The organism is Ruegeria sp. CH11 (genome assembly GCF_056537105.1).
The window spans coordinates 280708-338378 of the sequence record NZ_JBQFQX010000002.1; the positions used below are offsets into that span (position 1 = coordinate 280708).

Annotated in this window: 44 protein-coding genes (2 of these 44 only partly in view); 23 read left to right on the forward strand and 21 right to left on the reverse strand. The window is 57.5% G+C overall.

Annotated elements, in window-relative coordinates; translation table 11 throughout:
• From ACR0LX_RS05285 to ACR0LX_RS05315, 7 genes are all read left to right on the forward strand, one after another.
• Positions 1 to 1227 carry the 3' portion of a tryptophan 7-halogenase gene (locus ACR0LX_RS05285; RefSeq protein WP_480782812.1) on the forward strand. It extends 87 nt beyond the left edge of the window, so 1227 of the gene's 1314 nt are visible here — the last part of the coding sequence; its start codon lies off the left edge, out of view; its stop codon occupies positions 1225 to 1227.
• Positions 1220 to 6781, forward strand: coding sequence for an AAA family ATPase (locus tag ACR0LX_RS05290; RefSeq protein WP_480782813.1), 5562 nt, complete (start codon positions 1220 to 1222; stop codon positions 6779 to 6781). Before ACR0LX_RS05285 ends, ACR0LX_RS05290 begins: the two co-directional genes overlap by 8 nt.
• A 92-nt stretch (positions 6782 to 6873) precedes the next feature.
• A complete protein-coding gene (locus ACR0LX_RS05295) occupies positions 6874 to 7239 on the forward strand; it encodes an eCIS core domain-containing protein (RefSeq protein ID WP_480782814.1) in 366 nt (121 codons plus the stop codon).
• A gap of 246 nt (positions 7240 to 7485) precedes the next feature.
• Entirely contained in the window at positions 7486 to 8580 is a 1095-nt protein-coding gene (locus ACR0LX_RS05300; RefSeq protein WP_480782815.1) for an ABC transporter ATP-binding protein, read from the forward strand.
• Positions 8581 to 8650: 70 nt separating this feature from the next.
• Positions 8651 to 9703 (forward strand): ABC transporter substrate-binding protein, encoded by a 1053-nt coding sequence (locus ACR0LX_RS05305; protein WP_480782816.1) that lies wholly within the window; start codon positions 8651 to 8653, stop codon positions 9701 to 9703.
• A 56-nt stretch (positions 9704 to 9759) separates the two neighbouring features.
• Positions 9760 to 11022, forward strand: a complete 1263-nt coding sequence (locus ACR0LX_RS05310; RefSeq protein WP_480782817.1) for an ABC transporter permease — start codon at positions 9760 to 9762, stop codon at positions 11020 to 11022.
• 5 nt (positions 11023 to 11027) lie between these two features.
• Positions 11028 to 11879 (forward strand): ABC transporter permease, encoded by an 852-nt coding sequence (locus ACR0LX_RS05315; RefSeq protein ID WP_480782818.1) that lies wholly within the window; start codon positions 11028 to 11030, stop codon positions 11877 to 11879.
• 116 nt (positions 11880 to 11995) lie between these two features.
• Here ACR0LX_RS05315 and ACR0LX_RS05320 read toward each other — a convergent pair whose 3' ends face one another.
• Positions 11996 to 12673: a GntR family transcriptional regulator gene (locus tag ACR0LX_RS05320; RefSeq protein ID WP_480782905.1), complete on the reverse strand. Its 678-nt coding sequence runs from the start codon at positions 12671 to 12673 to the stop codon at positions 11996 to 11998.
• A 123-nt stretch (positions 12674 to 12796) separates the two neighbouring features.
• Here ACR0LX_RS05320 and ACR0LX_RS05325 point away from each other — a divergent pair, with 123 nt between their 5' ends.
• Positions 12797 to 13816 carry an AbrB family transcriptional regulator gene (locus ACR0LX_RS05325; protein WP_480782819.1) on the forward strand — a complete coding sequence of 340 codons (1020 nt, stop codon included), beginning with the start codon at positions 12797 to 12799 and terminating at the stop codon, positions 13814 to 13816.
• A 72-nt stretch (positions 13817 to 13888) separates the two neighbouring features.
• On the opposite strand, the gene ACR0LX_RS05330 is transcribed toward ACR0LX_RS05325, so the two are convergent.
• Positions 13889 to 15235: a DUF6519 domain-containing protein gene (locus ACR0LX_RS05330; protein WP_480782820.1), complete on the reverse strand. Its 1347-nt coding sequence runs from the start codon at positions 15233 to 15235 to the stop codon at positions 13889 to 13891.
• A gap of 292 nt (positions 15236 to 15527) precedes the next feature.
• Between ACR0LX_RS05330 and ACR0LX_RS05335 the strand changes: the two genes are divergently transcribed.
• A complete protein-coding gene (locus ACR0LX_RS05335; RefSeq protein WP_480571034.1) occupies positions 15528 to 15995 on the forward strand; it encodes a transglycosylase SLT domain-containing protein in 468 nt (155 codons plus the stop codon).
• A gap of 33 nt (positions 15996 to 16028) precedes the next feature.
• On the opposite strand, the gene ACR0LX_RS05340 is transcribed toward ACR0LX_RS05335, so the two are convergent.
• Positions 16029 to 16187, reverse strand: coding sequence for a hypothetical protein (locus ACR0LX_RS05340; protein WP_480782821.1), 159 nt, complete (start codon positions 16185 to 16187; stop codon positions 16029 to 16031).
• Between the two features lie 56 nt (positions 16188 to 16243).
• Between ACR0LX_RS05340 and ACR0LX_RS05345 the strand changes: the two genes are divergently transcribed.
• The 6 genes from ACR0LX_RS05345 to ACR0LX_RS05370 all read left to right on the forward strand — a co-directional run bounded on the left by ACR0LX_RS05345 (position 16244) and on the right by ACR0LX_RS05370 (position 24327).
• Positions 16244 to 17278, forward strand: coding sequence for a hypothetical protein (locus ACR0LX_RS05345; RefSeq protein ID WP_480782822.1), 1035 nt, complete (start codon positions 16244 to 16246; stop codon positions 17276 to 17278).
• A gap of 11 nt (positions 17279 to 17289) precedes the next feature.
• Positions 17290 to 18888: a hypothetical protein gene (locus ACR0LX_RS05350; RefSeq protein WP_480782823.1), complete on the forward strand. Its 1599-nt coding sequence runs from the start codon at positions 17290 to 17292 to the stop codon at positions 18886 to 18888.
• Between the two features lie 305 nt (positions 18889 to 19193).
• Complete coding sequence (locus ACR0LX_RS05355) at positions 19194 to 20147, forward strand: hypothetical protein (protein ID WP_480782824.1); 954 nt, start codon at positions 19194 to 19196, stop codon at positions 20145 to 20147.
• Positions 20148 to 20431: 284 nt separating this feature from the next.
• Positions 20432 to 22354, forward strand: coding sequence for a DUF3604 domain-containing protein (locus ACR0LX_RS05360; protein ID WP_480782825.1), 1923 nt, complete (start codon positions 20432 to 20434; stop codon positions 22352 to 22354).
• A 159-nt stretch (positions 22355 to 22513) separates the two neighbouring features.
• Positions 22514 to 23344 carry a peptidyl-prolyl cis-trans isomerase gene (locus ACR0LX_RS05365; RefSeq protein WP_480782826.1) on the forward strand — a complete coding sequence of 277 codons (831 nt, stop codon included), beginning with the start codon at positions 22514 to 22516 and terminating at the stop codon, positions 23342 to 23344.
• A complete protein-coding gene (locus tag ACR0LX_RS05370; RefSeq protein ID WP_480782827.1) occupies positions 23341 to 24327 on the forward strand; it encodes a HupE/UreJ family protein in 987 nt (328 codons plus the stop codon). Before ACR0LX_RS05365 ends, ACR0LX_RS05370 begins: the two co-directional genes overlap by 4 nt.
• A 139-nt stretch (positions 24328 to 24466) precedes the next feature.
• Here the strand turns inward: ACR0LX_RS05370 and ACR0LX_RS05375 are convergent, their stop codons facing one another.
• From ACR0LX_RS05375 to xylB, 3 genes are all read right to left on the reverse strand, one after another.
• Entirely contained in the window at positions 24467 to 26176 is a 1710-nt protein-coding gene (locus ACR0LX_RS05375) for a M23 family metallopeptidase (protein WP_480782828.1), read from the reverse strand.
• A 381-nt stretch (positions 26177 to 26557) separates the two neighbouring features.
• The gene (locus tag ACR0LX_RS05380; RefSeq protein WP_480782829.1) at positions 26558 to 29758 is read right to left on the reverse strand and encodes an endonuclease/exonuclease/phosphatase family protein; all 3201 of its coding nucleotides are present in this window, start codon (positions 29756 to 29758) and stop codon (positions 26558 to 26560) included.
• A 261-nt stretch (positions 29759 to 30019) separates the two neighbouring features.
• Positions 30020 to 31456, reverse strand: coding sequence for a xylulokinase (xylB, locus tag ACR0LX_RS05385; RefSeq protein WP_480782830.1), 1437 nt, complete (start codon positions 31454 to 31456; stop codon positions 30020 to 30022).
• A 121-nt stretch (positions 31457 to 31577) separates the two neighbouring features.
• On the opposite strand from xylB, the gene ACR0LX_RS05390 reads away from it, so the two are divergent.
• From ACR0LX_RS05390 to ACR0LX_RS05420, 7 genes are all read left to right on the forward strand, one after another.
• Positions 31578 to 32603, forward strand: coding sequence for a LacI family DNA-binding transcriptional regulator (locus tag ACR0LX_RS05390; RefSeq protein WP_480782831.1), 1026 nt, complete (start codon positions 31578 to 31580; stop codon positions 32601 to 32603).
• Between the two features lie 95 nt (positions 32604 to 32698).
• A complete protein-coding gene (locus tag ACR0LX_RS05395; RefSeq protein ID WP_480571063.1) occupies positions 32699 to 34003 on the forward strand; it encodes an ABC transporter substrate-binding protein in 1305 nt (434 codons plus the stop codon).
• Between the two features lie 106 nt (positions 34004 to 34109).
• A complete protein-coding gene (locus tag ACR0LX_RS05400) occupies positions 34110 to 34976 on the forward strand; it encodes a carbohydrate ABC transporter permease (protein WP_480431073.1) in 867 nt (288 codons plus the stop codon).
• Between the two features lie 12 nt (positions 34977 to 34988).
• The gene (locus ACR0LX_RS05405; protein WP_480571066.1) at positions 34989 to 35819 is read left to right on the forward strand and encodes a carbohydrate ABC transporter permease; all 831 of its coding nucleotides are present in this window, start codon (positions 34989 to 34991) and stop codon (positions 35817 to 35819) included.
• Between the two features lie 12 nt (positions 35820 to 35831).
• On the forward strand, positions 35832 to 36836 hold the full coding sequence (locus ACR0LX_RS05410; RefSeq protein ID WP_480782832.1) for an ABC transporter ATP-binding protein: 1005 nt from the start codon (positions 35832 to 35834) through the stop codon (positions 36834 to 36836).
• The gene (locus tag ACR0LX_RS05415; protein WP_480782833.1) at positions 36833 to 37606 is read left to right on the forward strand and encodes an L-iditol 2-dehydrogenase; all 774 of its coding nucleotides are present in this window, start codon (positions 36833 to 36835) and stop codon (positions 37604 to 37606) included. Before ACR0LX_RS05410 ends, ACR0LX_RS05415 begins: the two co-directional genes overlap by 4 nt.
• The gene (locus tag ACR0LX_RS05420) at positions 37606 to 39117 is read left to right on the forward strand and encodes a mannitol dehydrogenase family protein (RefSeq protein WP_480782834.1); all 1512 of its coding nucleotides are present in this window, start codon (positions 37606 to 37608) and stop codon (positions 39115 to 39117) included. Before ACR0LX_RS05415 ends, ACR0LX_RS05420 begins: the two co-directional genes overlap by 1 nt.
• Positions 39118 to 39289: 172 nt before the next feature.
• On the opposite strand, the gene ACR0LX_RS05425 is transcribed toward ACR0LX_RS05420, so the two are convergent.
• The 7 genes from ACR0LX_RS05425 to ACR0LX_RS05455 all read right to left on the reverse strand — a co-directional run bounded on the left by ACR0LX_RS05425 (position 39290) and on the right by ACR0LX_RS05455 (position 47257).
• Entirely contained in the window at positions 39290 to 40339 is a 1050-nt protein-coding gene (locus ACR0LX_RS05425; RefSeq protein ID WP_480782835.1) for an ABC transporter ATP-binding protein, read from the reverse strand.
• Complete coding sequence (locus tag ACR0LX_RS05430) at positions 40339 to 41586, reverse strand: MGH1-like glycoside hydrolase domain-containing protein (protein ID WP_480782836.1); 1248 nt, start codon at positions 41584 to 41586, stop codon at positions 40339 to 40341. Before ACR0LX_RS05430 ends, ACR0LX_RS05425 begins: the two co-directional genes overlap by 1 nt.
• Positions 41587 to 41591: 5 nt before the next feature.
• A complete protein-coding gene (locus ACR0LX_RS05435) occupies positions 41592 to 42800 on the reverse strand; it encodes a carbohydrate ABC transporter permease (protein WP_480782837.1) in 1209 nt (402 codons plus the stop codon).
• Positions 42800 to 44035 (reverse strand): carbohydrate ABC transporter permease, encoded by a 1236-nt coding sequence (locus tag ACR0LX_RS05440; RefSeq protein ID WP_480577812.1) that lies wholly within the window; start codon positions 44033 to 44035, stop codon positions 42800 to 42802. The genes ACR0LX_RS05435 and ACR0LX_RS05440 overlap by 1 nt, the downstream gene beginning before the upstream one ends.
• Positions 44036 to 44092: 57 nt before the next feature.
• Positions 44093 to 45448 carry an ABC transporter substrate-binding protein gene (locus ACR0LX_RS05445; protein ID WP_480577809.1) on the reverse strand — a complete coding sequence of 452 codons (1356 nt, stop codon included), beginning with the start codon at positions 45446 to 45448 and terminating at the stop codon, positions 44093 to 44095.
• On the reverse strand, positions 45445 to 46605 hold the full coding sequence (locus tag ACR0LX_RS05450; protein ID WP_480782838.1) for a LacI family DNA-binding transcriptional regulator: 1161 nt from the start codon (positions 46603 to 46605) through the stop codon (positions 45445 to 45447). The genes ACR0LX_RS05445 and ACR0LX_RS05450 overlap by 4 nt, the downstream gene beginning before the upstream one ends.
• 223 nt (positions 46606 to 46828) lie before the next feature.
• A complete protein-coding gene (locus ACR0LX_RS05455; RefSeq protein ID WP_480782839.1) occupies positions 46829 to 47257 on the reverse strand; it encodes a hypothetical protein in 429 nt (142 codons plus the stop codon).
• A gap of 104 nt (positions 47258 to 47361) precedes the next feature.
• Between ACR0LX_RS05455 and ACR0LX_RS05460 the strand changes: the two genes are divergently transcribed.
• The gene (locus tag ACR0LX_RS05460; RefSeq protein ID WP_480782840.1) at positions 47362 to 48120 is read left to right on the forward strand and encodes a helix-turn-helix domain-containing protein; all 759 of its coding nucleotides are present in this window, start codon (positions 47362 to 47364) and stop codon (positions 48118 to 48120) included.
• A gap of 18 nt (positions 48121 to 48138) precedes the next feature.
• On the opposite strand, the gene ACR0LX_RS05465 is transcribed toward ACR0LX_RS05460, so the two are convergent.
• From ACR0LX_RS05465 to ACR0LX_RS05500, 8 genes are all read right to left on the reverse strand, one after another.
• Positions 48139 to 49635 carry a M81 family metallopeptidase gene (locus tag ACR0LX_RS05465; RefSeq protein ID WP_480782841.1) on the reverse strand — a complete coding sequence of 499 codons (1497 nt, stop codon included), beginning with the start codon at positions 49633 to 49635 and terminating at the stop codon, positions 48139 to 48141.
• A 16-nt stretch (positions 49636 to 49651) separates the two neighbouring features.
• On the reverse strand, positions 49652 to 50506 hold the full coding sequence (locus ACR0LX_RS05470) for an alpha/beta fold hydrolase (RefSeq protein ID WP_480782842.1): 855 nt from the start codon (positions 50504 to 50506) through the stop codon (positions 49652 to 49654).
• A gap of 69 nt (positions 50507 to 50575) precedes the next feature.
• Complete coding sequence (locus tag ACR0LX_RS05475; protein ID WP_480782843.1) at positions 50576 to 52594, reverse strand: CocE/NonD family hydrolase; 2019 nt, start codon at positions 52592 to 52594, stop codon at positions 50576 to 50578.
• Positions 52591 to 53592 (reverse strand): ABC transporter ATP-binding protein, encoded by a 1002-nt coding sequence (locus tag ACR0LX_RS05480; protein WP_480782844.1) that lies wholly within the window; start codon positions 53590 to 53592, stop codon positions 52591 to 52593. The genes ACR0LX_RS05475 and ACR0LX_RS05480 overlap by 4 nt, the downstream gene beginning before the upstream one ends.
• On the reverse strand, positions 53589 to 54575 hold the full coding sequence (locus ACR0LX_RS05485; RefSeq protein WP_480782845.1) for an ABC transporter ATP-binding protein: 987 nt from the start codon (positions 54573 to 54575) through the stop codon (positions 53589 to 53591). Before ACR0LX_RS05485 ends, ACR0LX_RS05480 begins: the two co-directional genes overlap by 4 nt.
• Complete coding sequence (locus tag ACR0LX_RS05490; RefSeq protein WP_480782846.1) at positions 54575 to 55453, reverse strand: ABC transporter permease; 879 nt, start codon at positions 55451 to 55453, stop codon at positions 54575 to 54577. The genes ACR0LX_RS05485 and ACR0LX_RS05490 overlap by 1 nt, the downstream gene beginning before the upstream one ends.
• Positions 55434 to 56378, reverse strand: coding sequence for an ABC transporter permease (locus ACR0LX_RS05495; protein WP_480782847.1), 945 nt, complete (start codon positions 56376 to 56378; stop codon positions 55434 to 55436). The genes ACR0LX_RS05490 and ACR0LX_RS05495 overlap by 20 nt, the downstream gene beginning before the upstream one ends.
• Positions 56379 to 56432: 54 nt before the next feature.
• Positions 56433 to 57671, reverse strand: partial view of an ABC transporter substrate-binding protein gene (locus tag ACR0LX_RS05500; RefSeq protein WP_480782848.1) — the 3' portion only. Its footprint extends 321 nt past the window's final position; only the last 1239 of its 1560 coding nucleotides appear in the window; the start codon falls outside the window, past its right edge; its stop codon occupies positions 56433 to 56435.

A 57671-nucleotide genomic window follows, 5' to 3' on the forward strand; every position in this document is an offset into this window, starting at 1 on the left:
CACATCTACGACTCGCGCATTCCGACGATTGGCGTCGGCGAAGGGACCACTCCTCGGTTTCCGCTGTGGCTGAACGAAGTCTCGGGTGTTGGCCCGGACGAGATCGGCGAGCGCTGCGGCGCAACGGTCAAGATGGGATCGGTCTACGAAGGATGGGGCGCCGAGAACGCCAATTTCGTCAACCGGTTCCAGCCGCCGCGCCTTTATGGCTATCACTTTGACGCCGGTCGCGTTACCGGATTGATCAGCGACCATGTCCGCGCCACGCGGCTGGATGCAAAGATCGTATCGCTCGACGCTGGATCAGATGGCGTTCAGATCGGGTTCGAAGACGGTAGTCAGCTGGATTGCGATTACGTATTGGACGCGCGCGGCTTCCCAAAGGGGGCTTGGGCCGATGCGCCGGACGATCCCGATATCATACATATGGACTGGATACCAACCGGACGCGCGATGGTGCGCCGCCTGCCGCCCAGCGCCGATACCCGCATGTCTCGGTCGATTGCCCGGCCGCATGGCTGGGCGTTTCAGATACCTCTGCGCGACTGGACATCCTGTGGCTACGTCTTCAACCCATTGATCAGCAGCGATGAAGAAGTCCTCAAGGACTTTGACGAGTTTCTTACAAGCGAGAACGCGGAACCGACCGAAATCCGCGTGCGGGTGAGCTTTCCGAACTTCATGCGCAAGAACTGGTTTGACGGTCGTATCTTCACCATTGGCAACGCCGCCTCGTTTGTTGAACCGCTCGAAGCAACAGCCATCGGTGCCACGATCATGCAAGTCCGCGCGGCACAACGCTGGATAACGGAACACGGGACCCAGAGCCCGCCGGACAGCCCGGCCATAGATCATGCCAATCAGACGATGCGATCTTATGTCCTGCGGAATTCGTTGTTCATCGCATGGCATTATGCCTGCGGGTCGCAGTGGGACTCGCCTTTCTGGACGCAGGCCGCCAATTGCCTGGATCGCGCCGAAGAACACACGTACCTAGCCCGCCACATGAGGGCGATGAAGGACTTTCTGGATGTTGGGCGTGATCTGCCCGGTGCCCGGATCGGGGCCTGCACGGACCCGCAAAAATGGGAGAATGACGTTTTGCCGATGTTGACCAAATACATCCCGTTCGGCAACTTTTCCGAATTGAATTTCGCTCAGGTTGGCCACGGGATCGGCTACTATGGCGCAAACAATCGGTCTGCAGGTGACACCACCCATGGCTAACATAAACATGTCCTTCGTCCCCGGGTTTCGACTGTCAGAACGGCTTTACGAAAGCAGCAATTCGTTCCTGTTCCGCGCCACGCGTGAATCTGACGGCGCGCGCGTCGTAATCAAGATCCTCAAAAGCGACTTCCCAAGCGCCAAAAAACTGGCCCGCTATCGCAGTGAATTCGATATCACCAGCGGTCTGGACTTGTCTGGTGTGATCCACGCACTGGAATTGCGCCGTCACGACAAGTCGCTGATGATGGTTCTGGAAGATTTCGACGGGATCTCTATCGCGGATCTTCTGGCATCCCGTGCGATGTCGCCCGAAGAGTTTCTGGACACCGCCCTGCAAATGGCCCGCGCGGTCGACGGCATCCACAAGGCGCATGTCATCCACAAGGACATCTCGCCCCAGAACGTTCTGATCAATCCCGGCACGGGCGAGGTCAAGCTGATCGATTTCGGCATCGCGACTCGGTTCTCGACCGAACGCCCGGTACTGAAAAGCCCCGAGGTTCTGGAAGGCACCCTGCCCTATATTTCGCCCGAACAGACAGGGCGCATGAACCGAACGCTGGACCACCGCACCGACTTCTATTCGATGGGCGCGACCTTCTACGAAATGTTGACGGGCGTTCCGCCATTCGACGCCGAGGACAAGCTGGAGCTCGTGCATTGTCACGTCGCGCGCGAACCGATGCCAGCCCATCGGCGCAACCCTGACATACCGCTGGCCCTGTCCAAGATCGTCGGACGCATGATGGCCAAAAAGGCCGAGGACCGCTATCAAAGCGCCGCCGGCATCGTCGCCGACCTCGAAACCGTACGCATGGGCGCAGGTCTGGACCGGTTCGAACCCGGGCGCCTGGACAGGACCGAACGGTTCAACGTCCCCGAACGGCTTTACGGGCGCGAGCGCGAGTTGCGGACACTGCTCGAGGCGTTTGAACGAGTGCGACAGGGCCCGGCTGAGATGATGCTGGTTTCTGGCTATTCCGGGGTGGGCAAAACCGCGCTGGTCAACGAGGTTCAGAAACCGATCACACGTGCGCGCGGCTATTTCATCAAGGGCAAGTTCGACCAGTTCAAGAAGAACGACCCCTATTTCGGCCTGACCGTCGCTCTGCAGGATCTGGTGCGGCAATTGCTGACGGAAAGCGAAACCCGGTTGGCCCGCTGGCGCGAGGAACTCAACCAGGCGCTGGCCCCGAACGCCTCGGTCATCCTGGACGTTCTGCCTGAGCTTGAGTTGATCATCGGCCCACAGCAGACCGCGCCCGAACTTGATCCAGCCGAGTCAACAAACCGCTTCAACCAGACCGTCCGCAGGTTCCTGCGCGCCTTGTGTGCCCATGACCGGGTGTTGGTTCTGTTTCTGGATGACTTGCAATGGGCCGACAGCGCGACGCTTGGGCTGCTGAAGGTTGTCCTGACCGACGAACAGATCGGACGGCTGCTGCTGATTGGGGCCTATCGCAGCAACGAAGTGGACGCGATGCACCCGATGACGCGCGCCCTGGAATCGGTGCGCGAAGCCGGGGGGCGCGTGTCGAGCCTGGCGCTAGCACCGCTTGGCATGTCCGATATCGCGAACCTGATTGCCGACACGCTGCAATCCGACGCCTCGCAATTGTTCGAACTTGCGCAGCTAGTGGTGCAAAAGACCCAAGGCAATCCGTTCTTTGCCCGACAGTTCCTGATGGATCTGCACCACGAAGGATTGATTTCCCAAACTACCAGCGGCCCCGATAATGCGCTGCGCTGGACATGGGACATTCAGGCCATCCGCGCGGCCAAGATTACAGACAATGTCGTCGATCTGTTGCTGGAAGGTCTGCGTCGACTCGAGCCTGACACCCAGTCAGCGCTTCAGCTTGCGGCTTGTATCGGCAACCGGTTCGACATCGACACGCTTGCGCTGATCCAAAAGATCGAACCGCAGGTCGCATTCGAGTGTCTTCTGCCTGCCATTCAGGACGATCTGATACGGCCCCTGTCCGATCTGATTGTGACCGAGGATGACAACGCCCTTTCCCCATTGGTCGTTCGCGATTTCGCGTTCCAGCACGACCGGGTGCAACAGGCAGCCTATAGTCTGATCGATATCGAGGACCAGAACGGTGTACATCTGGCGATTGGCCGCCAACTTCGGTCACGCCTTTCGTCTGACGAGTTGAACGAGCGGATTTTCGAGGTTGTCGATCAACTCAATATCGGGCGCGAAGGGATCAGCGACCGGGCCGAGCAGATCGACCTTGCGCAGCTTGATCTAACCGCTGCGCGCAAAGCCTATGACTCGGCGGCATACAGCGCCGCGCTGTCGTTTGTGAATGTGGCGTTGGAGTTGCTGGGGCCAGACGGATGGAACGAAAACTATGACCTGATGTTCGAGGCACATCGCCAGTCAGCCGCGCTTGAATATCTGACCGGCAATTTCGAACGGTGCACCGAAATCGTCTCGACCACGCTGGACCACGCGCGTACCGATCTGGAAAAGGCCGAGATCTACTTTACCCGGATTGCCCAGCACACGCTGCTGATGGAATTCGATCAGGCGATCGACGCAGGCATCAAGGCGCTGGGGCTTGTTGGCGTGCAGATGAGCTTGGAAAACCTTGAGGAAGCAGGCCAGAACGCCATTGGAATGGCTGCTGGCATGCTGGGTGAGGGAAATCCGGCAGACCTGTTCGACAATCCGGATGTGGACAGCCCTGAAATCGCGCTGGCCCAGCGCAGTCTGCGTCACCTGACAATCGCTGCGTTCCTCAACAACCAGCAGCTGTTCCCGCTGATCGTGGGAACGTCGGTGCAATTGTCCCTGAAGCACGGCAATGCGCCGGAATCCGCGCTGTTCTTTGCCAATTTCGGCCTGATCCTTGGAGCCTTCATGGGCAAGTTCCGCGAGGGTCTGGCCTTTGGTGAACTGTCGCTGCGTCTGTGCGACAAGTTTGGCGCCAAGGCGCCGACGGCGACGGTCTGTCTGGTAACCGGTGTCGAGCTTATTCCCTGGGTCCACCATATCCGCAACGCCATTCCGGTGATCGAACGCGGCTATCGCGAGGGCATGAATTCAGGCGATATTCTGTGGGCCGGATATCTGGTCATGTACCGGGTCGTCGTTGACAGCTTTGCCGGCAAACCCATTGACGAAGTTCTGGACGCAATGCCCGATCAGCTTGACGCTTTGCTGAAAGCCCAAAACCACGGCGCGGTTGCAGGCATCCATGCGCATCAACTGGTGCTGTCGACCCTGGCCGGACGGTCGCATTCCAGCACCGATTTCTCGACCGAGTCGCTGGATGAGGCCACGTTCCTGGCGGCTTGTGAAGAAAACAAGATGTCGATGGCGATTTGCTTCTATCGCATCCTCAAAGCGCAGGCTCTTTATGTCTTTGGTCGCCCGCACGAGGCGCTGACCGAGACCCGGCTGGTCGAGCCGATGCTGAGCTTCATCGTTAACCACCCCAACTTGGCCGATCACATTCTGTATCAGTCGCTTTCGATCGCTGCGCTGCTGTCCGAGGGCAACCCGGACGCAGAATTGCGCACTCAGCTTGAGGCCAACCATCAAAAACTGAGCCAGTGGGCCGACTCCGGGCCCGACAACTTCCGCGCCAAACAGTTGATCGTTGCTGCGGCGATCGCACGTTTGGACGGCAAGGACGCCGAAGTGCTCGATCTGTTTGATGCGGCAATCGTGGCCGCCCAAAAAGGTCGTTTCGTGCAGGACGAAGCCATCGCCTGTGAGCTTGCCGCACGCTACGTCATGCAGCGCCGCCCCAACGCGCGGATCGGGACGATGTACCTGCGCGATGCACGATATGCCTATCAGCTATGGGGCGCTCAGCGCAAAGTCGAAGAAATGGAGTTGGAATTCCCGCAGCTTTTGACCGAACACCGCGAGGGTCGCACCACCATTCAGACGTTGAGTGAAAGCACGCAAGGTACAACCGGTACTACGACGAACCAATATCTGAAGGGTGATCTGGACCTTAATACGTTGCTCAAGGCCGCGCAGACCATATCGGCCGAGGTTGTGCTGGGGCAGCTTCTTGACCGGTTGCTGGGCATCCTGATCGAGAACGCCGGAGCGCAGCGGGGCGTACTTCTTCTGACACGCGGTGACGAGATCACGATCGAAACCGAAGCCAGTGTAATCTCGGATGAATCCGCAGCGCAGATGCCGGTGCCCTTGAATTCCGGCGACGGGGCAAAAATCCTTCCCGCAAGCGTCATCAACTATACGGCGCGCACGCATGAGGTTGTCGTTGTCGACGACGCACAGATCGACGAGCGGTTCATGGTGGATCGCTATGTTCAGGACAACGGCACCCGGTCGGTGCTGTGCCAGCCCATCCTGCATCAGGGTGAGTTGATCGGTCTTGTATATCTTGAAAACAATCTGGTCAGCTCGGCCTTCAAGCCGGAACGCGCGCGGCTGCTGTCGCTGCTGTCGGGGCAAATCGCTGTATCCATCCGCAATGCCGAACTGGTTGAGAACCTAGAAGACAAGGTGCGCGAACGGACCGAGCAGCTGGAAATGCACGCCAGTTTCATTGAACAGACATTCGGCCGCTATCTGGCCAGTGAAGTTGTCGACCAGTTGTTGAAATCCGCCGATGGTCTTGATTTCAGTGGCAGGAAAACAACCGTGACGGTGATGATGTCGGATCTGCGCGGGTTCTCGACTCTGTCGGACACGCTGCCGCCCGAGAATATCGTGACGATGCTGAACAACTATCTCAGCGAAATGACGACGGTCATCCAAAAGTACAACGGGACCATTGATGCCTTTGTAGGCGACGCGATCCTGGTAGTCTTTGGCGCACCCTTGCAACGACCCGACGACGCTGAACGCGCCCTCGCCTGCGCGCTTGAAATGCAGCAACGAATGGCGCGGGTCAACGACTGGAATACAAGCCACGGCCTGCCAGAAATCGAAATGGGCATCGGTGTGAACACCGGCGAAGTTGTCGTCGGCAACGTCGGCTCGGACAAGCGCGCGAAATACAGCGTTGTTGGCAGTACCACCAACCTGGCAGCCCGGATCGAAGGTTTCACGGTCGGCGGACAGATCCTGATCGCCGAGGAAACCCGAAACGCGGTCAAGGCTCCGCTGGACATACGCGACTTTCTGACGGTCGAACCCAAAGGGGCGGGCAAGCCGCTAAAACTGTTCGAACTGATCGGGCTTGGCGGCACGCATGCGATCAGCCTGTCTGCTCAAACAGTGGAAATGGCCGACCTTGACCCGCCGATCAGTCTCAGCTTCCGGTCGGTCGTGGAAAAACAGATCGTGGGTGACGCGATCGAAGGCCGGATCACGCGTCTTTCGACCACCGAAGCGCACATCAAAAGCAATGTCGCCCCGCAACCACTGACCGACCTGCAGCTGCAGATAGATTGGCCAGATGGCACTGATCCTAGCATGAGCCTTTATGCCAAGGTATTGGACAAGATCGGGGATGATGACTGTTTTGTTGTGCGCTTCACCGCAATTCCACCGGATGCGCGCAAGAGTTTGGCCAAGTTGGTTCAACAAGGTGCAGCACAGGCGCCAACCTAGGCGCGGCCATTGCCGATGTGCCAAACGCGTTGCGAACCACCGGTGGCGGGCCGTTGAACCAAGTAAGCGCAAGCTTTGCGTAAAGGGATACGATGAAAGCGGAAGAAGCAAACAAGATTGTCGGCGCGCTTAAAAACAAGAAGGCGAAGGTGAAACCCGTCAGCGCCGAGGCGACTGGCACCAAGGCGACAAAACTCGACAAAAAACTGCGCGATGGGCTGGAAAACGCATTGGGCGCAGACCTGTCCAAAGTTCGCATCCACACTGGTGGAAACGCGGCAGACATTTGCAAAGATCTAAAGGCCAAGGCATTTACCAACGGCAACGACATCTTCTTCGCCAAGTCTACAGACGCGAAGAACAAAAAGCTCATCGCGCATGAGCTCACTCACGTCGTGCAACAGGCCAATGGCCGCATGCCCAAGCCTCGCAAGGGCAAGGTGCTGGTATCCAAATAACCGGCTCGAACCGAAATCCTCGGTAGTCCAAAGCGGTACATTTTGGGGTTTCCACCTGACGGATAGCTCTTGTTCCAAGCCACAGAGTCCTTGCGTTCAGCGCAAGACTTGGCGCTGGCGAAAGCATAGACGCATGCAATCTCTTGCAGCTTTGGGCGATCACAGTTTAGTGTGATCTCAAGGTGATATGACCATCCGAACGCGTTGAGCGGAAAAGGATGAGCACGGTGCGCGGGGATGAACTGAATGTCGAAGACCCAGGACAGTGTCTTCTTAGAATTTGACAATGTTAAAAAGAGCTACGATCAAAAGAACCTGGTCGTCAAAGGCTTTAACATCGCCGTCGAACAAGGCGAATTCATAACGCTTCTTGGACCGTCCGGATCAGGTAAAACAACCGTTCTCATGATGCTGGCCGGGTTTGAGAGTGTCACGTCGGGCACAATCTCGATCCTCGGAAAATCCATCAACCGCACCGCCCCCTACAAGCGAAATATCGGCATGGTGTTTCAGAACTATGCCCTGTTTCCCCACATGACCGTGGCCGAGAACCTTGGCTATCCGCTCAGCGTTAGGGGCATGAGCAAGGGCGACCAGAAGGACCGGATTGCCGAATATCTGAAACTTGTCGAATTGGGCGCTTTTGGTGACAGATACCCGGGCCAGTTGTCAGGTGGGCAACGCCAACGTGTGGCGCTGGCGCGGGCAATGATCTTTGAGCCGACGCTGATCCTAATGGATGAGCCACTGGGCGCGTTGGACAAAAAGTTGCGCGAACAGATGCAATACGAAATCACCCGCCTCCATGAACAATTGGGTTTTACGGTAATCTACGTCACGCACGACCAGACCGAGGCGCTTTCCATGTCGAACCGGATCGCCGTTTTCAACGACGGGATTGTTCAGCAATGCGCCCCTCCGGCTGAGCTTTATGAGCGGCCAGCCAACGCCTTTGTTGCCGAGTTCATCGGTGAAAACAACTTTATCAAGGGCAAAGTGGACCGGATCGAAGCGGGACGCGCCGTTGTTATTATCCCAGGGGGTGGGACGATTGTTGCAAAAGCCGCGGAAGGTTTGGCCGCCGGTGACAAGAGCGTCGTGTCAATTCGCCCTGAAAAACTGTTCATCCATCCCACGACACATGACCACGACAATGAAATAACCGCGAAATTCATCGCCCGGATCTATGTCGGCGACTTCATACGCTACTATTTTCGCCTCGCTGATGGGTCTGAAATTGTCATCAAGGTCCTGAATGACCTGTCTGCACCGGAATTCAATGAAGGCGATACAGGCAGGCTGCAATGGCTCATCTCAGACAGTATCGCGTTTCCAGATTGAGACGAGAGGCCGGAATAAGACGGGGTAATCGGGCCCCTTAAGATTTTCCCGAGCTAACAAGGAGGACATAATGAAACATCACAAACTACTTTTGGCGGCTGGCGCTCTGGCGCTTGGGGCGCAGGGCGTCGCCGCGCAAGACTTGACCGTTACATCCTTTGGCGGGGCCTATGGTGCCGCGCAGAAAAAGCACATGATTGATCCTTACGTCGAATCGACCGGGACGAAGATCCTGTTCGAAGACTACGGTGGCGGCGTGGCTGAAATGAAGGCCCAAAGCGAATCCGGCAACATCCAGTGGGATGTCGTCGATATCGAAGTGATCGACCTGGAACGTGCCTGCTCTGAAGGGTATGTCGCGGCCATCGACCATTCGACGCTGCCGCCTGGTGATGACGGAACACCCGCCGCCGACGACTTCATCCCCGAAGCGTTGCACGAATGCGGCGTCGGCAATATCGTCTGGTCAATCATCTTCGCCCATTCCAACGACGCCTATCCCGATGGCGGACCACAGACCATCGCCGATTTCTTTGACACCGAGGCCTTCCCAGGCAAGCGCGGACTTCGCAAACGTCCTCAGGTAAACATGGAATGGGCGCTTCTGGCCGATGGTGTGCCAGCGGGTGAAGTCTATCAGGTTCTGGCGACCGACGAAGGCCAGCAACGCGCGCTCGACAAGCTGGGCACGATCAAGGACGACATCGTCTGGTACGATAGCTGGTCGCAGGCACCTGTTCTGCTGAATGACGGTGGCGCGCAAATGGTTCAATCGGCCAACGGCCGCATCTTTGCCGCGATCAAGGACGAAGGCGCGCCGTTCTCGATGGTGTGGGACAGCCATGTCTATGACCTGGACGTCTGGGCCGTAATGGAAGGCACTGAAAAGATGGACACTGCGCTGGATTTCATCAAATCGGCGACCATGACGGTTCCGCTGTCGGGCATGCAGGACGTGGCCTACGGCCCAACCCGCAAGTCTGCACAGGCCCTGTTGCCAGAGGATGTTAAGCAAGATCTTCCGACTGCGCATCTGGACAAGGGCCTGAAGGCTGACGGCATCTTCTGGGCCGACTATGGCGAGTCGTTGGGCGAGAAGTTCAACGAGTGGCTGCTTCAGTAAGCTTGCAATGATCAACCCTGCGCGCTTCGGTGCGCAGGGCCTCGCAGGAGGTAGGCATGGTCGACACAACGGCTGAAAGCCCAGGAAAAACAAGCGGACTCGCCTCGGAAGATGCCCGCAACGCGGCCCGAGAGCTGCGCACCCGGCGGATGCGCGCGTTTCTGTTTGTCGTTCCTTTGCTGGTGTTTATCACCTTTGCTTTTGTGGCCCCAATCGCCTCGATGCTGTTTCGCAGCGCCTATAATCCCACGGTGGCCGAACTCATTCCTGCCTCTCTCGAAACCCTCAGCGAATGGGATGGCGCGGATCGTCCCTCTGATGAGGCGCTTACACAATTCGCCATCGATTTGAAACGGCTGGCCAATGACCGAACCTCGGGGCGGTTGGCTGAAGAGATCAACCGCTTCAAGCCGGGCACCTCCAGTGTTGTCAAATCCACTGCGCGCAAGCTGCGTCGCGTTGAAGACGCCGAGCTACAGCAATCTGGTGTGGATTTGTTGCTGGACGCCAATGAGGCCTGGGCAGACCCGCAAGTCTGGCAGGCCCTCAAAGAAGCAGGGCGCACTTACACATCCAGCTATTATCTAACCGCGCTTGACCTTGAGGCTGCACCAGACGGTTCGATCCGCCAACGCGACACCAAAATCTATCTCAAACTCTACGGTAAAACGCTGTGGATGGCGCTGATCATCACGCTGTTGACGCTGATCCTAGGGTATCCTTTGGCCTTCTACATGGCGCACAGTTCGACCGCGCGTGCCAACTTTTTGATGGTCTTTGTGCTATTGCCCTTTTGGACTTCTCTTCTCGTCCGAACCACGGCCTGGATTGCATTGCTGCAAACCAATGGCGTCGTCAATTCCACTCTGATTGCGTTGGGTTTAACCCGCGATCCGCTCGAAATGCTTTATACGCAGTTCTCAACTATTATCGCGATGACCCACATCCTACTGCCGTTCATGATCTTGCCCCTGTATTCGGTTATGCGCGGGATTGACCCCAGTTACATGCGCGCGGCCATGTCCATGGGCAGCCGCCCGATCCCGGCTTTCTTGCGGATTTACTTGCCCATGAGCCTTCCCGGCCTGTCCGCAGGCGCGTTGTTGGTCTTCATCATTTCGGTTGGTTACTACATCACCCCTGCCCTGGTCGGCGGCACTGACGGGCAGATGATTTCAAACATCATTGCTTTCCACATGCAGCAATCCAACAACTGGGAACTTGCAGCCGCATTGGGTTCGCTGTTGCTGTTCCTGATCGTCGGTCTCTATTGGCTTTATGACCGGTTTGTCGGTGCCGGAAATATCAAGCTGGGATAGGATCAATGCGCGGTTTTCCTGAATATTACAATATATGGCACATTGCAGGGCACTTTGCCTTGCGGGGGATGGCCTTTCTCGTTCTGGCCTTTCTCATTCTGCCGATCCTGGTGATCATTCCGCTGTCCTTCAACGCCGAGCCGTTCTTTACTTTCACCCAAGGTATGTTGGCGCTGGATCCAGACGCCTATTCCCTGCGCTGGTACAGTGAAATCCTGAACGACCAGAAATGGACTCTGGCTATCTGGAACAGCTTTGTGATCGGTATAGCCGCCGCGATTCTGGCCACGGTTCTCGGCACAATTGCGGCGGTGGGGCTGGCCTCGCCCTGGATGCCATTCAAGCGCATTATCACAGCACTATTGCTGTCACCGATGATTGTTCCGTTGATCATCATCGCGGCGGGCATGTTCTTTTTCTACACCTCCTTTGGTCTTGTCGGCACCTATCCGGGCCTGATCATCGCGCATGCCGCGTTGGGCGTTCCCTTCGTGATAATCACGGTGACGGCGACCCTGACCGGTTTTGACCGAAGCTTGTTCAGCGCCGGGCTGAGCTTGGGGGCCTCGCCGATCAAGGTGTTCTGGGATGTGGTAATACCGCTGATCCGGCCTGGCGTAATCTCGGGTGGTTTGTTTGCTTTCGTGACCTCGTTTGACGAAGTTGTGCTCGTCCTGTTTCTTGCCGGGCCCGAACAGCGCACAATCCCGCGCCAGATGTTCTCGGGTTTGCGTGAACAGATCAACCCAACGATCCTTGCCGTTGCCACTTTGTTGGTTGTTCTATCCGTCGCGTTGCTTGTGACGTTGGAGTTCCTCCGCCGTCGGTCAGAACGGTTGCGCGGAACGGGTTCGTGAAGGCGGATATCAATGGCATGACACGCATAAGTTGACGCGACGCCTTTGATTGGTGTCTTTACCGCATTAACAACAATGTCGAACGCTGGCTTTTGGGTCACAATGTTGGGTACCAATCAGGATTGATCGTTAGCTCTGTCGCGTTCCTGCAGCGACCGTATGCGCATCCGTTGTGCGGCTTGGATGTGCCTCCGCATCTCTGCCTCGGCCGTCGCACCGTCGCGGGACTTTAGGGCGGTCATAACGTGCCGGTGTTCTGCGACCGCAGCCTCAGCCCGCGTGCTGTCCAGCAGTTGCGACGGCCCCAGGATCAGCAGCGCCTTTTGCAGTGACAACATGGATTTCGTCAGAAACCGGTTCTTCGCCGCGTCAAGAAGCGTGGCGTGAAAAATTCGGTTGATCCGCGCAGCGTCTGGCCCGGTGCCTGAATCGGCGAGGCGATCATTCAATGCCTCAAGCTCTTCCAGTTCCAGGTCTGACGCCGCGCGCGCCGCCAATCGGGCAGCCGTGCCCTCAAGCACTGCGCGCATCTCATAAAGCTCCATGACCTCAGCATAATTCAGGCTGCGTATGGTCGCGCCTTGCCGTGGGACATGGGTGACCAGGCCGTCAGCTTCCAACTGCCGGATCGCCTCGCGCACCGGAGTTCGACTGACACCCAATCGTTCGGACAATTCAATCTCTCGCAGGCGTTCACCGGGGGCCAAAGATCCTGCACGGATTTCGTCCAGCAGGCGTTGATATGCGGAGTTGCCCTGTGGTCCGGGCTGTAGCTGGTCATCCTGGATGGTCATCGTGCGTTGGCTTGCCTTGTTGCGTTCATATGTATACATTTGGATACAATTTTCGTCAACTACGCCGGATTCCCTTACTTGCCTGCCCCTGAGAACCAGCATTCGCGATTGACGAAAAGGTCAATGACATTTGGCCTTGCGATGTTTGGCACCTTGATTTTCTGGGCGCTGGACCTGCCGTTGCCGTTCCTGTTCGGCCCCATGACGGCCTGCCTGATCGCAGCACTGGCCCATGTGCCGATGGAAGGGTTTGGGCAGGTTTCGGTCGCCGCCCGGACAATACTCGGGGTCGCGGTTGGTGCGTCTATCACGCCTGCGCTGTTTGCGGAATTGCCCAAGATGGCCGCATCGATCATGCTGGTCCCTTTTTTCATCGTCCTGATCGCGCTGGTCGGCGTGCCGTTCTTTCGCAAGGTTTGGGGGTTCGACACCACAACCGCCTTCTACGCGGCCATGCCGGGCGGATTGCAGGACATGATCATCTTTGGAACCGAGGCCGGTGCCAACCCGCGCACCTTGTCGCTGATCCACGGCACGCGCGTGCTGATCATCGTGACACTGGCCCCGCTGTTCCTGACGGTGTTTTATGACGCCGAACTGACCAATCCCATCGGGCAGCCTGCAAGCGAATTGCCGGTGCACGAACTGTTGCTGATGGTTTTGGCGGCTTGGGTGGGTTGGAAGGGCGGCGAGCGCATTGGCCTTTTCGGCGCATCTATCCTCGGGCCGATGATCCTGACCGCCGTGCTGTCGCTTGGGGATTTCATCCATACGCGCCCGCCGCGCGAGGCGGTGCTGGCCGCCCAGTTCTTCATCGGCTGCACAATCGGTGTGAAATTCATTGGCGTCACCTGGAATGAGCTGCGCAAAGTCGTCGCGGCGGGCTGCGCTTACGTGGTCGTGCTGGCTGTTTTGGCGGCGGCCTTCACCGCCGTTGTTACCACACTGGGGTTTGGCCAACCGATCGAGGCATTTCTGGCCTTTGCGCCCGGCGGACAGGCCGAAATGACTGTGCTGGCGATCGTTTCTGGTGCAGATCTTGGTTTCGTCATCACCCACCATCTGACGCGGATCGTGCTGGTGATCATTGGCGCGCCCATCGCCGCAAATCTGGTCCTGCGATGGTCGAGACCCCCGGATTGAACTTATGTCCGGCACCTCGCGGGGAACCGCCCGAGACGATCCGAAACCTTGAACTGGCTCCGTCCCTACAGCCTATTCCGTGAGCGTCGGGAAAACCCGACGACAGTCGTCGCCAACGCAGGTCACGTGCCCTTCTTCATCCAGATATATGCGCCTGAGCGGGGCAAAATAGTGGCGGATTCCCTGCGGACGCTGCGCCTTTGGCACAGGAGCCTCGCCGGGACTCTTTTCCTGCGGCCAGAGGATATCCGCAATCGCCTCGCGCGCTGGGATTTGCCAATAATCGCCAGTTTTGTAATCGCCCTCGTCTTCAAACCAAACCTGAATGCCGTCTTCGAGTTCGATCCAGGTCTTTTCCTGCACAGGGATTGCACCACATCCCTGATCCCAGCGTCGCAAGATCGGATGCGTGTCCGCGTCTTCGGGAGAATCGGGCAAAGCTTCTCCTTCTGGAACATCCAAGGTCACCTGGGTGTTGGCACGGTCAACCGACGTGATTGCCCTCAATGGGCGTGGCCGTGCGGTCAGTTCCGAGACGTTATCGACAATTTCGACCCAGTCGCCTTCCTTCAGGTCATGCTGGGCATCCGCTCCAAGGCTGTCCAACGTAACAGTCGCCCCTTGCAAACTGCGAATTTTGAAGGCCACCGAACCGTTGTCTCGCGACCATTTAAATGTGGCCTTCCCTGCGGCAGCCCCGGCAGTTCCCGCATCATGGATTTCGATGCGATAGAGCCGGTTCTCAGAGCCGCGATACTGCCGAGTTGAAGAGTCCGAGCCGGTTTCCTTCACCGGCACCTCGATTCTGGCCCGAGCCCGCAACCGGCGTGGCAGGTTCATCGGATCGCGGACCAGCACGTTCAGCAGTTCCTCGCATCCCAGATCTATCTCATCCGCCTTTTGAATGGGCGCGGCCTTAACCTGACAGATGATTTTGGCGCGTGTGGCTGTATCTGACCCACCCAAAGCAGGGTCGTGAATTGCGTCATCCTGAAGCCGGTTGATGTGCCTTTCCCAAACGTCCAGGTAAACCAGATAGCGTCCACCCGGGCGCAGTTCATCGCAATCGCCAGAGACCACCGGAAAATCGGATTGCGTCGTGTAGCGGATCGGGACAGGTTCGTCTTGCCCCGGGTCATCCGACAGCGGCGTCAGTTCACATGCAATGCCCTCGACATAATAGCGCCCCCGGCCGATCTCGAAATCACACGGCAGGTCATCGGACGCGGTGATCTTGAACCCGTCACCCGGCCCTCCGTGCGGACCGATCAGGTCTGCCGCCAGCGTTCGGGTCATCTCGAACAGGATCGCGGCCTGCTCATTCCAGTCGGCATCCAGCAGCACGCGTCCCTGCTGCATCAGGACCCGCGTATATCGGTGCTGTCGGCGAAAACTATCGCGGCTGAGGTCGGCTTTCATGAATCCACCCTCCTGTATGGCAAATGTTACCTGGTTGGGCTTTGCTGTTCGACGGCGGTTAGTTCGTATTGCAGGCCAAAGCCCCGATCTTAGATCGTTTGTGCCACCCGCGGCGCTGCCCTTTAGGCCAGTACGCAACACAGAAACAGACATCTAAAGCGTACCAGATCACCGTTTTCTGACAAGCCCGCGTGAACAGGCCGAAACCCGCGCATGAAGGCCAAAAAACTGTTGAGAATCACGCGTGGTTGGGCAGTGATGGCGAAATCCGCTGAGTAAGACGAGAAACCCGATGCGATATCCGATCCTTGTTGCAATGCTGTCTCTTGCTGCATGTGGCAGCGCACCGGACGAGCCTTTGACCCGGCTGTATCCCGGAGAAACGCCCGAGTTGCGTGTGATGATCAACGAAACTGCAGATGCGTATGACGTTCCCCGCAGCCTCGTGCATCGTGTGATCCAACGCGAAAGCGATTACCGCCCTCATGCCCGAAACGGCCCCTACTATGGGCTGATGCAGATCCTGCCTGCAACGGCACGACAGATGGGGTTCCGGGGTGAGGCCAATGACCTTCTGGACGCACAGACCAACCTGACCTACGCGGTCAAATACCTGCGCGGGGCGTGGCTGGTCTCGGACGAAAATGAGCCAGAAGCGGTGATGTGGTACGCCCGCGGCTACTACTACGAAGCGCGGAATCGCTGCATGCTGGTTGAGACGGGCCTCAGGGACACCGAAGTACGCAAATACTGCGGCTGAGCGTGTTCCAAAGTGGCGCGGTCAATCCGCGCCCTATGCCTTTGTTTCCTGAATATCGTCGCTTCTGGACAGCTCGGCTCCGGTCGCGCTATCGTTCCGCTCTTGTTCTCGGGGCAACAGGAAGCCGATGCCTGCGACCAGCGTGCTGCCCCTGCCCTCGCTTTGCCCCGCCCGGTCCGAAATTTTGAGCATGGCATCAACTGTGCTAGACTGACGCCGTTTCAATCAGTCCATTTCCGGGGTTTCCCATGTTCAACTATTCCGACCCGTCCGGGTCTGACCATCTTTCCCGTTTTCGTGCGCTCAGCGAGTGGCGCGGCCTAGTCGAGGCGTCGTACAGAGACGCGGCCAAACAGCCAAACAGCGCGTTCACCTGGATCGATGCACTGCTGGATGTTGACGAAGCAAGACGCGAAGAAGCCACCATCCCCTGGCAGGCCTTTCCCATTCGCGTCGGTGGGACCGCCGCGCAGATAGACGCCGACCGCCGATTGCAAGAGGAATATGTGGAATGGGCCGTCTTCCGAAACCCGAGTGGCGGTATCAACCGGATTACCTTCACCACCGAATTTCGCGAATATTTCGGTGTCCTTGCCGGGGTCTCGCCGACCGGGATCAAGACCGCCGTGGCATCGATGAACCCCGGCGCAAACCCCAGCAATCTGGAGCTATACGGGCGCAGCAACCTGACAGGAACAACCACGCGCCAGCGCGAGATCCTGTTTCTGAACCATTTGCGCAACAACCCCTGGAACAATGGCGATAAGGGCATTCTGGCGCTCACTACTCCGGTGAATTCCATTCCCGCGCTCTTTGGCCTAGCGGCCTTTTGCGGCATCGAAAGGGCCGGTCTGCCAGCGTCCGAGGTTTGCGCAAATGTCGGCGGCGCATGCGTGCCGGGACGGCAATCCGACCCGCAGATCTGCACCGCCTGCCAACAACAGGTGCGCGCGTCCCGGTCTTTTTCGCTGATCGATCCCATCGGCATATTCATTCAGAGCCTATCCGGGAACTGGACGGTCAACGGCAACCAGATTGATATTAACGATCAGACCGTTGCCAGCCCCCGCTGGTTGGTCAGCCGCAACGGTCGGCGCGGTACACTTCTGGTCGACGGAGCAGGAGAACTGCAGCTTGACGGCGATCCCGTAACGAGCGGCTCGCAGGTGGCCACCAAGCTGTTTGTCGCGGCAACAGTTGCAATTGCAGCCGATGCCGACCTGCCCGAATGGGCGCGCACCGGCAAGGAAAACCTGCAGCGCCCAGACGCGCGCACCGGATAACGGAGGTCTCGATGCAATTTAAACTGACCGCACTCGCGCTTGCTTTTGCCGCGCCTCTGCACGCACAGCAACTGTTGCACCAGCCAACAAACACTGGACCGCTGTCGCCCATGCCTGCCGGATTGCTCGATCAGATCGACGATCCATTCTTCAACATCGCCATTCAGGCTAACCCGCAACCCAGGTCGCTGGACGCGCTCATCGGCGTTTTGCTCGACGGCGGGCGGTCGGATTTCCGCAGCTTTGTGGTTGGCGAGCAGATCGGGCGCAGCGCCTTGACGACCGAATGCGGCCCGTCGAACCGTCGCATGGTGATTTCCTTCATCGGCACTCACGCGCCCAGCGGTACCGTTCTGGACAACAACATCTTTTTCTCGGTTTTCATGACCCCAAACAGCCCGGTCGGGGCAATTGAGGTCGTTGCCTGGGATGCCACTCACGACACCTACAACTATTACAAGCTGGAAGGCGGCAGCTGGCGATTCCGAAACACATCCAGCGAGCTTGACACAGCGTCGCCCAGCGCCCTTTCTCAGGGGTGCCTGTCCTGCCATGTCAACGGCGGTCCGGTGATGAAAGAGCTGACCTTTCCCTGGAATCACTGGCACAGCCTTCCCAACACGTTCGAGGCGCTGTACCTCTTTCCCGGCGCGCAGAGCTGGCCGATCGCCAACACAGGATTTATGGGAGGTCGTCTGGCTGGTGCCCAGACTCTCGAAAGCTCGGTGCAATCCTCGTTGCAGCGATTCATCGACGCGGATATTCGCAACCATGTCAGTACGGCTGCGGATGGCAGTGTCGAGGTTTCAAACCTGCCAAATCTGCTCGACAGTCTGTTTCAGACGACCGAGCTGAATCTGGGCAGTGCCAACAACACGTCGGGTTTGGACGAAGGTGGTATTACCGAACGCGCGACAAGGCGGCTCAATATTCCGGACAGCTTCTTCGTGAATATCTTTCAGATGCGCGATATAGACCTGCCGGTGTTCAACGGCCTTAGTCTGGTCACTTCTGTCTTCACGCCCGGCAATCTGGGCTTGTCGGTCGACGAATATGAGGCATTGCTGACCAACAGCGACATCGGCACCGCATGTATGCCCGGCCGGGATACGCTGTTCCCGTGGTTTGGACCAGAACCTTCTGAATTCGACCGCCGTATGGTCGAACGGCTTAACAGGCGGGGTGTGATAGACGACGACTTTGTGGCCTCTGTGTTGGCCATTGACGTCGAAACGCCCCTGTTCTCGGCGCCGCGCGCGTCGCTGCTGCGCCATGTTCCCCAAGATGTGAGTGCGGCGTCGCTGCCGCAATTGCCAGATGCGGTGCGTGCTGCAGTCATCGCCAGCCTTGAAGCCGAGGCCAGTCGTTCAGAAGCCGAAGAGGATTTTCTGGCACTGCTGAACAGCGCGGATCCGGTATCCCAACTTGACCAACGGGTCAGAGACTTCCTGTCGCGCACTCAGGATCAGCTTGCCAATACAGCGACCCGGCAATCCCATCTGGAGACGTTGTTTTCGCAATTGCTGGAAAACCGCGAGGCATTTCAGGCAAATCCGGTCAGCGCGCCATTGAACGAATTTCCGGGCCTTCTGCCAAACCCGGCCAATTAGCGCCAGCCGCGTTGATCCCCAGCGGATGTGCGTGACACCCGGCGTCGCACAGGCGCGGGTCACGGCAACATGTCTGGGACTGACCGGACGCGATTCAGACTTCACCAACATTCCGATCATAGGGTTTTTTTGATAGCCTGACCGTGTCGGCGACGTTTCCTGCCTGAATAGAAAGGTTTGTGCGAGCAATTATGCGAATTTTTCTTGCGGTTTTAACGTGCTTCCTCGGGCTGATAGCACCTCGTGCGTCGTTCGCTTGTGCGGTTTGCATCGAACTGCCCAAAGCATCCATCGCAGATCACATATTGTCCGCCGACGTCATTGTTCTGGCAGGTCCGGCAACGGAAAACCCTTTCAGGTTCGCGGTGCGGGACGTTCTCAAAGGGGATGCTCAAAGGCTCGAATCCGCGCCCGAGATCCCATTCCTGATCGACAGCGTTACCCGCCGTGCGTTACGCGCTGATCCGACGCGGATGGTGCTGTTCACCTACGGGCCAAAGTACAAGGATAGCGCCGGTCGTGGTTCTTCGCGAGGTTGGAAGCGAATTTTCACCATGACCCCGGAAAGACGCGCGTTTCTTGAAAACCTGCGCGCTTCTGGCCAGCCTTGGACCTACGGAGGAACGGAAAGCCCTGATCGGGTCACGTTCTTCGCGGACTACTTGTGGCACACCGATCAATTGCTTCACGATCTGGCGCTGGTTGAAATTGGCCGGGCACCTTACGAATTTGTACGCCCGCTCGGTGACAGGTTTTCTACTGATCAAATTTTGCGGGAATTCGATATCCTGAACCGCTTTGCATATAGATCGGTCGCTATCCGCTTGCTTGGGTTGCAAACTGACCCGAAAGCGCGTTCGATTGTGCGCTCGCGCTATGTACGTTCATTAAATTCAGGCGGCCTTCATTCTTTCGAATGGTCAGTTGCTGGGATTGAAGCGGATCGCGGAATGGCGATCCGCGCAATTGGTGAGGTGCTTCAAAACCCTCGGCGAACAGATACGGACAAAGAACCTCTGATCCGTGCGTTGGCCGAAGTCGGGTCGTCGCGCGAAAACCTGAGAACCGAGATCGTCCAGGTACTTTCCAATGTCTTGGAGAACGACCCCCAAATGGCCCTTCCCATCGCGATTGCCACGCGAAGCTGGGGCGAAACAGCGTTGCACCAACAGTTTGGATCTTTGGCGCTCGAAGAAACAGACGCTGCAACGCAATTCATACTCAACTTGGTTCTGAACGGGCCTGTCGCTTCTGATTGACCTGATCTTGCTGTAGCGCCTAGTGCTTCGTCTGTTTCGACAGGTCAGGACGTGTCAGTTCATCCGGTTCAATTGGCCAGATCAAACATACAAAACACCTGAGGCGAGTGTTCAAACGATCCCCCGAGCTTGGAACCGCTTGGCTCTTGTTCCATCACTAAAGACCCCGACCCAAAAAATTGCTCACGGAAACCGGCACAGCATGATATAAAAAAAATCGAATATAAAAGAGCAACAAAAGCTCTTCAATTCCATTGAGTATCGTCGATTTAGGGGAGATCACAATGTTCCGAAAATCCGTTTGCTTCGCGTCGCTGTTGCTCGCGCCAACAAGCCTTTTGTCTGACGCCATACCAAACGAAGAAGCGGCGGAAGGCTTGTTTCTAGAGCGGCCATATTCCCCCTACGCCCAACGTTCATTCCCAGAACGCCCGCTGTGGGGGGACTCGCATTTGCACACGGGTCTTTCGTTGGATGCGGGTGCTTTTGGGAACACTCTGTTACCTGACGAAGCGTGGCGTTTTGCCAAGGGTGAACAGGTCATTTCCTCCACCGGCCAGCCAGTAAGACTGGCGCGACCACTGGATTGGATGGTTTTGACGGACCACACCGACCTGATGGGGTTTGCGCCGGACCTTCAGGCCGGCAAGCCCGGCGTTCTGGCTGATCCGAAGGGTCTGGAATGGTACGAAGGTTATAAAGCGGGCGGTGAAGAGGCCGGGAAAACTGCCTTTGATATCATTACCAATTTCTCGCAAATGACCCTGCCAGAAGTTCTGCTTGAGTCCTACAGCCCCGGTGCCGACGCTTTTGCCTTTACGTGGGAACAGATTGTTCTGGCGGCCGAGCGGCATAACGACCCCGGCAATTTTACCGCTTTCATCGGGTTCGAGTGGACCTCAGTCCCCAAGGGGTTCAATCTGCACCGAAACGTCATGTTGCGCGACGGGCCGATCCGCGCCTTGCAAATGGTACCACCGGTGACACAACCGCCCTTCGGCGATACGGATCCAAAAGCGCTCTATGCCTGGCTCGAAGAGTATCAGGAAACAACGGGTGGTCGCGCAGTTGCCTTTGCGCATAACGGCAATCTTTCGAATGGATGGATGTTCCCGACCGAGGACACGTATCACGGCGGCAAGGTTGATGCTGAATATGTGGCGGCCCGCGCCAAATGGGAACCTCACTATGAGGTCACACAGATTAAAGGCGACGGCGAAGCGCATCCGTTCCTAAGCCCGGATGACGAATTTGCCGACTATGAAAACTGGGATGTCGGTAATCTCGATATCACCGAGCTGAAGACCGACAATATGCTGGCCGGTGAATACGCCCGTGAGGCCCTGAAACGCGGTCTGATGCTGGAAGAAAAGTTCGGCGTGAACCCCTATAAGTTCGGGATGGGTGGCGCGACGGACAGCCATACTTCTTTGGCCACTGCCGAAGAGGACAACTTTTTTGGAAAATCCGTCAGCGTTGAGCCTTCGGCCACGCGGATCAAGCACCCGTTCATTGCGAACGACCTGGGCGAAATACCTGGCGACCTGCTTGTCGCATCCGGTTATACGGCCGTTTGGGCGACCGAGAATACCCGAGCGGCGATTTTCGATGCATTCAAGCGACGCGAAACCTATGCGACCACCGGGCCCCGGATCGGTCTGCGGTTCTTTGGTGGATGGGATTTCGATGAGACGGATATGGAAACCCGATTTATTGCGGATGTCGGCTATACCAAAGGTGTTCCAATGGGTTCCGACCTGCGCCCGCGCGAAGGTGATGGTGCCCCCTCGTTCCTGATTGCAGCACTGCGTGACCCTGTTGGTGCCAATCTGGATCGTGTGCAAGTGGTCAAGGGGTGGCTGGGCTCCGACGGTGCCTTGCAGGAAAAGGTGTATGACGTCGCGTGGTCGGATAACCGCGCCGCTGATGACAATGGCAAGATCCCTGCGGTCGGAAATACCGTGGATGTCGAGACCGCCAGTTGGACCAACACGATCGGAACCGCCGAACTTGTGACGGTTTGGTCCGATCCTGATTTCGACCCGAATGCGCGCGCATTCTATTACGTCCGCGCCATCGAAATCCCGACCCCGCGCTGGATATTGTACGACAAGCTGAGGTTCGGTGCCGAACTGCCCGACGATGCAGTCCTAACCCATCAGGAACGCGCATATTCATCACCGATCTGGTACACTCCCGCAGAGTGACCAAGACACGACCAGAGTTGACCCCGAGGGCGCGGTTGCTGCCTCGGGGCATCCACAATTCTTCGCAAACGCGATGCGCGTTCATTTCCTTGCAAAAACAAATCCGCTGATGCCCGCATTGGCAGATAGAATCTGACCGCGTTTCACGCAGGAGCCTTCATGCGACTACTGAAAGAACCTCTGCTCCACTTTTTCCTGATCGGAGCAATTATTTTCGTTTGGTTTCATATCGTTGCGCCAGACAATGAAACCACTGAAAACCCGGCGACAATAGCGATCAACGAAGATGATATTGCGCTCTTGTCCACGCAGTTCGAAGCCCGGTGGAAACGCCCCCCAAGCGGCACTGAGCTGCAAGCCCTCGTCAATGCATCAATCCGCGAAGAGGTTTTGGTCAGGGAAGCGAGGAAACTTGGACTGGATCGCGGGGATACCGTGATCAGGTCTCGGCTGAGCCAAAAGATGGATTTTCTAACCGAAGCGATAGCCTCATCAGTCGTTCCGGAAGACGAAGATCTGGAAGCGTTTCTTCAACAAAATGCAGAACGCTACGCAACGCCAGACAAGGTCGCCTTCACACAGGTCTTTCTGGGTGAAGAGCCCAGCAAAGCCGAAATTGAGGGCGCGCTTGCGGCGTTGCGCGCCGAGAATGAGCTTTCAGAGTTTGGCGGTTCGACACTGTTGCCAGCCTCGATGCCCCTGTCTGCGACGCGTGTAATCGACTCGGTGTTTGGAACAGGGTTTTCCAAGGACCTTACACAGCTTGAGCTAGGTTCTTGGACCGGTCCTGTCCGGTCGGGCTATGGGGTGCATCTGGTTCAGATTCTGGCGACCGAGCCGAGCCAAGTGCCCCCGCTAGACGAAATTCGCGACGAAGTAATGCGGGATTGGCGTCGCACTGTGGGTGAGGATCTGGCGCAGGCGCAATATGAAACTCTGGCCGAAAACTACCAGATTTTGACACCCGATCTTACGGACCCGACCAGATGAGAGCTTTGATCGGCCTACTGTTCCCCCTGCTGTTCGCGTGGTCTGCAGGCAACGCCACTGCTCATGCCCTTGATCCCGGGTATCTGGAGATGCGCCAAATCACGCCCGATACCTGGAGCGTTCATTGGCGCAAACCGGATGTGAACGGTCAGCCGATGGCAATCGACGCGGTATTGCCAGCAGGCTGCACCCCGACGCGCGGCCCTGTGCCAATTCGTGAAAACCGAGCCTGGGTGTCATCCTGGGTTGCCGAGTGCGCGGGCATTGCCGGGCAACCTGTCGCGATTGAGGGTCTGGAAGCGCAACAGAACGATGTCTTAGTGCGATTGCACCCCATTTCTGCCGCCCCTGCCACGCTTCGCTTCACCCCCGATGCGGCGGTCCAAAACATACCATCTGAGCAGACAACATGGGCGGTTTTCATCGCCTATTTCCAGCTGGGATTTGAACACATACTGGAAGGTTGGGACCACCTGTTGTTTGTGTTTGCATTGTTCATTCTGGTTCGTGATCCCTGGCGACTTGTCGGGGCGGTAACAGCATTTACGCTAGCCCATTCGATCACTCTGGCTCTGGCAACATTTGGAGTTTTGAACGTTCCCGGCCCGCCAGTTGAAGCCGTTATCGCGCTGTCCATCGTTTTTCTTGCGATGGAGATTGTCAAAAGCAGTGAAGGTCGGTTCCGGCTGTCGAAACAGAAACCCTGGATCGTGTGTTTCGGATTTGGGCTTTTGCATGGGCTTGGCTTTGCAGGGGCTTTGGCTGACATTGGGTTGCCGATGAACGATATTCCTGCGGCCTTGCTGGCCTTCAACCTCGGGGTCGAAGCCGGCCAGCTATGTTTTATCGGCGCATTGGCGCTTCTCATAGCGATCTGGCGACTGATTGCCCTTCCGATAAGCCAAAGGACGACAGTGTTTGCCGCCTACGGCATCGGTTCGGTGTCGATGTACTGGCTTATTGAGCGCATAAGCGGGTTTTGAAGGCACGGTCAGGCGCGTCCGAACAGTTTCAACCGAAACGCTGAGGTTGCAGTTTGGGCGGTGCCGAGTTCGCTCAATTTGGCTGAAAGAAAAGCCGGGTGTTTCCCGACCGGGCCCATGTGGAAATCGCAGCGCCAGATTATTGCAGATCGAATTGGTTGGCAGCGCCCCGTGTTTCGTTGCGCCCGTCCGGGAATTGCAGGAAAAGCCCGCCATTATTCAGGAAGTTGAGGTCACCGGTGATGGAAATCGCTGGTGGATCGATCCAAACCGCAGCGTGGCGATGGTTTGCGGCACCGTCCATCCCGGCCACGCTTCGTGTTCGGAAGCCTTCGAACACGTTGTTTTCGATCAGGCTGTCCATATTGTCGGTCGATCGGTTGTGGCGCGCGCGTCCTGCACCGGGCCGCTCGGCGACGATCGAAACGAAATGTTGCACGCCGTCATGCACATAAGCTGATACGTAGACCGGCTTTCTGAACTCGGCAAAAGCCTGGTCCAAGAAAGCCTCGTATTGGTCGTTGTTTGCGGTACGGCGCAGCTGGGTGGCGATGGTCCAATCGCCAATATCGATGGGATGATAGACGACGGCGTGGACAAGCTCTCCGTTGACCGAGGCCACGGAAACCGAGATTGGAGCCATGTTCGAGGCCTGCATCTGAGCGGCAAGCGTGTCATGCTGTGCCGCAGTCAGCGATGAGCGAACCACCGGTGCGCCGTCAACCTGGCGGAAAATGGCGGTATAGCGCGAGCCATTGGGCGAGGCGCAAATATCCAGGTAGTCAACGTCAAGACCGCTCGCTTGAAGCGCGGCACTCAGAAACCCCATTTCGTCCACGCCCACAACCGCTGACCACGGGCCTTGCGCAGCGGTCCAGACCATATTGAAGAACATCTCGCCATTGACGTGATAACAGTCGAGGATTTCGGGCATGAAACCGGAATCTGCCAGATGATCGAAAACGCGGCCAAAGTCGGATATCGGCATGGCAACGCGGTGTACCTCGCGCGACAAGGTTGTCGGCGGCCAGATCAGCGTGGTGGAATCTGCTGGCACCGGTCCTCCGTTCAATGGCACCCAATTGTCGATATCCGCCTCATGCAGGAAGTTACCCAAGCTCACGCGCAAACCAAACATGCCGCGTTCGTAGCGCATCGGGACCGGAGCGGACGGAGTGCTGCCAAAGCCGGTTTCGACATGTACGTGCAGGTGGGGCCTCCTGGATGCCCCCGTATTCCCGATAAGGCCCAGAACCTCGCCCTGACGTACCCTGGGGCGCCGGACCTCTTGTCCGTTGAAGATCGTGCCCGTTGCTGTGGCAGGCGGAACCCCTTCCGGCACGAAGGTGGCCGGGTCAACATCCGGATTGCTCACAAACGGAGAGGCAGGTGCCGACGCTGGTAGCAGCGCGGCGTTTTTACCGGGACACAGCCGCGCGGGGATGGTGTCGGGGATCGCATGGGCATAAAGGGCCACCGTGCCGTCGTCATGTCTGATCCATAGGTGATTGCCGCCCGGAATAATCACTTTCGGCGGCACATTGTTGCCCGGTTGCCCCAACACGCGCGGGTCAATAACCCCCGGTCGCGGGTTGTCTGGAGCAAGTCGCCAGCAGCCAATGACCTCGCCCGAGGCCATGGCGTAAAACGGTTTACCGTAAATGCGCATATCGTCGTTTTCGGCATCCTGAAGATTGGCCGGTGGACCGCCTTCGAACTCATGCCAGATGTTGTCGCCGACATGCCCCATCACAAGCGGGTCGATCGCCAGGTCCTGAATGCCCAGATTGCCACCGGCATGTGGGCCGACGCTCACACGCTCACCCGGGACCAGGTCGTTGGCACGCATAGGGAACTCAAAGGTCTGGGCGGTAACGATCCCGCACAATGATGAAAAACAGAAGCAGTATAACGAAAACCCAATGACTCTCATAAGCGTAACTCCTCGAGGCAAAATTGGCAGGCGGCTGAACCGCAGAGGTGCTAAATCGCTTCTTATATTGTAGCATATTTTCGCCAGCGCGCCCATTCGCGCGAGGTTTCGGTTTAAGCGTTTGAATGCAAATCCGCTTGCGAACGCCGAGGCCCGCCGACACTCGTCATCCTGACCTGACGTGTCGTTTTGCCAGGCCTTTCAAGCTAGAAATTTCACACAGAAATTGGCGCGTTGGCGGCTGCCCGTTTCAGCCTGCATCTACAATGCCAAACGGGCAGCCTGCGCAGCTCCGCGCTAGGCGATCAGGTTATGGTCGATCACCTCAAAGGCGAATTCGTCAACCGTGAACATGGTGTCACCGCTTGCAGACAGTTCCACCGTGTCAAAACTCGTGCGCCCCAACGAGCCCTGGAAATCGCCATCATCGGCGTCTGCCACAAGCGTTCCTACAAGTTCACCGTCATCGTAGAAGGCAACCTCGACCTCGCCGTTGCCATGGCTTTCGCCAAAGCTGAAGATGAACTCCACCGCCTCGAAATCGGTGTCCTCAAGAGCAATCTTCAGGCTTTCGTCCCCGTCAACCATTCTGGCCGCCCGCCCAAACAGAGGATCGTCAAACGAATAGACGCCAATCGCGCCGTGTTTGATGGCGACAAGTTCGAAATTGTTGGGGTCTATTGCATCGACCTTGATGCCTACGTCCGAGAATTTGAGGCTTTTGCGCACGGGACCAAGCCGGTCGACATCCACAACCTCGCCATCGATGCTTTCAAACGCCTTGGTTCTGAACCACCGCCCCGCTTCGAACTCGACCGCCAAAGTCTGCGTGTCCGGCAGGAACAGGCTTGTCAGCATCGGGTCATGGTCCGAGGCCCGCGAACTGGTTGCGGCGAACTCAGAATTGACATGGACGATGTCCACCAAGGCGCCCGAATACAAACCCTCAGACACCAGAATGTGGTCAAGCGACTGACTGTTTCCCTGAAACTCAAAACTAAAGCGTTCGTCTTCCGGGATATCGTTTGTCAGGTTGACGAGGCTTGTATTGTCTTCAAGATCGGCTACGGGCGAGACAAATTCGAACTCGTTGAAGTCCCCCAACACAACTGCATTGGCGCCATCGCCCAGACCGTTGACGAAATCCTGTACGGCCTGGCTTTGGGCTTGCCGCTCATCCAGGCTGCCGTTCACCGAGACATCCTCTTGCCGGGCGGTGAAATCCTGTTCGGTTCCCAGAATGGGCGCAGACCCGCCTTTCGAGGAAAAGTGGTTGTTGACCACCGTCACGGTCTCGCCGTTGAAAACAAAATCAGCGACCAGCGGCAGGCGCGCGCCCTCGAACGCTTCGCCCGGGCCTTGCCCGCTGATGGTTTGCACCGATCCCTCAACCAGTGACACGCGGTCGGGGTTATACAGGAACGCCGTGCGGATATTGCCGCCCGGTTGGCCGCCCGAGGTTCCATCGCCGATGAATGTGTTGTCGATTACCTCATAGGCCGGGCCACCTGCAGCAAGGATGGCTGCCGCCAGTTCCGCCAAAGTTTCAGATGCCGAAACGGTTCCATCATCGTCCGATCCGGAATTGTCCTGCACCTCTTGCAGGCCAATGATATCCGGGCTGCCCAGGTTGTTGGTGATATGTGCGGCTATGGCGTCGAACCGGCCATCTGCCACATCCTGATCGCCGTCGTCATCGTTTGGATCGAGGTTGAGAACGTTATAGGTGGCAATGGTTAGCTCGTTGGCTGACCCGGCAAGGTCTGTCGATTCCGGTTCCAACCCGGCGGACACGATGTTTGGTGTGAAATCCTCGGTCGGCAGGATTTCATAGTTGCCAAAGCTGTACCCAACAACGCCTGTGACGTCGCCAAGCTGATCACCGACATTCACCGTCGGGAAGTCAAAGTTGAAAATTCCGCTGTCTTCATCGATCTGGATTTTCTCGGGGTTGAAATCATCGGGTGAGATGTTCAGCGTGCCGCGCTCTGAAAGACCCGTTGCGCCGCTGCCCTGATCAGCGACCGCAAAGATCTCGCCAAACCGGCTCGTCCCGCTGACGGCCTGCAAATCGGTTGCGGTCACGCGCATCCCTTCGAGGCTCTCAAAGAAATCAATGCCGTCTTGTGTCGGATCGAATGAGGCAAAGGCATCGTCGTCAATGCTCCGGTTCGGAACCGCCCGTTCGCCTGGATCATTACCAATTAGAACCGCGTCGGGCAGGTCGTTGCCCGATGACTGAACCTCAAGATCGAAGATGTTGGTAAGCTGAGTGGTGGGCAGGTTCCGACTGCCCGTTCCGCCTGGGAAGAATTCGGCGACCGTTCCACCGACGGTAATCGCATCCCCGACTGCAACAGTCGGGTTGGACCCGGTGAACACGAATATCGCGTCCGAGGTGGCATCATCACCGTCCCCGTCAGGGTCCTGCAGATAGAATCCGTTGGTATCCACCGCCGTTACGATGCCGCTGGTCGAAACCATAGCACCGAGGATGCTCGATGGGCCCGCGGGCAGGTCGTCAAAGAACTCTGCAACGGTTTGCCCCTCAGGCAACACGAATTCCGACATATGGCCCGCGCCCTGAATCTCGTAAATCGCGACGATTTCGATGTCGCTGGCCGAGATGGAAACCTCGACCACGGGGGCGAGGATGCCGTCATATGACGGGTCATCGGAGGTGACGGAATGCTCGACATCCACGACCTCTGCCCCCTCTGGCAGATCGTCATCTACGGCGGTCACCGCGACCTGCTGTGGCTGATCAAAGTTGGTTGCGTCAAACACCAGTTCGGCAGGCACGACGTCCAGATCGGGTCCTGCGGCAATGGTGATCGTTACCGGTTGTGTGGGGGCGATCGATAGTGTGACCTCGTACGTATCCGCCATTCCGCCTTCGTCGGCAGCGAGATCCAAGTCACTTATGATGACCGAGGGTGACGGTGTGGCGTCGGTGACCGTGAAACCCGAAGGTTCGATATCGTCAATCCGCGCATTGTCGGTCTGCCAGTTGTCTGGATCGTTAATGGCCGCTTGCAACTCGGCCTTGGTGCCACTGAGCGGGCCGGTATAGACGCCATTGTCCGCCTCGGGAACCGCGACCGCGCTTGTCCCCACGGTCAGACCTGCCGGAAGCGCCGAAGTGTTCGACGAGGTCGCGTCAGCCTCGTAACCCGTGCCGTTGAAATGAACAGACGCGACAAAAGTCGGCGCGGCCTCATCGCCCTGATAGGCGTGTATCTGATCGCCACTGGCCGAGAAAGATGGCCCTGAGAATGCTGGATTGATCACAGTTCCCGCCGCGATATTTGCAGGCGCTGTCCAGATAAAAATACCCTCGGTATTGCGGAATCCGCCCGCTGCGAGCCAGCCGTTATCAGTAAATCTAATCTCGGTCCCGGCCTCGATATCGGTCAGGGCAACAAAGGTGAACTCGTCGGGATTGTCAGAATTGAATCCGGTAAACGCAATATCACCCGCAGCTAAAGTGGTCGGCATATCAGTCTCTCTTTTTGATCAGTGAATGGGCAGCAGGCCGAAATGCGACTCGCCGCGACACAACCCACGGTAGCTCAATCCGGCGAGCTTAGTTAAATGGTTGTACGTAACAGCGTTATTACGGCGGAGCTTTGCCGTCAGGCGTGCCGCATATTCTTCTGATCGACAGATAGCTGCAGCAGAATTAGTAGATTTAGGTTGCACCAATCAATCGTGCCAAAGCCCATCGACCCGGCGCAACTCGGTTGCGCAGGACCAAATCTATTCGACTACGCTAACGGCGCTGTACAGCTTTCGGAACTGCATCAACCGTTCGGATAGCACCTCCCTATCTTTTGGATCGAATCTATCCGTTGTTGGCGGCTGACAAGCGAGATCGTCTTCGTCCAATGTGCCCGCGCCACAGGCTGCCAAACGCGCCGCACCATAGGCGGGGCCGGAATCCGACCCATCCGATCGCACGATGGGTTTACCGGTTACGGTTGCAATCAGACCCAACAGCAGATCCGATTGACTGCCGCCTCCAATCGCAGCCAGTTCCGGCAAACTGTCTATGGTGTCGCCGAAACTCTGCGCCGCATCGGCAAAACAAAAGGCGATTGCCTCGACCACGGAACGGCAAATATCTGCGCGCGTCGTCGAATCCTCGAGACCAAAGAAGCAGGCACGAATATGCGGGTCTCCTAGCGGGCTGCGCTCGCCCGTCAGATAAGGCAAAAATATCGGAACGCGATCACCGTTGACGGTTTCCGCAAGACCGACAACTTCGGCGGCGGACAGTCCCAATTGACTGCCAATCCATGAAATCGGCCGCGCACCGTTCAGCATCGCTGCCATTTGATACCAACGATCGGGCAACGTATGCGCAAACGCATGCACATAGCGTTCAGGGTTGGGCTTGTACCTGCGATCCGCTACAAAAAGCTGACCGGACGTCCCCAATGAGATGAAGCCGCGCCCCGGTTCAGTTGCGCCCAAGGACACGGCCCCGGTTGCCGCGTCCCCTCCCCCGGCCACAACAGGGATGCCGGGACGCAACCCGGTCTCAGTCGCTGCCTGTTTCGTCACAGTCCCGACCACAGTTGTGCCAGCAAATACCGGTGGCAGCCAGTCGGTCGCCACATCGGTTGCTTCGGCGATACCAGCGTGCCAATTGCGTGACACCTGGTCCAGCCAGAGCGTTCCTGCGGCGTCGGACGTGTCGGTTGCCAATTCTCTGTGCAGACACAAGCCGATATAGTCCTTGGGCAGCAGGATATGCGCAAGCCTGCCATAGGTGGCCGGTTCATGTCGTTTCAGCCATGCAACCTTGGGCGCGGTAAAGCCCGGCAAGGGCAGGACGCCCGCGATCTGCCCAATTTGCGGCTCGGCAGCGCGCAGCTCATCGCACTCACGCGTCGCCCGGCTGTCGTTCCACAAGATCGCCGGGCGGATCGGGCGCAGATCGCGGCCCAGCACAACCGCCCCATGCATTTGGCCGGACAATCCGATTGCCCTGATGTTGGACAACTTGATTTGCGCAGCAAGCTGGATCAGCGCATCGCAAGTCGCCTTCCACCAAATGTCCGGGTGCTGCTCTGACCACCCGGGTTGTGGCGATGACGTCTGAATCTCGACAGAAGTCGTCGCTAGAATTTGGTCGTCATCCGCGCAGACAAGCTTGACCGCTGATGTTCCGATATCGATCCCGAGATACATTCAAACCCCTTGCCCAGCACAACGGGCTGGAACTTGCCTGACTATTGATTTTTTAGCGCGCGCAAAGAATATGTAAAAACATGATAAGATCAAGACGACTAAGATCCGCAGGCAGATTGGCATGACTAAAATAAAGAATATGGAAGAGTTCGCGGCCCTCAGCGGTATCTCGCGCCCCACCGTATCCAAATACTTCCAAGATCCCGACAGCGTCCGGCCGACAACACGCGCGCGTATCGAAGAAGCGCTCGAGCGGTTCGACTACCGCCCCAATATCTACGCGGTGAACCAGAACCGGAAACTGACCAAGAATGTCGGCATCGTAGTACCTTATTTGTCCGATCCGTTCTTTGCAGAGATCGCGCGCTATCTTGAGCAAAGCTGTATCACCGCCGGTTATCGACCCACCCTCTTCAGCGCTCATGGCGAACAAAAGCTGGAAAACGAAATTCTTGACGGCTTGCAAGCGATGAAGCCCGCCGGGGTTCTTTTGGCCCCGTTGGGGCGTATTTCAGACCGATCCGCAATCGAAAAATTCTGTGCCAACGTACCCACGGTTTTGTTCGACAGTAATCTGGAAGGATTGGGGGCGGCCTTTGTTGGCTCGGACAATTTCAGCTTTGTGTCGCAGACCGTGGAATACATGACCCGGACGGGCGAGCCGCCGTCTTTCTTCGAGATGCGTACTCCTGCGAATCCGAACGCAAACAAACGCAGAATTGCCTATGTCGAGATGATGGAGCGTCTGGGGTTCGAGCCCGATATCATCAAGGTTGATGGCAAGGGGTGGGCGTTTGAAGAAATAGGCCACAGGGGCGCGCTGAAAATTCTGGAAGAGCGCCGTCTAAAAACGGATTCGGTGCTGTGCAGCAATGACCGGCTTGCCATCGGCTTTCTTGCTGCCTGTTACGAACAGGGGATTCGGGTTGGCCGCAAGGATAACTGCACGCTTCGCGTGGCCTCGAATGACGATCATCCGTTCGCAAAATTTACGTGCCCCTCCCTGACAACAGCGGCGCATGACTATGACAACGTAGCGGCGCGTAGCGTCGAAACCCTGTTTGAACTCATTGAAAATGGGGGGAAATTCGACTCGCGGACCGAAACGCTTTTCCCTGCGCGGCTTGTTCTAAGGGACTCGGCATAACGCCTAAATTTTGACGCGCGTAAAGTTTTTATTGACGTCGCGATAACTTTTACCCTACGCTCCCTGCACGACATCCAAGCTCAGGGAGGACAGGGATGTATCTGAAACACGCACTACGTGCGGCGACTGCGTTGACTTTCGTCGCCACGGCAGCGGCCCACGCGCAAACGATTACTATCGCCACTGTGAACAACGGCGACATGATCCGGATGCAGGGCTATACCGACAAATTCACCGAAGCGACCGGCGTCGATGTCGAATGGGTGACGCTGGAAGAAAACGTGCTGCGTCAGCGCGTCACCACCGACATCACGACCAAGGGTGGCCAGTTCGACATTATGACCATCGGCATGTACGAAACGCCGATCTGGGGCGCGAATGGCTGGCTGGTGCCGCTTGAAGGCATGTCGGCGGAATATGACGTTGACGATATTCTGCCTGCAATGCGCAACGGTCTAAGCCATGAAGGAACGCTCTACGCGGCTCCGTTCTATGGTGAAAGCTCGATGGTCATGTACCGCACCGACCTGATGGAAAAGGCCGGGCTGGAAATGCCGGACGCGCCGACCTGGCAATTCATCCGCGACGCTGCCGCCGCAATGACCGACCGTGACAACGATATCAACGGCATCTGCCTGCGCGGTAAGGCAGGCTGGGGCGAAGGTGGTGCCTTCATCACCGTGACAGGAAACTCGTTTGGCGCGCGCTGGTTCGATGAGGACTGGAAACCGCAGTTCGATCAACCTGAATGGAACGAGGCGCTGACATTCTTCGTAGACATGATGAGTGAATCCGGCCCTGCAGGTTATGCTACAAACGGGTTCAACGAGAACCTGTCGCTGTTCCAGCAAGGTAAGTGCGGAATGTGGATCGATGCAACCGTTGCTGCATCTTTTGTAACCAATCCGGACGACTCGACGGTGGCTGACAAAGTTGGTTTCGCATTGGCCCCCAACTCGGAAGGTGTTGACAAGCGGTCCAACTGGCTCTGGGCCTGGGCGCTGGCAATTCCGGCAGGTACGGAACAGGCCGATGCCGCGAAACAGTTCATCGAATGGGCCACCTCGAAGGACTACATAGAACTGGTGGCGGAAAACGAAGGCTGGGCCAATGTCCCACCGGGTGCGCGTACATCACTGTACGAAAACCCCGAGTATCAAAAAGTTCCGTTTGCCAAGATGACGCTGGATTCGATCCTGTCGGCCGATCCGAATGATCCGACGGTCAAACCTGTACCCTATGTCGGCATCCAATTCGCGGCGATCCCGGAATTTGCAGGCATTGCCACGCAGGTCAGCCAGGAATTCTCGGCCGTCTATGCGGGACAACAAACCGTGGAAGAGGCGCTTGAGAAAGCACAGGCCTTTACTGCTGAAGAAATGGAAGCCGCAGGCTACTGAGGCATTCTCCCCGCGGGTGGGCAGAGGTCTGCCCCCCGCCCTACCCTTCCACAATTCACGTTTTTCTCGCAGGCTAAGGCACGCCTGAACAGAGAGGGTTTGCGTCATGGCAACTCAACATTCCCGATCCGTCGCGCGCCTGATGATGGCACCCGCAGTGGTCCTGCTACTTGGCTGGATGCTCGTGCCTCTGACGATGACGCTTTATTTTTCTTTCAAGAAATACCTGCCGCTGCGCGGAGGTGACCTGGGCTGGGTCGGGTTCGACAACTATGTCCGGTTCGTATCGTCCAGTTCTTTCTGGCCCGCCGTGCAAGCCACGCTTGTGATCGTTGGCGGTGTGCTGGTGATCACGGTTGTTCTGGGCATCCTGCTGGCCATGCTGCTGGATCAACCGATGTGGGGCCAAGGCGTTGTCCGCATCCTCGTGATTGCTCCGTTCTTTGTCATGCCCACCGTGTCTGCGCTAGTCTGGAAAAACATGTTCATGGACCCGGTGAACGGCTTGCTGGCGCATCTATGGCGCTTTTTCGGGGCCGAGCCGATCTCGTGGCTGTCCGAGGCGTCGATGACCTCGATCATCATGATCGTCTCGTGGCAATGGCTGCCCTTTGCGACGCTGATCCTGCTGACCGCGATCCAATCGCTGGACAGCGAACAATTGGAAGCGGCTGAAATGGATGGCGCGCCGGTGCTGAAGCGGTTCTACCACATCATCCTGCCGCATCTGAGCCGCGCAATCACCATCGTGATCCTGATCCAGACAATCTTCCTTTTGTCGATTTTCGCCGAGATCTTCGTGACCACCGGCGGTGCATTCGGTACCCGCACCCTGACTTACTTGATCTTCCAGCGCGTGTTGGAAAGCCAGAACGTTGGCCTCGGATCAGCCGGAGGTGTCTACGCCATCATCCTTGCCAACATCGTTGCGATCTTCCTGATGCGCATCGTCGGCAAGAACCTGGACGCGTGAGGAGGTAAGACCATGGCCCGTGCCGTTACACCCCGTCGCAAATCGCTGAACACCGCCCTGGCCTGGGCCATTGGATTGCTGATCTTTTTCCCGATCCTCTGGACCATCCTGACCAGCTTCAAGACCGAGGCGCAGGCCATTGCAAGCCCGCCTTTGTTCCTGAATTTCGACTGGACGCTGGAAAATTATGCCATCGTGCAGGAGCGGTCCGACTATATGCGGTTCCTGTGGAATTCAGTCATCATCGCGGGCGGATCGACGCTGCTGGGGGTGATCATCGCTGTGCCTGCCGCATGGGCGATGGCCTTTGTGCCCTCCAAGCGCACCAAGGACATCCTGCTGTGGATGCTGTCGACCAAGATGCTGCCTGCAGTAGGCGTGCTGTACCCGATTTACCTGCTGTTCATCCGTCTTGGGCTGCTGGACACACGCGGAGGGCTGGTCGTCGTGCTAATGCTGATCAACCTGCCGATCATCGTCTGGATGCTTTACACCTATTTCCGCGAAATTCCGGGCGAAATTCTGGAAGCGGCACGGATGGACGGAGCAACGCTGAAAGAGGAAATCCTCTATGTTCTGACGCCGATGGCCATCCCCGGCATCGCCTCAACCGTCTTGCTGAACTTCATCCTTGCATGGAACGAGGCGTTCTGGACCCTCAACCTGACGGCCGTTGATGCGGCCCCCCTGACGGCCTTTATCGCCAGCTACTCCAGCCCTGAGGGCCTGTTCTTTGCCAAGCTCAGCGCGGCCTCGACCATGGCGATTGCTCCAATTCTGATCCTTGGCTGGTTCAGCCAGAAACAACTTGTCCGTGGCCTGACCTTCGGCGCCGTGAAATAAGGAAAACGACTTATGGGACGTATTCAACTCAAGTCAGTGACCAAAAGCTTCGGCGACGTTCAGGTCATTCCCCCGCTGGATCTGACCATTGGAGATGGCGAGTTTACCGTCTTCGTCGGCCCCTCGGGTTGTGGCAAGTCCACGCTGCTAAGGCTGATCGCCGGGCTGGAGGATATTACTTCGGGCTCTATCGACATCGATGGTGCAGATGCCACCGACGTGCCGCCTGCCAAGCGAGGTCTGGCGATGGTCTTTCAGTCCTACGCTTTGTATCCACATATGACGGTGCGCAAGAACATCGCCTTTCCGCTGCGCATGGCCAAGCTGGAACAGGCTGAAATCGACAAGCGCGTCGAGGGTGCAGCAAGCGTGCTGAACCTCACCGACTATCTGGACCGCCGGCCGGGCCAGTTGTCCGGTGGCCAGCGTCAGCGCGTCGCCATCGGTCGCGCCATCGTTCGCGAACCCGCAGCGTTCCTATTCGACGAGCCCTTATCCAACCTCGACGCCGCGCTTCGCGTTGGTATGCGGTTGGAGATCAGCGAACTGCACGAACGTCTGGCGACCACGATGATCTACGTCACCCACGATCAGGTCGAAGCCATGACCATGGCCGACAAGATCGTCGTTCTTCAGGCTGGAGTAATCGAACAGGTCGGCAGCCCGCTTGAGCTGTATCGGACACCGCGTAACCTGTTTGTTGCGGGCTTCATCGGATCGCCGAAGATGAATTTCATCGAAGGTGAAGCGGCCGCAAAACACGGGGCTCAAACCATCGGCATCCGTCCCGAACACATCACCGTTTCCGAAAGCGAAGGCGAATGGTCCGGGGTCGTCAGTGTCTCGGAACACCTTGGATCGGACACGTTTTTCCATGTTCACAACACCGGTTTGGCCGAAACGATCACTGTCCGCGCTGATGGCGAAGTTGGCTTTCGCCATGGGGACCGCATCCATCTGACGCCGCGAGCCGATGTGATTCACCGTTTTGACGCGAAAGGCTTGCGGATCGAATGACACGCCTGTCCGGCAAAACCGCCCTGATCACCGGGGCAGCACGGGGCATCGGGCTGGCCTTTGCCAAAACCTATGTGGCCGAGGGCGCGCGCGTCGCGGTGGCCGACATTGATCGCGAAGGGGCGCAGAACACTGCGAGGGAAATCGGTGAGGCCGCTTTGGCCATCGAAATGGATGTAACCAGCCAACAAAGCATCGATGCCGCCGTTGCGAGAACCGCCGCGCATTTCGGCCCGATCGACATTCTGATCAACAACGCAGCCATTTTCACCGCAGCTCCGATCGTGGAAATCGAGCGCGCCGACTACGACCGCGTGTTTGATATCAATGTTGCTGGTGCGCTGTTCACGATGCAGGCGGTCGCGCGCCATATGATCGAACACGGGACCAGAGGCCGGATCATCAACATGGCGTCTCAGGCCGGACGACGGGGTGAGCCTTTGGTTGCGGTCTACTGCGCCAGCAAGGCCGCGATCATATCTCTGACTCAATCTGCGGGCCTGAACCTGATCTCTCATGGGATCAACGTGAACGCCATCGCTCCGGGCGTGGTCGATGGCGAACATTGGGACGGCGTTGACGCATTCTTTGCAAGGCACGAAGGCAAAGCCCCCGGCCAGAAGAAACGCGAAGTTGCGGCGGCTGTCCCCTATGGACGGATGGGCCGCGCCGAGGACCTGACCGGCATGGCAGTGTTTCTGGCCTCTGACGAAGCGAAATACATCGTCGCGCAAACCTACAATGTCGATGGTGGAAACTGGATGAGCTGATGAACCCTGTGGCGAACGCAAAACCTCCGGTACGGCTAGGGCGCGACAGCCTTTCTAGCCTGCCCGCCACGGTCAGGACGCCGGCCTATGCGCCCACGGGCTTGACCCCAGGCATTGTGCATATCGGTTTGGGCAATTTCCATCGCGCGCATCAGGCCTGGTATATCCACCAGTTGATGCAACAGGGTCAGGCCCAAGATTGGGCTATTATCGGAGCCGGCGTGCGCGATTACGACGCCGACATGCGACAGCGTTTGCTGGCGCAGGACTGTCTAACAACTCTGATCGAACTGGACCCGAAGGGAACGTCCGCCGAGGTGATTGGTCCGATGATCGATTATCTGCCGATCGAGGCCAACAATGCGGCCCTTATCCGGACCATGTCAGACCCTTCCATTCGGATCGTTTCGCTGACAGTGACTGAAGGTGGCTACTATTTGGATGCCAACACAGGCGCGTTCAATCCCGATCATGCAGATATTCGTCACGATGCCGAGAACCCCGACCAGCCCCACACAGCCTTCGGCGCGATGGTCGCAGCCCTCGGTCACCGGCGCGCAAACGGTCTGGAACCCTTTACGGCGCTAAGCTGCGATAACCTTCCGGGCAACGGTGCAATATTGAGAACCTGCATCGTTGGTCTGGCGCGCTTGTCCGACCCGGAACTGGCCGACTGGATTGACCAGAGCGGTGCGTTTCCAAATTCAATGGTGGATTGCATCGTGCCAGCGACAACCGATCACGTTGTGTCGCAATGCCAAGCGTTTGGTGTTGACGATCATGTTCCCGTCTCGCATGAGAACTATCGTCAATGGGTGATTGAGGATGACTTTTGCGCGGGTCGACCACCTTTGGAACAGGTTGGCGTCACGCTGACCCAGGACGTTCATAGCTATGAAACGATGAAGCTGCGCATTCTGAACGGCGGTCACCAGTTACTTGCCAACGTTGGGGAAATTCTGAACATCCCGACGATTGCTGACTGTATGCAAGACGCTGAAATTGTGTCCTTTTTCGAGAAAGTTCAGGCGGAAGAGATCCTGCCCTATGTGGACGCCGTCCCCGGAACGACCGCCAGAGAATACCTTGGGTTGGTTGAGCGACGATTCGCGAACACAAAAATTCACGATACGACGCGCAGGGTTGCGTTCGACGGATCAGCACGACATCCGGGTTTTCTGTTGCCGTCGCTGCGTGATGCGCTTGCGTCAGGTTCTTCCGCGCAAGGGCTTGCGCTGGCCGAGGCATTCTGGTGCCGGATGTGTGCCGGTGTTCGCGAAGACGGCTCAGAAATCGCCCCCAATGATCCCCAATGGGAGAGCTTGCAAAATACCGCATTGGCGTCCAAGGCCGACCCAGAACTTTGGCTCGCACAACGCCAATACTATGGCGATGTTAAACACGCCTCAAACTTTGCCAAAGCCTTTGCTACGTGGCTAACCGCGATTTGGCAGAAGGGCAGCAGGGCCGTTTTGAATGCATATATTGCGGGTCGTTATGAGTCATTCTAATTTCGCACAATGAAAATCGGCTGCAACGTCGCGTTTATTGTCAGCGAAACAACAGATATCGGAGAAGAGCCCACACATCACTTAGACAGCCCGCCTCAATGATTGTCGATGAGGCGGGTGCATGGGTTTTGAACGGTCAGCCAACCACGGCCACAGATCGCTTGGGCTAATTCTAACGAAGCGCCTGCCCGTTTTCGTCAAAGAAGTGCAGCTTGTCCGTCGGGAAGTGTAGACCGATCTGAGCTCCCGGCTTTAAGTCGGTATCTCCGCTCAGGCGGACCGTTACCTTTTCTTCCGCGCCGCAATCGACGATCAGGAAAGTGTCAGCCCCCAGGTATTCAATCACCTCGACAAGCCCGTCGCTTTGGCCTTCGCCAGCAGCGACCACTTCAATATGCTCGGGTCTGACACCAAGGTTGACGGCTGTACCAGACCCGCCAAAGCTACCACCTCTGCCCTGTTCCAGAGTGTAGTTTTCACCCTGCGTCGTGCACGGCAATATGTTCATCTTGGGGCTGCCAATGAACTGGGCGACGAACAAATTTGCCGGGCGTTCATAGAGCTCGCGGGGTGTGCCGACTTGCGCGATTTTCCCAAACTCGAGAACCACGATTCGATCAGCGAGCGTCATGGCTTCGACCTGATCATGCGTCACATAGATCATGGTGCGCTTGAGGTTCTGATGGAGCTTGGCGATTTCGTAACGCATCTCGACCCGAAGAGCTGCATCAAGGTTCGACAATGGCTCGTCGAACAGAAAGGCAGTGGGGTCGCGCACAATTGAACGGCCAATGGCAACACGCTGACGCTGACCACCGGACAGGTCCTTTGGCCGGCGCTCCAGAAATGGTCCCAGCTTCAGAACGTCGGCTGCACGGCTGACCTGTTCATTAATCTCTGCTTTTGGAACGCCAGCCACCTTCAGCGAAAACCCCATATTCTCGGCGACCGTCAGGTGCGGATACAGCGCATATGACTGGAATACCATCGTAAGCCCACGTTTCGATGGCGGATGGTCCGTCACATCGTTGTCATTGATCAACAGTGACCCGCGCGAGATGTCCTCAAGCCCACCAATCATGCGCAACAGGGTCGATTTCCCACAGCCCGATGGCCCAACAAAGACAACGAATTCGCCTTCTTCGATTTTGAGGTCGATGCCCTTGATGACCTGGGCCGTACCAAACCATTTTTCGACCGATTTCAGTTCGATGCTACCCATTAGTTCCTCCCTGCCCAGTGCAGCCAGACCGCGGCTGTCCAGGTGAATGCATTGCCGCCTGCGGGGCTGCCTGAAATTGGGTCGAAATATTCGGCGAACCCATAGGAAGCGATCAGATCAGCGGTTTTTTGGCGCAGCTCTTCCGCTTGTTCGGGATGCCCCATCTCTGCCAGCCCAAACCCGATCATCATGTTCATGAAGGCCCAGGTCGGCCCGCGCCAATACCTTCGGGCATCAAATTTCGGCAGCGACGGGTCGTAACTGGGAATGGGGTAAGCGACGGCCGACAATATCGACGTCAAACGTTCAAGCATCTCAGCAGACTCGATACCCGCGTACCAACACAGATATGAGGCATTCGAGATGCTTCCGGCCCATTCTTGGGTGTGCGCGTCGCGTGAGTCAAAGCTCGCCAAGTCCTCATTCCAAAGCGAACGAGCACCAGCTTCCAGTCGGGCGATGTCTGCGTTCAGTCCATCAGCGGCCAGCCCAAGTTGGTCACTTAAGGCCAGCAAATCCCGCGCAGCGCGCAGAGTGATAAATGTCATCGTTGGATCGGCAACCCGAAACGGGTTTTGGGACAATAGTGTCGTCTGATCCCATTGCGACTGACGGCCAATCTGCACCAGCTTGATATATCGGTCATAGTCGAACTTGGTGGGCCGGTCGTCGCTGTTCACGTGGCTTGTGTCGCGCCGCTGATATTCGCCGACACCTGACGCATCCATGCGCGCCATCGAATTGTCCCAATCCGGCGCGTTGTCCCGGCCGGCCTCCCATGGGTGGGTGGTGCAGACCGCGCCAAAATCGTCGAGCCGCCATTTCATGATCCACCGGTGCCATGCAAGCAATTTGGGGAACAGCTCGCGCAGGTGGGCGTCACCAACTGCGGGATCTTTTTCCCAGATGCGGCGTGCCATCGTTGCGGCGACAGGAGGCTGAATGATTCCAGAGGATGGGATCGGGCCGCTGCATCCCCAGACATCTGGTCCGGGGAAATAGCCGTCATCCTGTTGGTGGAACAGGATATGTGGGACCATGCCGTCCTCCCATTGGCCGGTGAACAGCGTTTCGATTTCTGCCCAGGCGCGCTCGATGTCGAACTCGGCAAAGCCCAGCGCGGCGATCGCGCTGTCCCAGTTCCACTGGTATGGATAAAGCCCTTCAGTTGGGATCGTATAGCCGCCGCGATCATTGGCGATCAGGATATTGCGCGCCTCGCGGTCAGGGTTTGTATGTTGGTTCATCTCGGTCATCCTTTGACGGACCCCGCAGTCAGGCCCTTGGTCATGAAACGTTCAAGCCCCAGGAACAGCGCCATGATCGGCACAGTGGCAATTACCGCACCGGCCATCAGGTGCTGTCGGGGAATTTCCGAGGAGTTCAGCATCGTGACACCTCGGGTAAGCGTAAATTTCGACGGGTCATCCAGAAGCATGAAAGCGAGCAGGAACTCGTTCCAGGCAATCATGAAGACATAGAGCGACACCGAAGCCAGCGCAGGCAGGCTGAGTGGCAGGGTAATCTTCCAGATCACCGCCAGCCGCGACAGGCCATCCATCAGGCCGGCTTCTTCCACCTCGGTCGGCAGGCCACGGAAATAGCCTTGCAGCATATAAAGCGCGACCGGGATCGTTGTGACCGGATAGATCATCACGATGCCCAGGATCGAGTTACGCAACCCAGTCAGCGAGAAGGCGATGTAGATCGGCAGCGCCAGAACGATCATCGGTACCATGTAGATCAACAGGATCGAGCGCGAGAATGCTTTTTGTCCTTGGAACCGGAACCGCGCCACCGCATAGGCGCCGGGGACGCTGAACAGCAGTGTGATGAAAACGGTCAGCACCGAGACATAGAGTGACGTCCAAAGATAGGTCCCGAAATTGAAGTCCCTGAACAATTCCGTGTAGCTGCGGAACAGTGCCATGCCTTGGGACAGGTCAACCGAGAAATCCAGTGGATTCTGCAACAACGCCTGTTGGGATTTCAGGCTGGTCATCACCATGACGTAGAAGGGTATGATCACGATCGCGGTGAAGAAGATATAGCCGAAGCCGGTGCAGAAACGGATCACTGCATCCTCGAATTCGTGGCGGGTGAGTTCTCCGAACGGGGTTTCTTTCAGGATTGCGGCCAAAGACAGGTGCATCACAATCGCGATGCCAAGCACGGTGATCAACACCGCCTGCAACGACGTTTCCGACCCGATTAAAACCGGTCCAAACCCGGTCAGGCAGGACAGGCCCAACAGGGCCGAGATACCCAGACGAGCGGGTGCGCGCTGCGCTGGAAAGCGAACGTAGACCAGACCTGCGACAGCCCCCCAGATCAGGCTCAACAGAACCTGAGGACGGAATGCGGCCCCTGTGGAAAACGACATGGTGATTGCAACTGTCGTGGCGATCACGACCAGCCACAAAGCGCCCAATACGGGCCCTGTTATGTAACCATTGCGCATTACAGACCCTCCTCGCGGCTGATGAAGCGGAAGAAGACAAAGCTGAAAGTGATCAGGCACATCAGGATGACCACGGCCACGGCCGCACCTGCGCCGATATTCGAGATCGCAAAGGCCTGTTCATAGACGTTCACGGTCAAGGTTCGGGTGCCTGCATTGCCGCCGGTCAACAGGAAGATGTCGTCGAACTTGTTGAACGTCCAAATGAAGCGCAGCAGGAACAGCACCGACAGAATGCCCAGCAGTTGCGGGATACTGAGCAGCCAGAACTTCTGGAATGGTGAGGCCCCGTCCATGTCTGCCGCCTCATACATACTGGAGTCGATGGACTGCATTCGGGCCAGGATGAACAGGAAGGACAGCGGGAAATAGCGCCAGATCTCGAACACGGTCACCATGATCAGTGCCAGCGGTCGTTCACCGAAAAAGTTGATCGGGTCGTTGGTCAGCCCCATCTGGACCAACAGCGCATTGGCCGAGCCCGAGAACGGGTCAAACAGAGTGACCCATGTAAAGGCAACGGCGATCACAGGGGCAACATAGGGGAATAGATAGAGACCCCGAATGAAGCCCTGCCCGCGGAAACTTTTGTTCAACAGCAGGGCTGCGAACAACCCCATGACAAGCGCACCGATGGTTCCAAATACGGTGTAGAACAACGTGACCCAAAGCACGCCCCAGAACTCTGACCCGTCAAACACACGGGCAAAGTTCTCGAGGCTGAACTCGAAATTTGTAAGTACGTTTGGGCCGCTTCCGGTAACCTCGGGTTCCGAACCTTCGACCAGATCTTCAAACGCATCAGGATCACCATCGAGCGTGACGGCGATGCGAATGCGCTCGCGTTGTCCGCCGTCCAAGGTACCGAAGTCACAGAACAGGTCTTGCCCGTCCAGGACACAAGGAGAGGCGATCTCACCCACCGAGGTGACACCCTCGGGCAAGACATCGGTGAGGGTGACGCCCTCAACGGCAATCTCCTGACTGGAGTTGCGCAGGCGGTATTCGATGCGCAGATCATCGCCTGACCCGCGCAGGCTTTCGCGAACAACCGGCGCAGGCGGGCGCAGATCCGAAAGAGTAAAGGGCTTGAAGCTGATCCAGATTATCGCCAGCAGCGGCAGGATCACAACAAGAGACACGCTGATCACGGTCGGAGCCAGCAGCGCCCAGGCCAGACGCGCTTCGCGCTTGGCAAGAGCCCCGGTTCCGGTCGGGGGGGTGGCCGAAGTCATGGGATACCTCGAAGGGTTGGGTGCAGCGGCGCAAAGGCCGCTGCAAATGTCGCCAGGTTACTGAACCTTAGCGAGTTCCTCGTTCATCGCCGCAACGGCTGCGGCGGCATCGATTTCATCGTCGATATATTGGCGCACCACGCGGTTGATGGCCTGGCTGTTGATCATTTTCGACGCCAAAGCAAGCTGGCCTTCGGCAACGCCCCACCGTTGAGCCACGTCCAGACCACCAACGATTTCGTCGATCATCGTCTGGTCATAAAGCTCGCCCAACGGGGCTTTGCGATCAACGCCGACGGGCAGTTCAGCCCACGCCTCGGAAAAGGCGGCCGGGTTATCAGCGTTACCACGGCGAACCGGAAACTTACCTTCCGGCGCGATGGCCAAAGTCTGGGTGTACCCATCGTCCATGGCAAATTTGACAAACTCCATTGCCGCGTCAGTGTCAGCATCATTGGTGATCCCGAAATAACGCACGTCGCCCCAGGCGGCGCCATCGGGGTTGGACGGGCCCGAGAAGTTGGTGACGATTCCGGTTTTCGAGGCCAGGTCACGCGATGTCGGATCATCATTGATGGTGGGCGGCGCGCTGTCACGCAGACCGGCCAGTTCGTCCAGAATGAAAGGCGACCAGATGATCATCGCGGCTTTGCCATCGAAGTAAAGCTCACGCGACTGCTTCCAGTACAGTTCGCCCGGAGGGGAAGCTTTCGAGATCGCCTTGTAGAAGTCCAGTACCTCGATGGTCTTGGCTTCATCCAGCGGCTTGAAACCATCCGCACCAACGGGGGTCACGCCATTGGCAAGGAACACGTGCTCCAGAACCTGGCTCATAAAGTTCTCGTCGACCTTTGTGGCGGCCACAAACCCATACATCTCAGGCGGGTTGTGCAGCTTCTCCAACGCAGCCAGAACGTTCGCAAAAGAATTCGGGGCGTCCAGGCCAGCGTCGTCGAACAGGTCCTTGCGATAAACGACCATCTGCGTCCAACCATCGACCGGAACCGAGGCCGTTTCTCCGTTAAAGGCGGCCATACCCAGCGCCCCAGGTGCAAACGTGTCGGACCCGAGTTCTTCAATCACTTCCGTCGCTGCTTCGGTATCGAGAATACCTGCTTCGGCCCAAGGCAGGGCGTATTGCAACGGATGGTAAACAACATCCGGCAGATCACCGGCAGCAAATGCAGCTGTGGCGCGGGTGCCCAAATCCGTTTCGGTGACCGGGATAACCTCGACCGTTGTTCCGGTTTCAGCTTTGAACTGGTCGGCCATTTCCTGTTGTTTTGCAAGTCGCTCAGGCTGTTCCTCGGTTGTCCAGAAACGGATGGTATCGGCCTGAACAGACAGTGCTGTCACGATAAGCGCCAGTGATGACCCCAGCATCAGGCGCGATGCTTTAGGTGTGAGTCTCATAGTCGGTCTCCTCCCCGGTTATGATCAGAAAAAAGTTGGATTTTTTGCGCCAACTCCATCGGAGTCAGCCTTGGTGGTCCATCGGATTCTCGTTCGATAAGAACGGCTTCGCTAAGCTCGCGCAGGCTTTCGGGTTCTTCACCACGCGTTTGCCGTATGAGCATTGTGGCGAGGCGCTCGCCCGCGCGCTGCGAGTCAACGCTGAAAGTCGTCAGCCCGGGATTGACGTATTGGCATTCAGGGATGCCGTCATAGCCAAGAACCGACAGGTCCTTTCCGATCTCAAGGCCAAGATCAGCGCAAACTTTGTAGCAACCCAAAGCCGCCAGGTCGGTTGCGAATACGATCGCGGTGGGCGGTTGCTCTAGATTCAACAACGCAATTGCCTCAACCGCACCCTCCTCGCGCGTCCGCGCCCCTTCGCGGATCAAATCAGGATCGTCCGGCAAACCAGCAGCTTTGAGACCTTCGAGATACCCATCGCGACGCAGGTGGCTGTAGTTGAACTTTGGATCACTGCCGACATAACCGATGCGTTTATGGCCGAAACCTGCCAATCGACCGACCGCATTTCGAATTGCGGTTTCACCGGAAATATCGAACCAGGACATGCCATCCATGGGATCCGCTTGCCCATATTCGGTTCGACCGTAGAGAATGAACGGAACTTGCAGATCCCTCAGATACTTGACGCGCGCGTCATCAACTTCTGTTCGGGGCAAGATGAAGCCATCAGCTTTGCGCTCTTCGACAAGACGACCCAGAACGTTGAGCATGTCGCTCTCGGATTTTGAGGTTGAGATCGTCATCGTCCAATCAAAAGCGCTTGCGGCCTCGCAGGCGCCAGCAAGGAAATCCTGAAGGAACGGATTGTGCCGGTCCGGCTCTTCACTGTTGATGACCATTGCAATGGCGCGCACTTTCCCGGTTCGGATGGCCTGCGCATGGCTGAGAGGGCGGTAACCCATCTTGCGCGCGGTTACCTCTACCCGCTTTCTCGTGGCTTCAGAGATATCCGAATATCCGTTCAATGCGCGTGAAACCGTGCTCTTCGACAGGCCGAGGTGACCAGCCAGTTCATCCAGTTTTACCCGCCCTGATGAGGACGGGTTCAAGCGCCTTGCTTCGCTCTGCTGCAATTTGGGATTCGCTATCATTCTCTAATTTGTCCGTTCCGAAACCGGTTTCGGCAACAAAAAAGTCACATAATTCGCGCGGACACGTTGATCCCTGCGATTTTGCGCTTTGGAAGAGCCGCCTATTCGACGTGAAATCTGTGCAGGGCTCAGCTGCGGGTGCGGCGCTTACCCAGTGAATACATGGCCAACAATGCTTGGAAGCAGCACGCCCAACTCTAACGCCGTAGTTGGCACTCTGACCTCACGTTTCCGCAAGTTTACCAGCTGGCTGAGGACGGCTGGTCAAAAGGACCAATACCAGAAACGACAAGTTCAACAGAACATTGACTGGCGCGCCTGCAGCTAAGGATCCCGCGCTGTCGGTACAAAACCAGACCCAGGTGGCGAGTTTCGCGACTTTTGCCGCCGCGGTTGCGGAAAGTGGCGCGACGTAGGTTCCCAACGCCCATTGCATCGCCCCCAATCCGGCAGTCAAGCCGCCAATGATCACAAGCAGCAAGGGCGACGGAACAGGCAGGTCAGATGGGACCGCGTGGAACGGCCAGTGTGCAACACTCAGAAAAAGATGCGCAGGAAAGCGCATTACCGGCAGCACGGTAAGTGCAAACAGAATTCCAATGGCGAATAGAATGCCACCGGACAGGCGCATCGCGGATTGTTGTCGGGTCATGGTATCCTCCATCATTGCAAGCCCTTCATGCTGCCAATGTCCGACCCAAAGCAATTACGTCAGAGGTAAGTGATTTCTGTCCGTGCGGTCGCTATGCTGACCTTATGACGCCTTATCCCGGTTTATTGAAAGAATGGCGGAAACGCCGCAGGATGAGCCAGCTTGATCTGGCGATCGAGGCCGATGTCAGTGCGCGACACATTTCCTTTTTGGAAACGGGTCGATCCAGACCGAGCCCTGACATGATACTGCACCTGTCCGAAGTGTTGGGGGTTCCCGTCGACACCAGAAATCAGATGATGCGCGCAGAAGGCTTTGCCCCTCGATTTGCCAGGACGCCCCTCGATGACGCCGCAATGGCGCCAATCCGAAGCGCAGTTGAATGGACCCTCAAACAGCATGAGCCCTATCCCGGCATGGTACTGGACCGGGTTTGGAGTCTCGTCAGGCTCAACCGACCTGCCCAAGCGCTCTTTGCGCCGCTCGGAATGGAACCCGGGCAAAGCCTGCTGTCACTTCTGACGAGCCCGCGCATGGTAGAACTTGTCGAGAATTGGCCCGAGGTGGCTCATCATTTTGTGCTCAGACTGCGTGCGGAAAGTGCCAACGCTGGCGGGATACCAGAGTTGGAAACGGCGGTCCGCGCGCTCGCACCGCATGCCAAGCCGTGCATTGATTTGGCCGTGGGACCGACCGTTCCCGCAGTCTATCGCTTTGGCGATTATCGTGTTTCAATGTTTGGAACGATCGCTCAGTTCAGCACGGTCACGGACGTGACGCTTGACGACCTGAAGATTGAACTCTTCTTCCCGTCTGACGAAGACAGCGCAGCCTTTCTCAAAGCACTTTCCAATCTGAGTTGAGACCTGCGATCGTCCGCCTCAGCGATATTTCAAAGCCATGGCAACGGGGCTTTCGGCCAAAGCCGTCCGCACGTTCGGCCTAAGTTTTGAATAGGGTATGTTCTCTAGATGGCAGGGGAATTGCCCGGGGGCTGCGCACAGTAGAACCTCTTGCGCAATCGGTTCAAAATCCGCGCGGAAATGGGTCGTGCTTTTGACACACAGTATCCTGGCGCTTTCCGGATCCAGGCCAAATTGTCGAAACTGGGCCAGGTCCAGGCACTGATTCCGGATGCTGGTGACCACGACCTGCACATTCGTGCCGACGATCTGCAATGCGGCTGACGGACCCAGCGTTGCGACGCCACCCCCGTACATCTCACCTGTATAGGTAATTTGACCATCGCTTAGATGTTGTATTCTGACTTTGGCGCGCAACGGGGTTTCGTTTGGGCCGCGCCCGCCGATGGAGGCGTCGAATACTGCGCCCAATCTGGCTTCATGAGCCGTGGTCGCCAAGTCAGGATCATGCATCAGCCCCAAAAAAGTGGGTGGAACATCCTGCCGTAACAACTCTTGCAGCAGACCCGTTGTATCAGAAGATCCGCCCGCCCCGGGATTGTCCTGGACGTCTGCAATTACAACCGGCCTGCCGCTATAGGCTTGCTGGGCGCGCCGTACCGCCTCGGTCGGCGTAAGCAAGGGAAAGTCGAATTCCGCTTCGGCCGCAGCCAGCCAATTCGCGACAGTGTCAGCAGCGGCGTCTGCACTGGCCTGATCAGGTCCATAGGCAACAATTGATGGCCCGGTGTCGGCAATGTCGGCTGCGGTAAAACCCAGCGCCAGTTCAACCAACCGCGTTTCCGGCCCGTCGAATTTTTCCAGGCCGGTATATAGGGTTCGCGCCGGGCCTGAGTTTGTAGATTGCGCATGAAGCGGGATCAGGTACCCGCCTTGCCGCCACGCTTTTTCGGGGCGCCCGAGGCGACGAATGGCGTCGAGCATGTGATAGGCGCGCATACCCGTTTCCGCCATATCCAGATGCGGATAGGTCCTAAAAATGGTCAGCGCGTCTGATTGTTCGACCATCTCCCGCGTAACGTTGGCATGCATGTCAAGGCTGGCGACAAGAGGAATATCGGGCCCGATCACATCCCTCACGCGGGTTAACAACTCGCCTTCGCCATCATCAAAGGATTCCGTGACCATCGCACCGTGCAGATCCAGATAAACCGCGTCCAATGAGGTCTGGTTCTCCAGACCTCTGACAATCCGCCCGGCGATCGTTTCGAAGGCGTCGTCGGTCACCTTGCCATTGGGTTCGGCGGCGCACCACAGAATGGGAACCAGGTCATGCCCTGCAGCGGCCGACGCAAACCCCGCCGCAGGAAGGTTCATGCCCCGCGTCGTTTCCAACACCTCGTGACCGGTCAGCATCGCAGGCCAGCTGTCGGCTTGTATGAAATCGCCTAGTGTTGTTGGCGTGGCGACAAAGGTATTGGTTTCATGCTGAAATCCGGCAATTGCAATTCTCATGGTGTGCTGTCGATTTTCAAGATTGTACCAATTCGGATTTAAGAATTTCACGCAGCTTTGCCGCTACGACCTCGGGCTTGTGGCGCGTCATCGAAACATGCCCAAGCCCTGGGACCTCGTGAAAGGTTCCATTCAGTGCCAGATCGGAAACCACTTTGCACATGGCGGGGGCTGTCTGAACATCCTCCGAGAATGCAACAACATGTATTGGAACCGGGCAGGTTTTCAGGTTTTCGCGGCAATCGAACTCAAGACAAGCTTCCCATTGATCGATCGTGGCCTGCGGGTCGCGACCAGCGAAGCGTTCGGTGTATGATGCTTTGAGTTGCTCCCAGAGCGTGGGTTCGTGCAAGGCCTTTGCCGGATAAGCGTAGACCGCGTAGTGCGGGGCCAGAAAGTAATCAGGTAGGGTCACACCCTCTTTACGCAGATCAATCTCGGCCTGCATCCAGTCGCGCGTAAAGCCGTCGATATAAGCCGCAGTCCCCATCGGAATGGCAAGCCGAACCTTGTCTGGAAAGTCGATTGCGGTTTGCTGCGTCACTAACCCCCCAAGCGACAGGCCACACACGGCCGCTTGCCCACCGGCAAAAGCATCGATCACCGCGGCACAATCGGCAGAATAATCGCTCATCGTCCAGGGCGGCGGCGGGGATTGGGTCTCACCTGCCCCCCGGGGATCATAGGTGATGCAACGATAAGTGTCGGACAGGCGGGCAAACTGCTCCGAATAGGCCTCGGCGGTTTGATCACCTCCGGGTACAAATACGACGGCTGGCCCTTCACCCTCGGTGACAACTCGCATGGTCACACCGCCTGTCGTAATTTGATGTGTCTCGGCCCTGGGTCCGAACTGCAAGAAGACAGACATCTTTCCTCTTTCTTGATGACAAGTTTGAAACCTGATGCTCAGGCTTGGCGCTTTTTTGGTTCTTCGCTGCTACATCCCGTTGCGCGGGATGACATGCGTTTTCTCTTCCTCAAAAATCAGTTCGCTCCCTGACCACGCTTTCAGACGCGACGTGAGGTGAAACTCGGTTGGCGTCGCCCTTTGTTCCGAATAGGTCCAGATCTTGGCTGACCAGTCGTCGCGATCAAACCCGGCGGTCTGTTCCATCGTGGCAACAGCCGAAAGCGGATCACCCGGATGGATCGTATAGAGCCGATCCGAAACGTCGCTCAGCACTGTTCCGGTGTCATCGAGACGGAAATCGCCCACAGGTCCGAAAACACCGCCATCAAGGAAAAACCTGTGCGTCATTTCACCGTTAGTCAGATCTGTATGGACCGACCGCTCCATAGAACCTGATCGAACTTTCGTTTTTCTTGGGGCCACCTGAGGTTCTGAAGGTTCGGGCAGCGCGCGGGGTTCCGCAGAATGATCGGTCTTGTTGCGGACAGGCAGATCCAGCCGCGATGATCCCGGGCGAATGGTCAGCGTTACCGGCTCAGGCGATGGCCACAGCACGGGCCAGTAGGCAGAGGCGATCTGCAACACGATGCGATGGCCGGGCGCAACGCGGTATCCGCTGCCGTATAGCGGTACGGTTACGCTCATTTCTTCGCCGGGCACAATCGCAGTCGGTTGGGTATCGCTGGTCCGGTGGTTCAGATTGCAGAACCCTCGTGAGATCAGCGCTTGCGCACCGTCAGGTGCTTCGTCGACCAACAACGCAGCAACAAATCCCTGCTCGCGATCTGCAGAAACCATCAGATTCACAGAGGGTTGGCCCAAAATCTCAACAGCCGCTTCAAGTGGTTCTCCCTTGAACTGCAACGCTCCTCCTGCGTCGATCCGGCAGTCTTCTGCCATGTCGCCGGGAATGGCAAATGAACACATGTCACCCGCCGCAGATCCAAAAGTCTGTGGCGAACAGATGGACAACGCCGGACCATTGCCGGGTTCAGCCTCCAGAGTCCTGTCATTCAGCCAAAGCGAGTGCTCCGCCACATTCTGCGACGGCCAGCACGCCTCTTCGACCCACCGCCCCTCGCGGTGAAGATGGGTTCCGTTGGGTGCGGCACTGTCTTGCATGAAAAACCGCAATGGCGGTTCCTCCATCAAGCCAGTGTCTACCCCTTTCAGCCAGTGGTCCCAAAACCGCAGGACCTCTCCGACGAAATCGGCTTTGGGGCCCGGTACACCTTCGTGGGGGTAAAGATGCGCCCAGGGTCCCATCAGCACTTTCACTGGACCGCTGAGATGTTCCGCAATCCGAAACGGGGTGTCGCGAAACAGGTCCATCCATCCGCCGAAGAAATATACCGGCACCTCTACATCAGCGTAGTTCTCGCAGATCGAACCGCGTCGCCACATTTCGTCATGGGTTTGGTGTTCCAGCCACATGGCGGGCCAAAAACTGGCCCCCTCCAACCGCTCGCGCCACATGTCGATCCAGCGATCCGCGCCGACGATTTCGGGATCGGGCGGCATTGCATTATAGAGCTGCATGATCGAGCCCCACCAGAAATTGTCGTTGGCCAGACAACCGCCGTAGAAATGGATATCCTCGCGCCAGCGGTCGTCTGTTCCCATTACGGGCGCAATCGCCTTGAGCGCAGGAGGTCGCGTAGCTGCCACCTGGAACGCGTTATATGCCCCCCAGCTTTTTCCAAACATCCCGACATTTCCGTCGCACCAATCCTGATCCGCGATCCACTGTATGATGTCGTGGCCATCCTGGATTTCCTGAAGCGAGTATTCATCCTCGGCAACACCTTCGCTATCGCCATAGCCCCGGATATCGACACGGATCGACGCGTATCCTGCAGCCGCAAAATGTGGATGCATGCTTTCATCGCGCATCCTCGTACGGTCCCGGCGCCGATATGGAATATATTCGAGAATGCAGGGCATGGGAGAGGTTTTGGCCGCTTCCGGCAACCACAGACGACCAGCAAGCCGCGTTCCATCGGGCATGGGTATCCAGACGGTTTCGATGACCTCAATTCTGCTCATGACGCGGCCCTTTCGGCTTGTGCAGGTGGGCGGGCTCCGGGCTCTAGCGGATAGTGACACGCAACCGCGCGCCCGTCCGTCAACAGCCGTTCCGCTGCATCGCTGCTACACCGCGCTTGCGCCCAGGGGCAACGCGTGTGGAATTCGCATCCACTTGGACGCGCCAACAACGAGGGCACCTCTGCGGGCAAAGTGATCCGGTCATGGGTTTTGTCCGGGTCCGGTTCAGGATTGGCCGACAAAAGCGCGGCGGTATAGGGATGCTGCGGCGCACTGAAAACCTCTTCGGTATCTCCGGCTTCGACGAAGCGGCCCAAATACATGACGGCGGTTCTGTCCGCGACGTGATGAACCACATGCAGGTTGTGGGTGATGATCACCATCGCCAGCCCCAGCCGCTCGCGCAGATCGTTCAGCAGGTTCAGAACTTCGCCCTGAACGGACACATCCAAACCAGCGGTAGGTTCGTCCGCGATGATCAACGCAGGGTCCAGAGCGATCGCGCGCGCGACGCCGACCCGGCGCGCTTGTCCCCCGGACAACTGTTGCGGAAAGCGCGAGGCGAAGCTGGTTGGTAAACCCACCAGTGTCAGCAGGCGTTCGGCCTCTTCCCGCAGATTGCGACCTACGATACCGTGAATACGGAATGGTTCGGTCACCAGATCGCCAACAGTCATTCTGGGAGAGAGCGATCCAACCGGATCCTGAAACATCATCGACATGCGCCGCCTGACCGGTTTCATTGCCTTGCGGTCAAGTTCATCAATCCGCTGGTCTTCAAAGGTGATAGTCCCGGCGCTGATCTCTTGCAGTCCATTCACGGCCCGCGCGAGCGTTGTTTTGCCCGACCCGCTTTCTCCGACCAGTGCAAAGGTCTCGCCGCGGTTGACCTCAAAGCTCACTCCGGCAACGCCGAGGATGGCGCCTCGGCGTCCCAACCCGCCAACTGGGAACGCAACCTGCACATCTTCGACCTTGAGAATTGGATCGCTGCTCATGCCGATACTCCGGTTTCTGCGGGGGTTTCAGCGACGACGCAGCGGGCGATATGACCGTCTCCGATGTCCTTGTCAGGCGGAGGGGCAGCGCAGGCGTCGCTGACGCGGTCGCAGCGATTGGCAAAGATGCAACCGGCTGGCCGTGCCCTAAGATCGGGAATTTCGCCCGGAATTGTCGGCAGATGCCGGGTGCGTTCGCTTTGACGCGCCGGGTCACACTCCAACAGCCGCGCCGTATAGGGGTGCCGCGGGTCCTGGAAAATCTGCCGGACAGTGCCACGTTCGACCACTTCACCGGCATACATGACCACCACGTCGTCGCACAGCTCGGCAATGACACCAAGATGGTGCGAGATGAACATGACCGAACAGCCGATCTTTTGCTGCAGGTCTTTGAGCAGTTCGATCGTTGTCACCTCAAGCGTCGCATCCAGCGCCGTTGTCGGTTCATCGGCGATCAGCAAAGCGGGTTCCATCATCAGCGCCATGGCAATGGCAATCCTCTGCTTCATCCCGCCCGAGAACTGGTGCGGATAGCGTGCCAGCGCCGCGCGTGCATCAGGAATGCGAACCAGTTCCAGCATCTCGACCGCGCGCTTCAACTTTTCGTCCTTCGACAAGGGCGAGCGATACTGGATGTTCAGCATTTGCTTGCCAACCGATATCACCGGGTTCAGCGCGCCCATCGGGTCCTGAAAAACCGTGGCGATACGCGGGCCGCGCAGATCGCGCATGCGCGATGGAGGCAAGGCGGTCAGTTCATCCTGCGCCTCAAACAGGATCGAGCCGCTGTCGATGCTGCCATTGTCAGCCAACAAACCCAGAATCGCGTTGATCAGCGTGGACTTGCCGCAACCGGATTCACCCACGATGCCGACGATGCGGTTTTCGGGCACGTCGAAGCTGACATTCTTCAGCGCGTGCAGCGGTCCAGCCTCGGTCGAGAAGCTGACGTTCAGATTGTCTATGCGCAGCGTGGTCATCAGCGTCCTTTCAGCCGGGGATCGAATACGTCCCGCAGCGTCTCGCCCAGGAATGTAAAGCCCAGTGTTGTGATGATGATCGGTACGCCGCCAGCAATCGCGATCCAGGCGGTATCGCGGATATTGGTGAACCCGTCATTCAGGATAGACCCCCAGCTTGGGGTGGGCGGACGCACACCGAGGCCCAGAAAGCTCATTCCCGCTTCGATGCCGATCACGACCGGAATGTCCATCGACGCTAGGATGACCAACGGCCCGATTACGTTCGGTAGGATATGAACCCGCAAGATACGCGCAGAAGACGCGCCCATGCTTTGCGCCGCCGTGACGTATTCCGAGGTCTTCAGCGCAATGGTCTGAGTACGAATGATCCGCGCGTATCCGGGCACGGTCACCAGAACGACAACGACCATGACGGCGGTCAGCGACGGCCCCATCAGCGTGACCAGGGCAAGGGCCAGCATTACGGTAGGGAAACTCTTCATCGCGTCGAACAGCAGGATCATCAGGTTGTCCAGCCAACGCGGACCGTAACCAGCGATCAAACCCAGAATGATACCAATGACCAGCGACACAGCGGTCGAGACGAGCGCGACGAACAAAGCGATGCGCCCACCGTAAAGCACGCGCGCAAACAGATCGCGTCCCAGTTGGTCTGTGCCCATCAAGTGGTCGCCGCTCGGGCCCTGAAACCGGTCTCGCGGATTGATTTTGGTCGGGTCCCAGCTGGTCAACAGATCAGCAAACACCGCACCGAAGATCACGAACACAACAAGGAACAACCCCAGCGCGCCCAAAGGTTCGCGCAGAATTTTGCGGATCGGACGCCAAAGCTCGGCCAAGCGCCCGGAGGCGGGGTTAGAAACTGCTTCTGACACGGGGATCCAAAGCTCCGATGATGAGGTCTGCCAACAGGTTGAGCAGAACGAACAGGACGGTTGTGATCAGCACGGTGCCCGTCACGATGGGGAAGTTGCGGGTCAGGATGGCGTCATAGACCAGCTTGCCAACGCCGGGGCGGGCAAAGACAATCTCGGCAAAGACAGCCGAGGACAACATCTGACCGATACCAACGCCCAGCAAGGTGACAGTCGGCAGGATCGCGATCGACAGGGCATAGCGATAGGTGATCGTTCGATCCGGCAGGCCAAAGGCGCGTGCGGTACGGATATGGCTGGCCTCAAGCACTTCGAGCATCGAGGCGCGGACCATACGGGCAATGTAGCCGACCCAGCCCAGACCAACCGCCAGCGAAGGCAGAATCAGGTGGGTCAGTTGATCGCCAAGATCGCCGGGTTCGCCGGCACCGATAGCGGGCAGCCAGCGCAGCTCGACGGCAAAGATCAGCAATGCATAGATCGCGATCACGAAGGATGGCACAGCGATCACGGCCACGGACAGAATGCCAACGATCCGGTCAGCCCAGCTGCCCCGGCTGACCGCAGCCCAGCAGCCAAGCGGAATGCCCAAAGCAACCGACCAGGTAATGCCGCCAACGATCAGGGCCAGCGTATAGGGCAGTTGTTCGAACACAACCGTTGTGACGGGACGGCCCGAGAGAACCTCGTCCCCCAGATCGCCGGTCCAGGCCCCGATATAGAAATTCCAGAACTGAACCAGAACCGGCTGGTTCAGCCCCATCTTTTCGCGCAGGGCGGCGCGCATTTCCTCGGTTGCCCGAGGTCCCAGCGCGACCGAAGCCGGGTCGCCGGGGATCAGATAGATCATACAAAACAGCAGGAACATGGCGACCGACACAATCGCCGCAGCCAGCCCAAGCCGTTTGAAAAAATAGCTCAGCATACGCGCCCCCTATCGGCGTGCGGACGGCGAGCATACGCCGCCCGATTGCGTGGATCAGGCGGGTTTGAACAGCGGCAACAAGGGCTCGCCGTTCGGCTTGAGCCCCGGAGTAACCGTATCCTTGTGGATCAGACCGACCACTTCATGCGTCAGGAACACGTAGCATCCGCTTTCATCCATGAGACCTTGCATCTTCTTGTAGATCGCATCGCGTTTGGCCGGATCGCTTTCAACTAGACCCTCGTCGTGCAGTGCCTTGTACTCCTCGTTGTTGAACCGTTCCCAGTTCCAAACGCCAACCTGTTCCGGCGTGAACCAGACTGTTGCCCAGCTTGGGTCTGGGTTCATCGAGAACCGGCTGAGCACCAGCTGAAGGTTCATGAAATAGTCGCCATCCTTTGACCCCAGCGTCCAAAACGTACCACTGTCATTCTGCTTGATCTCGCAAGTGATGCCAACCTCGGCCAAATTGGCCTGAATGACCTGAGCGGCGGTCAGACGTTCGGACTGGTTCAGGATGTCCAGGGTAACGGTCATCCCCTCCGCGCCCGCTTCGGCCAGCAATTCGCGCGCCTTATCGGGATCATAGTCGTAGGTCACGCTGTCCCGGCTGCCCGGAAGGCCCGGTGCGATAATACCGTTTCCAACAGCTGCCGCACCGAAATAAGCCGCATCAACGACCGTCTGCCGGTCGATCGCGTGCTGGATCGCACGCCGGATGCGAACGTCTTTCAGCGCTTCGTTATCCTGGTTCATGCCCAGCCAGACATAGGCCAGCGATGGTTTCTCTTCGACAACGGCACCCGCTGGTGGATTTTCCTTGAGCCGCGGCAGTGAAGAGACTGAGGTCCAAGTGTAGTCCAGATCGCCAGCCTCGAAACCCAGTTCGGCGGTCGAGGGGTCCTCGATCGGCAGAATGTGGATTTCTTCATATCCGCCCGGCTCGTAAGCCCAATCCGGATTGCGCTTCAGAACGGTTTTCTGCTTAGGCACCCATTCGGTCAGAAGGTATTGACCGGATTGCGCCACAGGTTCAGACCCGATCTTGCCGCCGAGTTCCTCGACCGCCTTGCGCGAAATGATACAGGATGAGGGCGTCGGCAGCGTGGTTGTCCACAGTGGAACGAACTTGTCCTTCAGGTGGATCAGGCCCGAGAGGGTGTCCTTGACCTCAACCTCTTTCAACGCGCTCCAGTCGCCAGCATAAGGGCTCTCATTTGCCGGATCGGCAATGCGCTCGATCGAGAATTTCACGTCGTCAGCCGTCATCTGACCAAAACCATCCGTGAACCC

Bases quoted from the DNA above. Each gene is read 5' to 3' on its own strand.
- ACR0LX_RS05310 (WP_480782817.1), top strand. From the start codon at position 9,760: ATGGTCGACACAACGGCTGAAAGCCCAGGAAAAACAAGCGGACTCGCC.
- ACR0LX_RS05375 (WP_480782828.1), bottom strand. From the start codon at position 26,176: ATGCGTGCCAACGACCTGGTCCCGGGTGAGCGTGTGAGCGTCGGCCCA.
- ACR0LX_RS05400 (WP_480431073.1), top strand. From the start codon at position 34,110: ATGGCAACTCAACATTCCCGATCCGTCGCGCGCCTGATGATGGCACCC.
- ACR0LX_RS05485 (WP_480782845.1), bottom strand. From the start codon at position 54,575: ATGACCACGCTGCGCATAGACAATCTGAACGTCAGCTTCTCGACCGAG.
- xylB (WP_480782830.1), bottom strand. From the start codon at position 31,456: ATGTATCTCGGGATCGATATCGGAACATCAGCGGTCAAGCTTGTCTGC.
- ACR0LX_RS05390 (WP_480782831.1), top strand. From the start codon at position 31,578: ATGACTAAAATAAAGAATATGGAAGAGTTCGCGGCCCTCAGCGGTATC.
- ACR0LX_RS05495 (WP_480782847.1), bottom strand. From the start codon at position 56,378: ATGCTGAGCTATTTTTTCAAACGGCTTGGGCTGGCTGCGGCGATTGTG.
- ACR0LX_RS05335 (WP_480571034.1), top strand. From the start codon at position 15,528: ATGCGATATCCGATCCTTGTTGCAATGCTGTCTCTTGCTGCATGTGGC.
- ACR0LX_RS05455 (WP_480782839.1), bottom strand. From the start codon at position 47,257: ATGACCCGACAACAATCCGCGATGCGCCTGTCCGGTGGCATTCTATTC.
- ACR0LX_RS05295 (WP_480782814.1), top strand. From the start codon at position 6,874: ATGAAAGCGGAAGAAGCAAACAAGATTGTCGGCGCGCTTAAAAACAAG.
- ACR0LX_RS05435 (WP_480782837.1), bottom strand. From the start codon at position 42,800: ATGCGCAATGGTTACATAACAGGGCCCGTATTGGGCGCTTTGTGGCTG.
- ACR0LX_RS05430 (WP_480782836.1), bottom strand. From the start codon at position 41,586: ATGAACCAACATACAAACCCTGACCGCGAGGCGCGCAATATCCTGATC.
- ACR0LX_RS05300 (WP_480782815.1), top strand. From the start codon at position 7,486: ATGTCGAAGACCCAGGACAGTGTCTTCTTAGAATTTGACAATGTTAAA.
- ACR0LX_RS05480 (WP_480782844.1), bottom strand. From the start codon at position 53,592: ATGAGCAGCGATCCAATTCTCAAGGTCGAAGATGTGCAGGTTGCGTTC.
- ACR0LX_RS05425 (WP_480782835.1), bottom strand. From the start codon at position 40,339: ATGGGTAGCATCGAACTGAAATCGGTCGAAAAATGGTTTGGTACGGCC.
- ACR0LX_RS05325 (WP_480782819.1), top strand. From the start codon at position 12,797: ATGACATTTGGCCTTGCGATGTTTGGCACCTTGATTTTCTGGGCGCTG.
- ACR0LX_RS05445 (WP_480577809.1), bottom strand. From the start codon at position 45,448: ATGAGACTCACACCTAAAGCATCGCGCCTGATGCTGGGGTCATCACTG.
- ACR0LX_RS05305 (WP_480782816.1), top strand. From the start codon at position 8,651: ATGAAACATCACAAACTACTTTTGGCGGCTGGCGCTCTGGCGCTTGGG.
- ACR0LX_RS05415 (WP_480782833.1), top strand. From the start codon at position 36,833: ATGACACGCCTGTCCGGCAAAACCGCCCTGATCACCGGGGCAGCACGG.
- ACR0LX_RS05370 (WP_480782827.1), top strand. From the start codon at position 23,341: ATGAGAGCTTTGATCGGCCTACTGTTCCCCCTGCTGTTCGCGTGGTCT.
- ACR0LX_RS05340 (WP_480782821.1), bottom strand. From the start codon at position 16,187: ATGCTCAAAATTTCGGACCGGGCGGGGCAAAGCGAGGGCAGGGGCAGC.
- ACR0LX_RS05460 (WP_480782840.1), top strand. From the start codon at position 47,362: ATGACGCCTTATCCCGGTTTATTGAAAGAATGGCGGAAACGCCGCAGG.
- ACR0LX_RS05350 (WP_480782823.1), top strand. From the start codon at position 17,290: ATGCAATTTAAACTGACCGCACTCGCGCTTGCTTTTGCCGCGCCTCTG.
- ACR0LX_RS05475 (WP_480782843.1), bottom strand. From the start codon at position 52,594: ATGAGCAGAATTGAGGTCATCGAAACCGTCTGGATACCCATGCCCGAT.
- ACR0LX_RS05320 (WP_480782905.1), bottom strand. From the start codon at position 12,673: ATGACCATCCAGGATGACCAGCTACAGCCCGGACCACAGGGCAACTCC.
- ACR0LX_RS05465 (WP_480782841.1), bottom strand. From the start codon at position 49,635: ATGAGAATTGCAATTGCCGGATTTCAGCATGAAACCAATACCTTTGTC.
- ACR0LX_RS05290 (WP_480782813.1), top strand. From the start codon at position 1,220: ATGGCTAACATAAACATGTCCTTCGTCCCCGGGTTTCGACTGTCAGAA.
- ACR0LX_RS05360 (WP_480782825.1), top strand. From the start codon at position 20,432: ATGTTCCGAAAATCCGTTTGCTTCGCGTCGCTGTTGCTCGCGCCAACA.
- ACR0LX_RS05345 (WP_480782822.1), top strand. From the start codon at position 16,244: ATGTTCAACTATTCCGACCCGTCCGGGTCTGACCATCTTTCCCGTTTT.
- ACR0LX_RS05450 (WP_480782838.1), bottom strand. From the start codon at position 46,605: ATGATAGCGAATCCCAAATTGCAGCAGAGCGAAGCAAGGCGCTTGAAC.
- ACR0LX_RS05365 (WP_480782826.1), top strand. From the start codon at position 22,514: ATGCGACTACTGAAAGAACCTCTGCTCCACTTTTTCCTGATCGGAGCA.
- ACR0LX_RS05405 (WP_480571066.1), top strand. From the start codon at position 34,989: ATGGCCCGTGCCGTTACACCCCGTCGCAAATCGCTGAACACCGCCCTG.
- ACR0LX_RS05410 (WP_480782832.1), top strand. From the start codon at position 35,832: ATGGGACGTATTCAACTCAAGTCAGTGACCAAAAGCTTCGGCGACGTT.
- ACR0LX_RS05330 (WP_480782820.1), bottom strand. From the start codon at position 15,235: ATGAAAGCCGACCTCAGCCGCGATAGTTTTCGCCGACAGCACCGATAT.
- ACR0LX_RS05395 (WP_480571063.1), top strand. From the start codon at position 32,699: ATGTATCTGAAACACGCACTACGTGCGGCGACTGCGTTGACTTTCGTC.
- ACR0LX_RS05420 (WP_480782834.1), top strand. From the start codon at position 37,606: ATGAACCCTGTGGCGAACGCAAAACCTCCGGTACGGCTAGGGCGCGAC.
- ACR0LX_RS05315 (WP_480782818.1), top strand. From the start codon at position 11,028: ATGCGCGGTTTTCCTGAATATTACAATATATGGCACATTGCAGGGCAC.
- ACR0LX_RS05440 (WP_480577812.1), bottom strand. From the start codon at position 44,035: ATGACTTCGGCCACCCCCCCGACCGGAACCGGGGCTCTTGCCAAGCGC.
- ACR0LX_RS05380 (WP_480782829.1), bottom strand. From the start codon at position 29,758: ATGCCGACCACTTTAGCTGCGGGTGATATTGCGTTTACCGGATTCAAT.
- ACR0LX_RS05470 (WP_480782842.1), bottom strand. From the start codon at position 50,506: ATGTCTGTCTTCTTGCAGTTCGGACCCAGGGCCGAGACACATCAAATT.